This is a genomic window from Acinetobacter sp. CFCC 10889, from assembly GCF_003268395.1.
Classification (GTDB): domain Bacteria; phylum Pseudomonadota; class Gammaproteobacteria; order Pseudomonadales; family Moraxellaceae; genus Acinetobacter.
In genome coordinates, this window is sequence record NZ_LQXQ01000015.1 from 1 (window position 1) to 57478 (window position 57478).

Genomic DNA, 57478 nt, shown 5'->3' on the forward strand with positions numbered 1-57478 from the left:
ACAGCAACGCCAACGCCAACGCCAACGCCAAGCTCAAGTTTAAATTTATCTAAAATTAAACTCGATAAAAGTAATTCAAGTATTAACCTCACCAAAAAAGGGACGGGTTTTGGTCGTATTTCAGTGAATTTAAATTGGAATCAAGGTCAAGCTGCACAGTCTGGTTCGTTCTTTAAAAAATTGGTTGGCGGTAATAAAACCATTGATTTAGATCTTGGTGCGATGATTCAGTTTAAAGGCGGACAAGTGGCTTTAGTACAGCCTTTAGGTAATCAGTTTGGACACTATGATCGCCCACCATTTATTCATTTGGATGGTGATGATCGTACAGGTGCAAGAACAACAGGTGAGAATTTACACATCAATGGTGATCGTTGGGATGAAATCGAACGCATTGTGATTTATACCTATATTTATTCGGGTGTGGCGCAATGGGCGGCAACCGATGGTGTGGTAACGATTCGTATTCCAAATCAACCTGAAATCGAAGTGCGTTTAACCGATGGTAATCATTTAACAACTTGTGCGATTGTTGAGCTGAAAAATGTTGGTGGTAGCATCCAAGCCAATCGTGAAGTGCGTTATTTCCAAGATCAACAATATTTAGACCAACATTATCGTTTTGGTTTCCGTTGGACGCAAGGGTCGAAAGATTAGTATTAAAATTTTTAACAATCAATTTCATAGATAAAGGGATAAGCAACATGGCTATTACTTTAAATAAAGGTGGAAATTTATCACTTAGCAAAACAGATCCATCACTTTCTCAAGTTCTTGTCGGTTTGGGTTGGGATGCACGTGCAACAGATGGTGCTGATTTTGACTTAGATGCATCTGCATTTTTATTGGGTGCAAATGATAAAGTTCGTGGTGAACATGATTTTATTTTCTATAACCAAACACGTTCACCAGAAGGTTCTGTAGAGCATACAGGCGATAACCGTACAGGTGATGGCGATGGCGATGATGAAGCCGTTAAAATCAATTTAGGTTTAGTGCCTGCGGATATTCAAAAAATTGCGATTACTGTGACTATTCATGATGCAGAACAACGTGGTCAAAACTTTGGTCAAGTACAAAATGCGTTTATTCGTGTTGTGAATGATCAAAGCAATGTTGAAATTGTACGTTTTGATTTAAATGAAGATTATTCAACTGAAACAGCGATGGTGTTTGGTGAATTGTATCGTCATAACGGTGAATGGAAATTCCGTGCTGTAGGTCAGGGCTATGCGGGTGGTTTACGTGCGATGTGCCATCAGTATGGCATTAGCATCTAAGATGAGTGGAATGAATGAAGCATTTTAGATTTTCGATAATTTTTACCATTATATGTTTAGCAATTTCGGCATATTGGGGATTTACACACGGTCCTGAAGCAGGCGTGATGATGATGCTAAAAGTACTTGCGATTACAGGTATTTTAGCCATCATGGAAGTGTCGTTGTCTTTTGATAATGCCGTGGTCAATGCTTCGGTATTGAAGCATTGGGATATGTTCTGGCGAAAACTATTCTTAACAGTCGGTATTATCGTTGCTGTATTTGGTATGCGATTGGTGTTTCCATTGCTCATTGTGGGTGTAACTGCCGATATGAGTATGGTCGAAGTGGCAAAACTTGCACTGAATGACCCGAAAACTTATTCAGAAAAACTGATGGCACATCATGCGGAAATTGCTGCTTTTGGTGGTATTTTCTTATTACTTGTGTTCTTAAACTTCCTTTTTGATGATGAAAAAGATGAACATTGGTTTCATTGGTTGGAATCAAAACTGGCAGATTTAGGTAATATTCAAGCCATTTCAGTCTTTATTTCACTGATTGCATTGTTAGTGATCGCAGGTTTTGTTCCAGATGCACAGCGTTTAGTTGTGGTGATGGCAGGGATTTGGGGTATTGTGGTCTATGTTGGTGTGCAAGTTATTGGACATTTACTAGAAGGCAGTGGCTCAGATGATGACGAAGAAGATGAGAAATCTTCAAATGGCAACGCAACTGTAACAGGTACAGTAGTGAAAGGTGGTATCGGTGGCTTCTTGTATTTAGAAGTTTTAGATGCTTCATTTAGTTTTGATGGTGTAATTGGTGCATTTGCAATTACCAATGATGTTGTTGTCATTATGTTAGGTTTGGCGATTGGTGCGATGTTTGTTCGTTCTATGACCATTTACCTTGTTGAAAAAGGCACATTGGATGCCTATGTATACTTAGAGCATGGTGCACATTATGCCATTGGTGCTTTAGCACTGATTATGCTTGCAAGTGGTACTGGTGTGCATGTACCAGAAGTTGTAACAGGATTGATTGGTGTGGCGTTCATTGTATGGGCGGTATTGTCATCAATTTCGTACAGTAAGAAACAGCAAAAGTTAGAATCAACAGAAGAAGGAAACTAAGACATGGCGATTAGCTTATCTAAAGGCGGTAACATTAACTTATCTAAAACTGCACCGACAATGAACAAGGTGGATTTAGGTTTAGGTTGGAACCCACGTGTAACTGACGGTAAAGCGTTTGACTTAGATGCAGTCGCATTTTTGACTGATGAAAATGGCAAAGTGACAGGTGATGGCGGTTTTATTTTCTTTAACCAAAAAGTTTCTCCATGTGGTTCTGTAACGCATCAAGGCGACAACCGTACAGGTGATGGCGATGGTGATGATGAAACGATTTCTGTAGATTTGTCTAAAGTTCCTGCAAATATTGCAAAAGTTGTATTCGCAGTTACGATCCATGAAGGTCAGCAAAATAACCAAAACTTTGGTCAAGTAGACCGTGCATACATCCGTGTCATCAACCAAGATGCAAATGGTGAAGAACTTGCACGTTTTGACTTGTCTGAAGATGGTAGCACTGAAGTTGCAATGATCTTTGGTGAATTATACCGTCACAGTGGCGAGTGGAAATTCAAAGCTGTAGGTCAAGGCTTTAACGGTGGTTTAGGTGCATTAGCAGCGAGCTACGGTGTTGCAGTTTAATCTGTAAAATTTGTGCAAACACAGTACTAAAAGAGCAATCTTTTAGTACTTGAAAATGATTTTCAATAGTTTCAATAGATCGTTTTCAAGTGCTAAAATTAGAGAAAAATTATGCAATTGGTTTCTGGACAAAAATTTGCATTGATGCAGGTGCTACATGCAGCGCAGCAATTTAGTGTGCGTGTGCAGATTCAAGCAGCATTCGATATTGATATTGCAAGTTTTGGTTTGGGGCAAAATGATCAGCTTTATCATGATGATTACATGACTTTTTTCAACCAACCGAAAAGCCCTGAAAATGAAGTGCAATATTCACAACACGGACAGCAACATATTTTTCAGTTTGATCTGAGTGAAATAGATGCTCAGAAAACCCCACGTTTTGTGATTTGTGCCACTGTAGATGATGCACAACTGAGTTTGAAAAATATTGAACAGATTCAAGTTGAATTGCTCAATCCACAATCGCAAGTATTAGCAAGTTATCTATTAACTGCGACCCATTTTCAGCAAGAAAAAGCCTCAATGCTGTGTGAAATTTATTTTAAAAATGATGCTTGGCGAATGACTGCCGTTGGGCAGGGCTTTAACGGGGGCTTAAAAGCTTTGGTTGAACATTTTGGTGGTGAAGTTGCTGAAGAAACAACATCTGCACATCAAGAAACTGTAAATGTAAGTCATCAGTCAAACAATACACAGCCAACATCAACGCTTGATCTCAAGAAAAAACTGGTTTTAGATAAAATCGAAAAATCTGCACCGCAGCTTTTAGATCTGACGAAAAAGTCTTTATTGAGTTTAGAAAAAAATAATTTACTGGGTGTAAAAGCACGTGTGGCATTGGTTCTCGACTATTCAGGTTCGATGAATCAACAATATAAAAAAGGCGATGTACAAAAAGTTTTAGATCGTATCATGCCTTTGGCTGTGAATTTTGATGATGACGGTAGTTTTGAATGTTGGGCATTTGCTCAAAATGCTTTACGTCTCAGCGATGTACATCTTGGAAATTTAAAAAATTATATTAATAAAGAACAAGGTGGTCATAAAAAATGGGATGCTGGCGCACGTTTTAACAATGAACCTGTGGCACTGAATGCAGTGATTGATTATTTTACTCAACAAAGTCCATCAGACTTGCCTGTGTATGTGGTGTTTATTTCGGATGGTGGTGTGTCTGAAACCAAGAAAATTAAACAGATTTTAAAAGATGCTTCGAATCAAGCAATATTTTGGCAATTTGTCGGCATCGGTGGGCGCAACTATGGTGTGCTTGAACAGTTAGATGAAATGTCAGGGCGTGTAATTGACAACTGTAATTTCTTTGAGATGGACAATATTGACAGTATGCCTGAGTCGCAACTGTATGATTTATTGTTAAATGAATTTCCAATGTGGCTTAAAGCTGCACAGCAAAAAAATATCATTAAATAGGACAGAAAACGATGGCAACTTTTACCTTAGTCGGTAGTCCAGAACCTTTTTTACATGTCAGTATGACCCGTGGTGAGTCGATTTATTGTGAATCAGATGCCATGGTGATGGTAGAACAAAACCTTGAGGTGACAGGGAAACTACGTGGCGGTGTGTTTCAGGCATTTATGCGTAAATTTACTTCAGGTGAGTCTTTATTTCAGCAGCAAATCAAAGCTTCAAAAGGTGATGGTGAATGCTTGCTCTCACCAAATTTAGATGGTGATATGCAGATTTTAGAGGTTGGACAACGTCAGTATATTTTGTCAGATGGCTCTTTTGTTGCTGCAACTGAACAGACCAATATCAAAGCCAAAGTGCAAAGCAATATTGGTGGTGCACTATTTGGTGGTACAGGTGGTTTTGTCGTGATGGAAACCAGTGGGCAAGGGCAAGTGTGTATTTCAGGTAGCGGTACATTGCTTGAATTAGATATTACCCCTGAACAAGGTGAAGTCACCATTGATAACGGACACGTTGCTGCATGGGATGCCTCTTTAAATTATAACATTGGCATGCCAACCTCAGGCGGTAGCGGTATTGTGGGTAATATTTTTAATAGCCTCACCAGTGGTGAAGGTTTAGTGATTAAGTTTCGAGGGCATGGCAAAGTGATTGTATGTTCTAGAAATCGTGCAAGTTATTTACAGTGGTTGGCATCGGCTTTAGGTCGTGGAAATTCAAACTAAGGGAAACAATAAATGGGTATTAGTCTAGTAAAAGGTCAAAAAATTTCGTTAGAAAAACCAGATGGTTCTTCATTAACAAAAATTTATTTGGGTGCAGGTTGGGACGTTGCGAAAAGTGGCGGCTTTTTAGGTGGTATGTTTGGCGGTGGTGGTTCTATTGATTTAGATGCTTCTGCGATTTTATTTGATGCCAATAAGCAAGTGCTTGATAATGTATGGTTTGCTCAATTACGTAGCCGTGATGGTAGTATTCAGCATTCAGGTGATAACTTGACGGGTGAGGGTGATGGCGATGATGAGAAAATCTTTGTTGATTTGACACGTGTCCCTGATCAAGTTCAGCAAATTGTATTTACCATCAGTAGTTTCCGTGGTCAAACTTTTGAAAAAGTTGCGAATGCATTTTGTCGTGTTGTGGATGAAACCAATAATACTGAAGTTGCAAAATATAATCTGTCAGCACAAGGTAATTACACAGCATTGATTATTGCGAAAGTATATCGTCACAATGGCGCTTGGAAAATGTCTGCGCTGGGCGAGTCTTGCCAAGGTAAAACCATTCATGACATCGTTCCATCAGTATTGCCTTTGTTGTAATTGATTGTTTTGAAAGATTTAAAAGCCTGATTGTTAGAAATCAGGCTTTTTTATATGTTTGAAATAAAAAATATATTGGAATATAAATATTGCTGAAAGATTAAATACAGTTAAATAGGATAATTACAATGCCAAGTATTATGATTGAAGTCAGAAAACATTATACACCTGATACTGAATTAGAAATAATGGAGGCTGTGCATAAAGCCTTTAGAGATGCTTTTAAAATTTTGCCTCATGATCGTAATATACGTTTTGTAGAGCATGAACCACAGAGTTTTCAATGTCCACCAGATCGAGAAAAGCCTGAATTTTATACTCTGATTACGATAGATGCTTTTGTTGGGCGTTCTCTAGATGCGAAACGGAATTTATATCAAAACATTGTCAATAATCTTGCGCCTATAGGCATTCCTAAAGATCATGTTAAAATAATTTTGCGTGAACTTTCTGCAGAAAACTTTGGTGTACGAGGTGGACAAGCAGCATATGATATAGATTTAGGGTTTAATATAAATGTTTAAAAATAAAAAAATAAGGTGTGATGATGAATAAAAATGTTTATATTTTTCAGGGAGAATGTGCAACATTTAGCTCAGCTGTATTTTCAAATATAGTACAAGCCAAAGAGTGGATTGAGAAAAATAATTTAAGTGGTATTTTGACCGAATAGATCTTGGATTATCCTGTATATGATTGGGCAGTTGAAAAAGGCTATTTTAAACCAAAGTCAGAAAAAGATTATTCTCCTCGATTCATTGGTGGATTTAGCTCGGCGTATCAAAAGCATTGGCACTATGTGGATGGAAAGGCTGAATAAATAAAAGTCTCACCTAAAATAAATTTAGATGAGCTATTTTCTATTTAAAACTTGAAGTTTGGGTTTATGCTTTTTGACGTTTGGTTAAAATCAAATGTGCCACGATGCCGATACAAATACCCCAAAATACTGAACTTAGACCCAAAAAACTCATGCCTGAAGCCGTTGCTAAAAAAGTCAGTAAAGCAGCATCGCGCTGATTTTCATTTTTCATTGACACGGCGATATTGGTCGAAATTGCACCAAGAAGCGCAAGCCCTGCCAAAGCAGCAACCAATTCTTTAGGTAATAAGGTGAATAACATCACGATACTACCTGCAAACAAACCACCTAAAATATAAAATATTCCATTGGCAATCCCTGCGATATAGCGTTTTTCTTTTAGCTCATGCGCATCTTTGCCCATACATAAGGCTGCTGTGATGGATGCCAAGACAATGGTAATCCCACCAACACAAGCTACAGCCATGGAAGCAACACTTGTGGCAGTAATAATCGGTTTAGCAGGGGTGTCATAACCACTGAGCTTCATGATCGCCATGCCGGGTAGAAATTGCCCCGATAAGCTGACTAAAGTCAGTGGAATCGCAAGATTGAGCGTTGAGTTCCATGTCCATTCAGGCATGATAAATTGTGGAATAGCCAATGAAAAATCGACATCAACAGGATTCATTTTGCCCAAAGCTAAACTTAAAATCACACCTGAAATAAGTACGAAAATCATGGCATAACGAGGATTGATACGCTTTGCAACCAAGTAGACCATAAGCATACCAAACACGATGATGGGCATGGTGTCTGTGGCTTTAAATAAACCTAAGCCAAACTGAAATAAAATCCCTGCCATCATGCCTGCGGCAACATCCTGTGGTATCCATTTCAATAACTTATCAAATGAGCCAGAGATGCCAATCAAGAAAATCACCACGGCTGAGGTGATATAAGCAGCAACGGCTTCATTTAAAGAAATATCTGGAAATAGGGTGACGAGCAGCGCTGTACCGGGTGCAGACCATGCGGTAATGACAGGCACTTTAAATTTGATGGATAAAAATATCCCTGCAACTGCTGCGCCAATTGAAATGCCCCAAATCCATGAAATCATCATGGCATTACTGACATTCGCTTGTTGAGCAGCTTGGAAAAAAATAATCAGGGGACCTGAATAGGAAATCAAGACTGCTAAAAAGCCTGCAACTGTGGCTGAAATTGACCAATCTTGTTTTAAGGTTTTAAACAGGGTTGCCATTAAGCATCTGCCTCCATGCATGTTTAATTCAATGATCCTGCTGAATTATGTTTAAAATTTTGTTCAATCATGTATTTACTAAAAAGTAAAATCCACATCGTGATGCAGATTTTAATTATTTAATATTTTCAATGTGATAGGGTGAATAATAAGTTTTATCCCTGATCTCCACCACCGACAGGAACAACTGTGCCTGTAATATAAGATGATTCATCTGAAGCTAAGAATAAAATTGCATTCACTTGTTCTTGAATCGTACCGTATCGACCAAGGAAAGTACGATCAATGGTTTGATCTACCACTTCTTGCATCCATTGTTTCTCATTGTCTGATAATGGATTTGCATTGCGTGGGACTTTACGTGGAGGTGCTTCTGTACCGCCTGTGGCAACAGCATTAATACGAATACCATCTTTGGCGTGTTCAAAAGCAATCGCTGCGGTCAGTGCATTGACACCACCTTTTGATGCCGAGTAAGGTACACGGTTAATTCCTCGTGTTGCAATCGAGGATACATTTACAATCGTACCTTGTTGATTTTTAATCATTTCAGGCAATACTGCACGACAACACCAGAGTGTTGGGAACAAGGAGCGATTGACTTCCTTGATGATTTCTTCTTCAGAAAACTCTTGGAAAGGTTTCATCCAGATTGCACCGCCAACATTGTTGATCAGGGCATCAACTCGACCATATTTGGCAATGGCTTGTGCCACGACGGATTCAGCGCCTGAAAATGTTTCTAAGTCTGCATGAACTGTAATGGCATCACCTTGATTTTGTGAGATTTCAGCTAAAACTTCATCGACAATATCTGAGCGATCTGCAAGTACAACTTGTGCACCTTCTGCCGCAATTTGTAATGCAACACCACGTCCGATGCCTTGGGCTGCACCTGTAACGATCACGACTTTATTTAAAAATCTTTGTGGGTTTGACATTTTATTTTCCTAAATGATTGAATGCTAAGTAAATGAAAGCCTAGTGCGATGACTAGGCTTATGAATACATCAATTCGCAGAGAATTTTTCAAATAAGAAATTGGCAGGTTTTACACCTTCCGTATCTAACCAACCACGGACAGCTTCAACCATTGGAACTGGACCACAAAGGTAAATGTCGACATCACCGGCATTTAACCAGTCATTTTCAATATGTGCAGTGACATAGCCTTTACGTTCATGGTTTGAGTCAGGATGTGCAATCACAGTACGGTACTCGAACCAAGAGAATTTTTCTTGTAATTCATTGAGTTTTTCAATCGCAACAAGGTCGCAATCATTGGTTGCACCGAAGACTAAACGTACTGGTTGTTCAGAACCTTTTTCTTCTAGAACTTGTAGCATTGACATAAATGGTGCAATACCTGTACCCCCTGCAAGCATAAGAACAGGGCGCACCACATTACGTAAATAGAAACTACCAAATGGACCTGTGAATGTCATTTTATCGCCAGCTTGAGCATTGGCACTTAAAAACTCGCTCATCTTACCATTCGGGACATTACGTACAACAAAGCCTGTTAAGCGGTTGCCTGGTTTTGAACTAAATGAATAAGAACGAGTTTCTGTCGTCCCTGGCAATACAACATTGACATATTGACCTGCAAGGAAATGAATATCTGGCTGACCTTCATCGAGTTGAATATCAAAGGTAATGGTTGAGTCAGATAGATTTTCTACACGTGCCAGAGTACCTTGGAATGCATGAATCTGTGTTTTACAGACATCTGAGGTGGCTTGGATTTGGAATACAGCATCAGATTTGGGTTTACATTGGCACGCCAAAATGTAGCCTTGTTCTGCTTCTTCAGGGGTTAAAGCATCTTCAATATAGTTTTCTTCAGGCATGTCATAAGTGCCAGACTCACAAAACGCACGGCATGTACCGCAAGCACCATCACGGCAGTCTAAAGGAATGTTAATTTTTTGGCGATAGGCTGCATCAGATAAAGTTTCACCTTGAGCAACACTAATAAAACGAGTAACGCCATCTTCAAATTGAAGTGCAACATTGTGGTTTGACATGGCTAGAATCCTACTTAAATTGTGATACTTTTGACATTCAGCATAGGGAGTTTGCTGAATGTCATCCTTGTTTGTTTTTAGAGGTGGTCAATATCAGAGGTGATAAATATCAATAACTTGGTTGATATAATCATTTTTTAATACCACATATTTACTTAAAATTTGTGGTTGTTCACCTGAGAAATCAATCTCATAGCGTGACATGCCAAAGTAGCTATAACTGTTTTTGTAGCGGAAACTTAACGTGTTCCAGTTAAAACGTACTGTGACTTTGTCACCATCACGTTCTACGACTTCAACATTAGCAATGTTGTGTGCAGTACGTGTATCAGGCATGGTTGCAGATGAACGTTCGGTTTTGATACGAAATACACGATCTTCTAAGCCTTGACGGTCAGGGTAGTAGATCAATGAGATTTCAGCTTGTGGGTCTTCAGTGAGTTTATCGTCATCATCCCAAGCAGGCATCCAAAATGATGCTGTAGGCGCATAACAATTTAACCAATCATCCCATTGTTCATCATCTAAAAAACGTGCTTCACGGTAGAGGAACTGGGCGATATTTTCTAAAGATGCTTTATCTTGTGCACTCATGCTGTTTCTCCTTGTGCAGCCGTTTCTAATTCTGCAAGTTCTTTTTCAGCAGAAATTGCATGTTTCATGGTTTTGAGCCAATATTGATGTTGAGCAAGATATAAGCCTTCATCTTCAGTTTTGATACAGCTCAATGCAGGTTTTAAACCAATTTCATTTGCAGCAGCATCAGGACCTTGAATCCAATGTTTTGAACCACGGCACATGTCATTCCATTCAAGTTCGATACCTGCATAGCCTGCTTGGCATGCACGGAATTCTTCTAAGTCATCAGGTGTTGCCATACCTGAAGCATTAAAGAAATCTTCGTACTGACGGATACGGCGAGCACGTGCTTCAGGTGCTTCACCTACAGGCGCAATACAATAAATCGTCACTTCAGTTTTGTTGACAGAAATTGGACGTAACACACGGATTTGTGAACCAAATTGATCCATTAAGTAGACGTTTGGATAGAGACATAAGTTACGTGAACGTTCAATCATCCATTTTGACATTGGTGCGCCAAATTTTGCGGTATATTCTTCAGCCTTGACGAAATTTGGACGGTCTTCTGGGTTTGCCCATTGTGTCCAAAGTAGCATATGACCATGATCAAAACCGTATGAACCACCACCTTGTTTACCCCAAGAGCCTGCACTCATGGCACGAACATTATCCAGTTCTTGTTGCTTTTCTTTACGGTGTTGGGTTGTTGCCGCATAGTTCCAATGCACTGCAGACACGTGATAACCATCTGCACCATTTTCAGCAGTGAGTTTCCAGTTGCCTTCGTAGGTATAGGTTGAAGAACCTCGTAAAACTTCTAAACCTTGTTCAGACTGATCTACAATCATGTCAATGATTTTTGTGGTTTCACCTAAGAATTCTTCTAAAGATGGTACATCTGGGTTTAAGCTACCAAATAAGAAACCTTTATAGTTTTCAAAACGTGCAACTTTTTTCAGATCATGCGAACCTTCTTTGTTAAAGCAATCAGAATAACCTGCTTCACTTGGATCTTTGACTTTAAGTAATTTACCTGAGTTGTTAAATGTCCAGCCGTGGAAAGGGCAGGTATAAGTTGCTTTGTTGCCACGTTTATGACGGCAAAGTTGCGCACCACGATGTGAACAGGCATTAATCATGGCATTAAGTTCGCCATTACGATTACGTGCGATCAAAATCGGCTGACGACCAATATGTGTGGTGTAATAGTCGTTATTATTTTGAATTTGACTTTCATGAGCTAAATAGACCCAATTCCCTTCGAAAATATATTTCATTTCGAGGTCAAAAAGGGCTTGATCTGTAAATACTGAACGATGAAGTTTAAATTCACCTGTTTCAAAATCATCTACAAGTAATTCATCAATACGATCTAGGTGGCTAGTGTTAATCACTGGAATACGTGGCATGTCCGTTCTCCGACTGTCCAAATGTGGGCAAGTCACCGAAATATCATTTTATTTTTTAAAATAATATTTCAGTTCCAAAAGCATTTTAAAAATAAAAGGGTGTGGTATCGACCTTATGCAGAAGCGCGGCGGCGCTCAACTTCAGTCGAAGGTGCAGCAGCTTGTTCTTTCACAAGTTGTACATTAAATGTAATATGTTTAAAGGGTTTACCTACACCACGGCGTGAAATTTCAGCTTCATCAGTGACGTCTTCAGCGACTGCGACTAAGCCATCACGGGTTGCGAATGCAAAGTCATCCCATAGGTATTGATCACCTTCGATATTAAATTGTGTGGTGAGTTTGCGATAACCTGGTGCAGAAACAAAATAATGCACATGTGAAGGACGATTACCATGACGACCTAATTTGTCCAGTACAAACTGCGTAGTCCCTTCAGGTGGGCAGCCATAGCCAACTGGCATGGTGGTTTGTGCGACATACTGACCATTGGCATCAGATAAAATTGTGCGACGTAAATTAAAATCAGACTGTGATTTATCAAAGAATGAATAATTGCCTAGACTGTTGGCATGCCAAACTTCAACTTTTGCACCTTCGATAAGGTTGCCTGCGGTATCTGTCACTTGACCTTCGATAAATAAAGTATCAACCTTGTCAGATTCAGAGCCATCATCCATGCGAGCAAAACCAACCGATTCTGGTGCACCTGCTACATATAATGGACCTTCGATGGTACGTGGTGTACCACCTGAAATACCTGCTTTGGCATCCGCTTCATCAGCACGTAAGTCCAAATAGTGTTCTAAACCTAAACCTGCTGCGAGAAGTCCCAACTCATTGGCTTTACCTGCGTCAGTAAAATATTCGAGACCTTTCCAGATTTCAGTTGAAGACAAATCTAAGTCTTCAATCGCTTGGAATAAATCACTTAATAGACGAACGACCACTTGCTGTACACGAGCATCGACAACACCAGTGGCAGTGTCAACATTCATTTTTTTCACAAGTTCATTAATTTCTTGACGATTCATACTAAGCTCCTAGAGTATGAGGTCATCCTGAGCGACAAGCATTCCTTTTTGTAGCTGGCTGACAGGCTGGCCCAAATGTGATTGCAATTCCATTTAGATTTTTAGATCTGAAAAAATCAGTTTAAAAAAACTTCACTTTGTTGCTAATTTACTTCATGCTATATACCTTAAATGAATAAATTAGGTCTTGTCGAAGATCAATTATGTATTTTTTTATACTTTAAAGGTATTCGTTGTCATGGAACTTAGACATCTACGTTATTTTGTTGCAGTGGTGGAAGAGCAAAGTTTCACCAAAGCTGCTGAAAAATTATTCATTGCACAGCCACCATTGAGTCGACAGATTCAAAATTTGGAAAATGAGCTGGATGTTCAACTATTTATTAGAGGAAGTAGACCACTTAAAACCACAGAAGCAGGTCAATTTTTCTATCAACACGCCGTTAAACTTTTGTCTAATGCAGAGGAAGTTAAGTCGATGACCAAGCGTGTCGGTTTGGCTGATCGTACATTAAATATTGGTTTTGTTGGTTCATTATTGTTCGGCTTATTGTCCAATATTGTTTATTTATTCAAACAGCAAAATCGGGATATTAAAATTGAAATGGTCGAAATGACCACAACCGATCAAATAGAAGCACTGAAAGAGGGGCGTATAGATGTCGGTTTTGGACGTTTACGCATTTCCGATTCTGCGGTAAAACGTGTGTTGCTGCGTGAAGAACCTTTAATGGTCGCTGTACATGCCAGTAGTCCTTTAGTTCGCCAATATAAAGATGGTATTTATTTGGCAGATTTACTCGATCAACATATTTTGCTGTATCCAAATCATCATAAACCTAACTTTTCGACTCAAGTACGGCATTTATTTTCAGAATATGGTTTAGACCTAAAAAATGTTCGTGAAGTACGAGAGTTGCAACTTGCACTAGGTTTTGTCGCTGCTGCTGAAGGGATCTCAATCGTACCGAGTAGTGCACAGAATATTCACTTATCACACTTACATTTTATCCCATTATTAGATGATGCTGCGGTCAGTCCTATTTTTATGGCAATGCGAAATATGGATGAAAATAGTGACATTCATTCACTTTTTGACTGTGTTTATCAGGTGTATGACCTTGAACATATTGGTTATGAACGTAGGGTACTTTAGAAAAAACAATATGATCATGTGCAAATATTCAACAACCATGCATTTTTAGGCTCAGGGAAATGTCATGGATGTTGAATGATTGTGTATTTTTAGTACATATTAAATTTGAACCAGTATAATATTTCAGCATTGATGATCGACCTTGGTCGCATTTTATAATAAGACTAATGAGAAAAATGATTTAATCATACTGATTTTTTAAATTATCCACATTAAATAAAAATATTATTAAATAAAAATTAAGCATCATAAATTAAGAATAAAGTTGCCTTAAAATGTCAATTTAGATGAAAGATAGTATTTAAATTATCTTTATTTGATTTTTTAATATGGAAAATAAAGGCATGAATTTGATTATTTATCCTAAAATAAAAATGATTGAAAAATAATTAATATCTTTGTAAATATTTGTTATTTAAAACATAAAATAAAAACCTACTTTTTAGGTATGGATTTATACGCAATCGGTTTTGGACATTAAAAACACTTTAATTCATTGTTTGATAAATTTTCTACCGTTCACGCGCAGGAGGCGCAAAGTGTATGGCGAATCTAAATATAAATACAATTGTGGATGAAGCGAAGTTCACCCCATTTCATTGGAACGTATTAATTTGGTGTTTACTGATTATTATTTTTGATGGTTATGATTTGGTTATTTATGGCGTTGCATTACCATTATTAATGCAAGAGTGGGGATTATCTGCGGTACAGGCAGGTATGCTCGCAAGTACGGCTTTATTTGGCATGATGTTCGGTGCAATGTGCTTTGGAACTTTGTCGGATAAATTGGGTCGTAAAAAAACCATCATGATTTGCGTTGCAATTTTTAGTGGCTTCACTTTCCTTGGTGCATTTGCATCAAACCCGATTGAATTTGGTATTTTACGTTTTCTGGCTGGTTTAGGTATCGGTGGTGTTATGCCAAACGTTGTGGCATTGATGACTGAATACGCACCGAAAAAAATCCGCAGTACTTTGGTTGCTGTGATGTTTAGTGGCTATGCCATTGGTGGTATGACTTCAGCATTGTTAGGTGCATGGTTAGTGACTGATTATGGTTGGAAAATCATGTTCTATATCGCCGTGATTCCATTTGTAGCTTTACCATTGATTTGGAAATTTTTACCTGAGTCTTTGATGTTCTTAACCAATAAAGGCAGAACAGACGAAGTCCGTGAAAATGTGCAAAAAATTGCCCCAGAAAAAACCATTGCTGCTGATACTGTATTTGTCTTAAACGAAGCAACAGCAGGTGATGAAGCGCCATTACGTGCTTTATTCCAACAAGGGCGTACTTTTAGCACCTTGATGTTCTGGATAGCATTCTTTATGTGTTTACTGATGGTTTATGCATTGGGTAGTTGGCTACCAAAACTGATGATTCAAGCAGGTTACTCGCTTGGTGCAAGTATGATTTTCCTTTTTGCTCTAAATATTGGTGGTATGGTGGGGGCGATTGGAGGTGGGGTATTGTCAGACCGCTTCCACTTAAAACCTGTCTTAACCATTATGTTTGCATTGGGTGCATTGGCATTAATTTTACTTGGCTTTAAGAGTCCACAAGCGGTTTTATATACCCTGATTGCCATTGCTGGTGCTGCAACGATTGGTTCACAAATTTTACTTTATACTTTTGTGGCACAGTTCTATCCAGCGGCAGTTCGTTCTACAGGTATGGGCTGGGCATCAGGCATTGGACGAATCGGTGCAATTGTGGGTCCAGTCTTAACAGGCGCATTATTGACCTTACAATTACCACATCAAATGAACTTTTTAGCGATCGCTATCCCGGGTGTAATCGCAGCATTGGCAATCTTCTTGGTGAATTTAAAAGCATCGACAGATCAGAGCAAAGATACAACATCACAAGCTTTGGTTAAAAATGAATCAGTAATTGAGTCATCTGTCAATTAAACTAAAGACATTTATTTATAAATTTCTTTATGCTTTTGAATCATATAAATTTATTCATGGCATCAAAGGATGATGCCATTATCATCAAGAAATGAGGTTTGGATGAATACTCACAACAAAAATTTGAAAGTTAAAACGCTTTTATTGGCAATGGGTTTATGTAGTACCACAATGCTGCAAGCAAAAGATGTGAATCCTGAAATTGCACAGTTACGTAATGAAATTAATGAATTACGTCAGTTGTTAAATCAGCAAACACAGCAGCAACAGCAACAAGCGGTACAACTGCAAAACTATCAAGCTGAAAAAGTTCAACTTGCAAATAAAGATGATGCTGTTCAGCGCAACGGTTTAACCTTGACTAAAGGTGGCGCTGAAATGAGTTTCTACGGTAATGTGCGAGCAGATTTGCAGTATCAAATTGAAGGTGGTCCTGCAAGTCGAATCTATAACCAAATCAATGCTGTTGCATTGGATGGTGTGAGTGAAAATAGCGACAATTTAAAATCAACATTGGCAGCAACCCGTTTAGGTTTTGATTTTAAAACGCCAACAGCAGCGGGTGATGTCGGTGGTAAAGTTGAAGTTGACTTTTTAGGCGGCTCATCATTAGATACTTTGCGTATTCGCCATGCATATTTAACCTATGGTAATTGGTTAGTGGGTCAAACATGGTCAAACTTTGCACCACCTGACTTTATGCCAGAATCAATTGATGCATTAGGTTTTGTCGGTGGAGCAGTAAAACGTACACCACAAGTACGCTATACGCAAAAGTTAAATGCAGATACGAATTTTGTCTATGCACTAGAAGATTCTAAAGATGCAAGTTCTGATACGCGTTTACCTGCATTTACAGCACGAGCAAATCATAAATTTGCAGATAATTTTGCACTCAGTGCACGAGGTATGGTCACTGAAAAGCGTACCAAAGCCGATGAAGAAACTGCTTGGGGTGTGGGTGTGGGGGTGAAATATGACATTACACCAAAAACATCATTAAAGGCTGATTACTATCATGTGAATGGTGATAGTAGTTTTGTATCGTGGACGAACCAAGGTTTTGTGACAGATGCAAATAATCAAATTCTTGAAACCAATGAATTTGATTCTATTACAGTTGGTGTAACTCAACAATTCAATGAAAAGTTACGTGGTACTTTGGGTTATGGCTATATGAAAGCGGATGAAAATGACTTATATGTCAATGCGCTTGCAGACAAGACCAAAGCCAACAAAGACTTATGGCAAGCATGGGCAAACGTATTTTATAGCCCAGTTAAACCACTTAGCTTTGGTGTAGAATATGTATTTGGTGAGCGTGAAGCATTTGGCGCTGCACCAAATGGCAGTAAAACAGGTGAAGATAATCGTGTAAATGCGGTTGCAATTTATAATTTCTAATTTTTATAAATTGATCTAAATCTATCCAATAAGCTAATTGTGATCTAGCTTATTGGATTTTTTATTTTGAATAATCTTTAATTTTTTTAAAAAATTTTGAATAAAATTCAAGCATGTTTTGTATCAAAAGCTTTATGGGGAAGCATTATGAAAGCATTGTTTTATATTTTACTGTTTATACCCTTTATATGTTTTGCCCAACCTAATGAAGTTGTGGACCGACTAGAAATATTAAGTAAAACATTAAGCCAAGGAAATTATGAAAATCCAAATGATGCATTTTATCCACTAGAACTTCAATTTGTAAAAACGAATAAATTAAATGTACGAGATCATCCAGTAAATGGAAAAATTGTTGACCAGCTTAAAAAAGGAGATAAAGTCTTTATTTATGAGCGAAATAATTTATGGGATAGAATCTCACAAGAATTTGATGCTCCTAAATGGGTCTTATCAACTCATCTTTGTAAAGAATCAAATTGTTTTAAAGAAAAAGAAATTAAACAGTTGGTTGAGAAATCCAATGATCAAAAACCCATATATTCTTCTTATAAAGCCACACGTGAAAATTCAAAAATAGTGAATAATAGTAGGAGTGGAGCTTGTCCTTGTAGCGGTTCTTCTAATTGTGTGGGTCCAAGAGGAGGGCAATATTGTTATACTTCGGGTGGAAATAAGCGCTATCGTTAATTATTCGTAACGTACCTAAATCCTGACATCCATGTCATAGAATTCGTTCTGATTATTAAGCATATTTTTTGGCAAAACTGACACAGAGCAAGACTGAAATACTGACCAAAAACATTACAAAACTAATCGACTCACCCAAAAAGAGCGCAGAGAATAAAAAACCAATAAAAGGCTGCAATAGTTGAATTTGTCCAATTTTAGCAATACCGCCTAAGGCTAAACCTTTATACCAAAAGAAAAAACCAATCAGCATACTAAAAGCAGACACATAAACCAGACCTAATATTGCTGAAAGAGAAATATGGGATAAATCAGTCGGAAAATAATAAATACTGAATATTGCCATAAATGGAAAAGCCAGTAAAAGTGCCCAACAAATCACTTGCCAACTGCCAAGTTTACGTGAGAGTTGACCACCTTCAGCATAGCCTAGACCACATAAAAGAATTGCAATGATCATATAAAAATCACCATGATTTAACTGTAAATGTGGACGATCCAACAACATAAAACCGATGACAAAGCTACTTCCAAGTAAAGCAAAAAACCAGAATATTAAACTCGGTTTTTCATGCGCACGTAAAACTGCAAAAATTGCTGTAGAAAGTGGTAATAAACCTACAAATACAATGGCACGTGCTGAAGTAATGCTTTGTAAAGCCAAAGCTGTAAATAATGGAAAGCCAATCACGACCCCTAAAGCAACGATACTTAAAGATTTTATTTGTGCATAATTTGGAAATTTAAGTTTAAATTGATCATAAAATAGCAAACAAAAGAATCCTAAAACCGCTGCAATTGCTGCTCGTGCAACCGTTAAAAATTCAGGGCTAAAACCTTGTACTGCAATACGTGTCGCAGGCAATGAGCCTGCAAAAATGATTACACCAATCAAGCCATTACACCACGCTAAATTTTGCTTATTCATAAAAATTTTCGTTTAAAAATAAAGTTGATTTAAGCGTTTTAACGACAGTGAGAACAGAAACAGTGTAATACAATAAAAAGAAACTGTTATGCTTATGTATACAGTACAATTTTTAAAATATTTGAGTTTTAAGCCATGCATACCACAAAAATCGAATATGTTATGTCTGTGATTCGACAGCAAATCAGTGATAAGCAGCTACTTACGGGAGCACGACTTTTATCTGTTCGACAGCAAGCAAAGGCATTGAATTGTTCAGTATCAACTGTGGTAGAAGCTTATGCTCGTTTGGTTGCTGAGAGTATAATCGAATCACGTGTCGGTTCAGGGTATTATGTGTCAGGTAAAAAAACTGTAGTAAAATTGATCGAAAAAACAGTGCAATATGAACGTGAAATAGATCCTTTATGGATTTCTAGACAATCGTTGGATGCCAAACCAGAAGTGATCAAAGCGGGTTGTGGCTGGTTACCTGTAGAATGGATGCCTGAAATGAGTATTAGACGGGCTTTAAAACAGGTTGCAAAAAGTCCTGCTTCAGTTTTGATTGATTATCCGATTCCGCATGGTCATGCCGGTTTAAGACAATGGATTGCTCGAAAAAATGAAAGCTATGATATTCAACTTGATATTGCACAAATTTTGATGACTGATTCTGCAACGCAGTCTATAGATTTGATTTTTAGAAAGTTACTCAAAGCAGGCGATGTGATTTTAATTGATGACCCTTGCTATTTTAATTTTTTAGCTTTAATCAAAGCGCATCAGTTACAAGTGATTGCCATCCCCTTTACGGAAAATGGTCCAAGTGTTGAACATTTTGAACAGGCATTATTACATCAGCCGAAACTGTATCTGACCAATACAGGTATTCATAATCCGACAGGGGCAAATCTTTCTATTGCAACTGCTTACCAAATTGCCAAATTGGTGGAACAGGGAAATTTAACCATTATTGAAGATGATATTTTTTCAGAATTTGAAATGATGCCAGCACCACGTTATTCATCTTTGATGGGCTTTAAACGAGTGGTGCAAATAGGTAGCTTTTCTAAAACTGTCACGGCTGCCATTCGTTGTGGTTATATTATTTCACATGAAAAGTTTATTGATGAGTGTATTGATTTAAAGATTGCAACTAATTTTAGCAGTGGGCATTTAAATGCAGAGATTATTTATCATACCTTGCTCGATAGTAATTATAAAAAACATGTAGAGAGTTTGAAAAAACAATTACTAAAAGCGATGCAATTGACTATGCAGCGCTTAGCTGCTCTTGGGATTAAGCCTTTGATCGTGCCTAAAGCAGGCATTTTTTTATGGTGTAAACTCCCTGAAAATGTTGATGCGCCCACCTTGTCCAAATTGTGTTTGAAACAAGGTGTGATTCTTGCACCAGGAAATTCATTTAGTCAGTCACTACATGCCAGTCAATATATGCGTTTCAATGTTGCACAGTGTAATGACAAAAAAGTATTTGATGTGTTGGAAAATGCACTAGAAGATTTATTAACAATGAAAATCAACACAGATTAATCTTGATATTCCACATAATCCCAAAGATTTAAACAGGCTTTGATTTCAGCACGAATATTGGGTAATAACGGTAAAAGTGTACCATCAATCCAGAGACTAAGTGCGTGTGTTGAAATGTTTTGTTGAGTCTCATCTACGATTTGAGCCCCTTTGATTACAATCAAGGTTTGTTCAATGACTACAGTTTCAATACCTATAAATAAAATCTGGAGCTTGTGACCTGTGTCAATAACTTGCCATTCCAGTTCTATTTCTATGTTTTGATTGGATTTTAAGATCGCTTGTCCTGTTAAATTTTCATGATCAGAGAGGCAATCATGTTCAACACGCACTTTATATAAAAACCAATCTTGTTGCTGTAGCTCCTTTAAAGTTCTACGTGGAATTAAAATATCATTGAGATTAAATTGTTGACTTAAATCAAAAAACTGCATGGGAGAGAAACTTAGTAGAATAAATACAATAAAAATCACATTTTAAGTGAAATGTAAGATGGAGTAAAACCTTTGCAATGTTGATGCTTTATTCTGTATAAATAAACTTCATTGAACATTGTTTGTAAAATTATGTCTATACAAGAAGTTACAAGCCCAATTGATTTACGAGATCCACATGATGCTGAGCAGTGGGCGAATGAAGTCAATCTTAAACGTCCATGGCGTTATGAGTTTTTTGACTATTATGCAAATTTGATTAAAAACTTGAAATTGACAACAATTCAAGTCTTAGAGTTGGGTTCAGGACCAGGTTTTTTGGCAAAACATTTATTGGAAAAGTGTCCAAACATTCAGTACAGCGCTGTTGATTTTTCTCAAGCGATGCATGTCTTATCACAACAACGACTTACGGAAAATGAATTGGCACAGACACATTATTATCTAGCAGATTTTAAAACAGAGGATTGGAGTAAAGACCTAGCAAGCTATGATGTGGTGATTATTCATCAAGCATTACATGAACTTAGACATAAAGCTTATGCAACAAATTTTCATTGCCAAGTTCAAAAACTACTGAGAGCAGATGCAACATATTTAGTCTGTGACCATGTTTTTGCAGACTATGCGATGTCAAATAATGAATTATTTATGTCAAAACAAGAGCATGTACATTGCCTCAAAGCAGCAAATTTTAAAGATGTAGATTTAGTGATGGAAAAGCAAGGCTTGTGTCTATTTGAAGCCAAGCTTTAAGATTTAAGTGCATAAAATTTTAAATATTACATCATCCATTCAATCGGTAAATAAGATACCATTTGCATTACACCACGTTGGAACTTTGTTGTTTCAGGTTCTTGTGTATATTTTTTTACCGTGCCATCAGATTGATAGTCGTACCAAAGCAGTTGTCCTTGCGAGTCGAGTTTTAATTCATAGGCAACTTTGAGTAAAGAGGAATCAAGCAGGGATGAGATTTGTTCTTGCAATTGATTGGATTCTACGACTAAGCCGACTTCTGTATTTAAATTAAAAGAACGAGGATCTAGATTAAATGAACCGATAAATACTTTATTGTCAATATTAATGAATTTTGCATGTAGGCTAGATTTATCCTTGCCCTTTTTAGGAATGACATTGCCTGTTAATACTTCATACCACGTACGTCTTTGTCGTTCAATATACGGTTTAAACTCATATAGATTTACACCACTTTTTAATAAATCTACCCGATATTTTTGATAAAAAGCATGGACTAAAGCGACATCATTGGCAACAAAGGAATTGGTTAATACACGGACATCAACGCCTTGTTTGGGTAGTTGTCCCAAATATTTTGTTCCTGTTTGGGTTGGTACAAAATAAGCTGAAATTAAATCCATTTCTTGTTTAGGTTCACCTAAATGCGCTCGAATCTGATGTGAAATCAGTTCTTGATCTGTGGCTTGTCCCAGCGTTTTTTTGGGTGAATCCGCAAGAAAATGTGCACGAGCCCAATTTACATGATTTTGTTTTAACTCATGGGCAAGCTCTTTTTGCTCAGTATCGACTTTAATATCTGTGGCTTTGTCTTTTTGTTCTAATTTCTGATAATTGACACGTAGTTTTTCTAAATCTTGAGCATTTCCCTGACGAATAAATTGTTGATTTGGATAACTTAAATTATGATTCCAAAAATCAGAAAATACACTATTGGCATGTTGAACGGCTGTGCCAAAAAATAGAATATCCATATCAGTGAACTGGAATGATTCACTGGCATCAAAATATTCACTACTAATATTGCGCCCACCTGTCACTGCAATAATGCCATCAGCAATGATCAATTTATTATGCATACGATGGTTAATTTGTTGTAAGCGGAAAATATAATCTAAAAATCTTAAATTTCTGAATTTATAAGGATTATAAAGTTTAATTTCGATATTTGGATGGGTGCTTAATGCTTTGAGTTGTTTATCAATTTTGGTTCCATTTTGATCATCAATCAGTAACCGAACTTTTACACCACGGTCTGCAGCTTTGAGTAATTCATGCAGCATTAAATTACCAATAAAATCATCTGCCCAGATGTAATATTGTAAGTCTAAATTATATTTGGCTTGGCGAATCAGGTGAATACGTGCCGCAATACTTTGAAAAGCTTCACTCATTGCCAAATAAGCAGTTAAACCCTGTTGTAATTTATGTTCAACATTTTGATCAGTTAACCAGTGCTGGCTGTGGACTTCGGTTGGTGCTTCATTTTTAGATTGATTCATAGGCAAACTGCATCCAGATAAAAGGCTAAAACTTAAACTAAGAGCAATTAAATACGGAACATGTTTCATTCTTATGGGAATTTGGGCGATTTAAAGAAATCATAACATTAGTTATTGGTTGAATCAGCAAAGGAAAAAAGGTTACTGTAGCTAATCTGTTAATGAACTGATTTTTATAAAGGATGATCGTGTATGAAATCACGTGCAGCAGTAGCATTCGCACCAGGTAAACCTTTGGAAATTGTGGAAATTGATGTTGCTCCACCTCAAAAAGGCGAAGTTCTAGTTAAAATTACCCATACAGGTGTCTGTCATACAGATGCATTTACACTTTCTGGTGATGATCCTGAAGGAGTTTTTCCTGCAATTTTGGGACATGAAGGAGCAGGAATCGTGGTGCAAGTGGGTGAGGGCGTAAGCTCTGTTGCCGTAGGTGACCATGTGATTCCATTGTACACAGCAGAATGTGGCGAATGTTTATTCTGTAAATCAGGCAAAACCAACTTGTGTACGGCTGTTCGTGCAACTCAAGGTAAAGGTGTGATGCCAGATGGTACAACACGTTTTTCTTATAATGGTGAACCAATTTATCACTATATGGGATGTTCAACTTTTAGTGAATATACTGTTGTTGCAGAAGTTTCATTGGCAAAAATTAATCCTGAAGCAAATCCTGAACAAGTGTGCTTATTGGGCTGTGGTGTGACTACAGGGATTGGTGCAGTACACAATACAGCCAAAGTACAAGAAGGTGACAGTGTTGCTGTATTTGGTTTAGGTGGCATCGGGCTTGCAGTGGTACAAGGTGCACGCCAAGCCAAAGCAGGTCGTATTATTGTAGTAGATACCAACCCTGATAAGTTTAAACTTGCAGAAGAATTTGGTGCGACTGATTTCTTAAATCCAAAAGATTATGAGCAACCGATCCAACAGGTCATTGTCGAAATGACAGGTTGGGGGGTAGATCACTCATTTGAATGTATTGGCAATACCAATGTGATGCGCTCAGCATTGGAATGTGCTCATCGTGGTTGGGGACAATCTGTGATTATTGGTGTTGCTGGTGCAGGACAAGAGATTTCAACCCGTCCATTCCAATTGGTCACAGGTCGTAAATGGATGGGGACTGCGTTTGGTGGTGTGAAAGGACGTAGTCAATTGCCTGCTATGGTTGAAGATGCGATGAAAGGTGAAATTCAACTTGAGCCATTTGTAACGCATACCATGGGTTTACAAGATATTAATGAAGCATTTGACTTGATGCATGAAGGTAAATCTATTCGTACAGTGATTCATTTCTAAGTTAAAAAATCAATATTTACCCAAATCAGTGCTATTTCGGTAGCACTGATTTTTATGTTTGTTTGATTTTAAAGAGTGAAAGTGAATTGTCGTTGCAGAAACCACACATTTATAAATAAAAAATTTGTTATATTTAAATTTTTAAAATTTAGTTTATCTTTATGAAAAATATTGTATTTTTGGCTATAATTGCTGCATCACTCAGCGCATGTGCTGTCGTTTCAAATCAACAGTCACAATCTTCAAATCAAGATGCTCCGCCAAGCATCGGTATGGCAAATCCTGCAAGCAAATATTGTGTCGAACAAGGTGGACGTTCTGAAATTGTAAAAGAAGCACAGGGCGAAGTGGGTTATTGCCATTTGAAAGATGGTCAAAAAGTTGAAGAATGGGCACTATTCCGTCAAAGCCAAGCTCAATGTATTGATGTTGAAGCGAAAAAATTAATCGGACAATCTGATCTTGCCGATGCACAGCTCAAACAACTGACCAAAGCAGAACACATTCGCCGTGTTGGACCAAATCAAGCAATGACCATGGATTACCGTTCAGATCGTTTGACTTTGCTGATTGAGCCAAGCACGAAAAAAATTCTACAAGCGAGTTGTGGTTGATATTTGACGATAAAAGCCAAGATTGAAATACCTTGATTGCAATCTTGGCTGAAAAATGTGTTGAATTTTATACCTTTAAATATCAAGTCAGTTCATAGTGCTGTGAAATCATACATTGATCAACAAAAGCTTGATCATGAGAAACCAAAATCACTGCACCTGTAAAATCAGCAATGGCATTCGCCAATAATTCACGTGAATCAAGATCCAAATGGTTTTCAGGCTCATCCAATAACAATAGATCAATCGCCTGTTCAGATTGACTCAAGGCAAGTAATGCAACCTTAAGTTTTTCACCACCACTTAAATGTTTGATTTCCAAGGTCGCTTTATCACCACGTAAACGTAATTGACCCAACAAATTACGCCATTCTGTATCTGAAAAGTTGGTGTTAAACGGCTTTAAATTATCAATAGCATTCCGTTTGGGATCTAAAAAACTAAAATTTTGATCCAAATAAACTGAACGTCCTGCGACAAATACAGGATCATCACCAACAAAATTTTGCTGATGAATCATATCAAGTAAAGTTGATTTTCCTGCACCATTTTGACCGATCAAATGGAGTTTTTCACCCGCATGCAGAGCAAAATGAATCGGGGATTGTATGCCAAACGGTAAAATAAAATCTGTAAAACGCAGTAATTCTCCTGTTTTTTGTGAGGGTGCTATAAATTGTAAGCGCTGTGATTTTACATGGATTTGCTGACTTTGTGTTTCAGCCAAACGTTGCGAAATTTCAGATATTTGTCTGCTGTGTTGTTGCTTAAGTTTAGCAAAACTTTGACCTGCTTGTTCCTTGTTAAAATCCATTAAAATTTTGGCTTGGGAGCTATTTTCACGTAAACGCTGTCCTTGATTTTGTCTTTTTTGCGCTTTCATCAAACTTGTGTGTTGTTGCTGTTTTACCTGTTTCACCTGACGTTTTTGCTGTTGAATTGATTGTGTTAAGGCTTCGGTTTGTGCTGTAACATGCTGCTGATATAGATGAAAATTCCCATGAATATGTTGAATGCCATGCGCATTTAGCGCATAAATATGCTGCATATTATTCAGTAGATCTTGATCATGGCTGATCACCAAAACACCCGCAGGATGGTCTAAAATCGACTGTCGCAACCATAAACGACTCGCCTGATCGAGATGATTACTCGGTTCATCCAACAATAAATAATGATCTTTCTTTTGAAAAAGTGCACAAAGTGCCAAACGTGTTTTTTGCCCCTCACTTAATTGTGCAATGGGAAAATTCAAATCTGTGGGTAAATTTGCCTGATCAAGCAAATTTTGCCATTCATGTGGTAAATGCCAAATATCTTCAACAGTTTCATAGTCTTCGATACTTGCAAGCCCCTGTTCAATTCGTTGAAAAATCTGCTGCAAATGCTCAATACCCAAGGCTTGAGCAATATTTTCAGCGTGCAGTCGATAGAGTTGTGGCAAATAGGCATACGGCGTATTCCATATGATTTGTCCACTGCTCTGAAAATTATCCGATTGAAAACCTTGTAAAAGTTGCATGAGCAAGGACTTGCCTTGACCATTTTGACCAATCAAAGCACTCGCTTGTTGCGGATATAGGCTGAAATTCAGATTTTTGAATAAAAGCTGATTGGGAAACTCTAAGCTGAGTTGTGAAATGATACATGCCTGTTGAGTCATAGAAAACCTCATAAAACAGGATGTACAAAATATTGAATTTTATCAATAAAAAATATTTATCGAGAGGCAATTTTCAAGCAATAACACATTTCATTTTCAAAAACACATAAAGATCAGAGAAAATAATTGCTTGAATATATAGACAAAGTCACGCATTCAGACATTTTGCACATCAAAAAAATTAAAAATAGGAATTTGATGAGAAAATGACTTACTTCATTGGCGTTACTCTTGTAGAGATAGAGGAGAGGGTTTATTGTATAAAAATACTGCAATTTGTCAAATCTATATGACTTAAAAAATAAAAACCCAAGCGTACTCAGGTTTTTAGCAACTTTTAAAGCATCATGTCAAAAATCATTAAGCAGATGCTTTGATCACTTCAGCAAATGCATTTGCCACAGCATCAATATTGTTCAGGTTTAGACCTGCTGCACACATACGACCACTACGCACAAGGTAGATTCCGTACTGATCTTTCAGTGTATCGACTTGTGCTGCCGTTAAACCTGTATAGCTGAACATGCCTTGTTGTTTCACAAGATAGCTAAAATCACGTTCAGGCAATGCTGCTTCAAGTTTGGTTTTAAGCAATTCACGCATTTGAATAATACGTTCACGCATTTCCTGTAGCTCAGCTTTCCAATTGGCAGCCAAAGTTTCATCATGCAAAACATTATCGACGATCAATGCACCTGTTGTTGCAGGGCTTGAATAAATACGGCGAACTGTTGCTTTGAGCTGACCCAAAACTTTTTGTGCTGTCTCTTGATCATCACAAACAAAGCTTAGACCGCCAACACGCTCACCATAGAGCGAGAAAATTTTAGAGAAAGAATTACTGACAATAAAGTTCATGCCTGATTTGTCCAAGGCACGAATCGCATAAGCATCTTCTTCCAAACCTTGTCCAAAACCTTGATAAGCAATGTCCAAGAATGGAATAAGATCACGAGCTTTCAGCACTTCAATAACACGATCCCACTCAGCAGGGGTTAAATCTGCACCTGTTGGGTTATGGCAACATGGATGAAGCAATACGATGCCTTTTGCAGGAATCGCATTTAGATCTTCAAGCATCGCTTCGATGTTGACGCCATTGCTTGCAGCATCAAAATAACGATAGAAATGTGAATTTACACCTGCACCATTAAAGATCGCAATATGGTTATCCCAAGTCGGTTGGCTGACCCAAATATCTGATTCAGGGAAATATTTTTTCAAGAAATCTGCGCCAACTTTTAATGCGCCCGAACCACCTAAAGTTTGAATCGTCACTACACGACCATCTTGACGTGCTTGAGAGTTTTCACCAAATACCAATGCTTGAGTCGCTTGATTATAGGTTTTAGAACCATCCATTGGCAGATAAAGTTTCACTTTATCATTTAAAGGTTCGATATTTTTAAGTGCAGTTTTTACAGCATTGAGCTGAGGGACAATACTGTCCTCATTGTAATATAAACCGATACTTAAATTTACTTTTTGCGCTCGTTCATCCTTACTGTATTCTTCCATCAATGAAAGAATTGGATCACCCGCATAAGGATCGACATGTTGAAACATGATTGAAAGTCCTAAATCAAACGAAGTTATTGTGTCTAGATAATATAAGCGATATTTGCGCTGACTCAATAAAGGATTGCAGATAATTTTTTATAAATTGCTCAATTTTTCTTTTTAAAAGGCAAATGGAGTGTGTATTTCATAGGGAAAGGTCTAAAAAATTAATAACAGCCAAGATACTTTGAAATATAAAACAATATTACGGGAGAGATACAATAAATTATTGTTCAAATTTACAGATGTTGCGATGATAGCCATCTCTTTGTAGTAATACATGATTTGGATGTTTCTATGTTATTAAATTATCAACTTCACCAACCACCGCATGATCAGCAAAAAACACCTCTTGTGCTTATACATGGTTTATTTGGTAGTTTGAGTAACTTAGGTGTAATTGCACGTGCGTTATATGAAAAATATCCTGTGATCCAAGTCGATGTACGTAATCATGGTCAGTCACCACATACAGATGAAATGAATTATGCAGTAATGGCACAAGATATTTTAGACACTCTAGATCATTTGAATATTCAACAATTTTCTGTGATTGGGCATAGTATGGGGGGTAAAATTTCAATGAAATTAACAGAACTCGCACCTGAGCGATTACAACAATTGGTGATTTTGGATATTGCACCATTTGGCTATCAAGAAAATCACCATGACCAAATTTTTAAAGCATTATTTGCAGTTAAAGATGCTCATATAAACAGCCGTAAAGAAGCGACTGAAATTATGCGCAATTATTTACAAGAAGAAATGGTGATTCAATTTCTATTAAAATCATGGAGTAAAGGGCAATGGTTATTTAATGTGGATGCTTTATCTGTACATTATGATGATATTTTATCTTGGACAGATGTTTCGCCATGGGGGAAACCAACATTATTTATTCGTGGTGCAAAATCACCTTATATTGCAAAAGATAACTACTTAAATGCGATTCATTCTCAATTTATTAATGCAGAGATTCAGACCGTGGATAATGCTGGGCATTGGTTGCATGCTGAGAAACCTGAACAAGTATTCAGCTATATTCAAAATTATTTAAATTAAGTTATAGATTTATTTAAAATAAATAATGAATTATATTAATCGTTGTTAAAAATATTAGGTAATCAAACTATTTGAAAAACAATACAATAAGCAAATAGTTTGAATTGCCTAAATTCTTTTTTATATAATAAATTTAATTAATAAAAATTAAGTTAATTTCAAATAAAAACAATATCTTAAATTTAATTTTTTATTTAATCTTAAGTTAAGGCAGCATAAATATTTATAATACGACTAAAGTGTGATATATTTCACATATTGTTTTGATTTTAAATAGTGCTTAGTATTTTTTATTTTACTTATGTTTTTTAGGACAAACTGTGCTGAAAAATGCTTGAAAACCTATACATTTTTAAAAAATCATCTTATATTAATTGTGTGCTGAATATTAAATCAAATTTCGTCTTATACCGAAATTTGGTATTTAATTTCTGAAAAATACTGATCAATAAATGTTATTTGTAAAAGGATAGTTTATGGCTATGTTAGATTTGCCTCATGATTCACCTTTGAGTCAGGCGGATACACCACAAACAACACTACCTGTTGCAAAAACAGTGATCAGTGATGAAGTTAAACTCAACCTCGATCTATTACCGCACTTGATTTGGATTCAACGTGGTGATGCAAGCTATTGTAATAATGCTTTAAAAGATTATATCGGTGTAGAACATCAAAATATTCCTTATTGTGATCTAACGAAATGTGTCTACCAAGAAGATGCTGAACATTTATATAACTTGTGGAATAATGCCCAAAAAACAGGGCAAAAATTTGAAAAAGAATGCCGTATCCGAGACAACCAAGGTCATTATCATTGGTTTTTGTTGATTGCACAAAGTCATAGTATCAAGCCTGATCAGTTTGATTGGACGGTTACATGTACCAATATTCATGAGCGAGCAGTGTTGTTGCGTGAAACGGCTGATACATTGCGTGCGCATACGGATATGCTTGATGTCAGTGTGGATTGCATTAAGATTGTACGACCAAATGGTACGGTTTCTCATATGAATCGTTCAGGTTGTATCGCATTATTGGGGCAGGAGAAAGTCAAAAAATTTGATATGGAATGGTTAAGTCTTTTGCCACCTGAGGTACGAGACAAAGGGCAAGTGGCGATTACTGCTGCTGCAAAAGGTAAAAATGCACGTTTTGCAGGGATGAGTGGTAATGGCGATGCACGTCAATATTGGGATAATATTTTAACGCCTGTCGTCAATGAAGATGGTCAAACCACCAGTATTTTATGTGTTTCAAGAGATATTACCTTACAACGAATTGCAGAAAATAAATTACGAATTAGTAGTGAGCGTGATGAGCTTACGGGCTTAATGAATCGCCGTTCTTTTAAACAACAATTGAAAAAATCTTTACTCAAAGCCAAAACCAATAAACAAAAACTGGGCTTGATGCTGATTGACTTGGATCATTTTAAACACATTAATGATACCTTAGGGCATCCTGCAGGTGATCATTTGTTACGTATTTTATCTAAGCGTTTGAACCGTAGCTGCGATGAAAATACTTATGTTGCTCGTTTGGGTGGAGATGAATTTGCAGTTGTTGTCAATAATTTACAAGATATTGAACATTTTGAATGCGCTGCACAAACAGTCTTAAAACAGTTAGATTTACCGATTACTTATGCAGGTAAATTAATCAATGGGGGAATGAGTATTGGTTGTGCTCTATACCCAAATGATGCGAAAGACAGTTCAAATTTATTAAAATATGCAGATACCGCTTTAAATAATCTAAAAGATGGTGGGCGTGGTGGTGTACGTTTCTTTAGTCAGGAAATGCTTGAAATTACCATTCAAAAAGCGGCGCAATTAGAAACAGCACGCCAGATTGTTCGTGACAATAGTATCGAACCATATTATCAACCTAAAGTGAACTTAGAAACAGGTAGGATCATTAGTTTTGAGGCGTTATTACGTTGGAAACACCCTGAATTAGGCATTCAATTGCCCGGTTCAGTGGCAGAAGCATTTAATGATTATGAACTTGCTACAAAAATTGCTGAAACCATGCATCTAAAAATTTTTAGTGATATGGCATGTTGGATTCAATGTGGCTTAGATGTTGTTCCTGTTTCGATTAATGCTTCACCTGTTGAATTTATGCGGGATAATTACGCTGAAATTTTATTGAAACGCCTTGAAAAATACCAAATACCTTATCACTTGGTTGAAATAGAAATCACCGAACATATTCTGGCTGAACGTGGTTATATCTATGTAGCTCGTGCATTAAATAAATTGAAACAAGTGGGTGTGCGTATTGCACTAGATGACTTTGGTACAGGGCATTCATCTTTAACCCATTTACATGATTACCCTGTAGATAGTTTAAAAATCGACTGTGGTTTTGTACATCGTATGAATAGTGAATTGCCAATTCATGCGATTGTGCAAGGTATTTCGCAACTTGGACCAATTTTATCTTTGGATATTATTGCAGAAGGGATTGAGACAGAAGAACAATTGGAAAGTTTGAAACAAGTCGGTTGTAGTCTGGGGCAAGGTTTTTTGTTTAGTCGTGCAATAGATGCATCAAATGTTGTGGAAATGTTGAGCAAAAATCACTTGGAAATAAAAAAGGATTAATTTAAAAAAAATACTTGTCAAATGTAGCAAGTACGAGTATTTTAAGTTTATACAGATTTTATATGTGAATAAAATGCAAGTTAATCCTTTGATCAATAACGTATCTTATTATTTTTGGCAATTTTTTAAATAGTTGCCTGAATACGTTTGGGCATAAAGTTGCCCTTCAAAGTTAATACCTGATCGGCAACCCCGATCAGTTTTTTATGCATTTAATTTTAGATTTTTTTTGGAGAATACAATGAACACTTTTAACTACACATACTTTAGCTATTTTTATTGGTTTAACTTTAGCCGTGCAATGACACGTATTTTGCAATCGAATAGACCCCATAAGCTCAAATAAAAGATTGGACTTAAAGTCCCTAAGGAAAAAATGATGAACATGTTAAACCAAGCTTTACAACATACAAGCAAAGCAGAAACCCAGATCAGTACACCAATTCAATTAAAACAACTATTTCCATTAAATCACTCTCTTGCTATGCAAATTGCAGAGCAGCGTCAAACGATTCAAAATATCCTTTCAGGCAAAGACCAACGTTTGATGGTGATAACAGGTCCATGTTCAATCCATGATCCAGTTGCTGCTTTAGAATATGCACAAAAATTAAAACATTTACAAAGCTTGGTATCAGATCAAATTTTCCTTGTCATGCGCACATATATCGAAAAACCAAGAACTACTGTTGGTTGGAAAGGTTATATGTATGATCCAAACTTAGATGGTTCTTCAAACTTACAATTAGGTTTAGAAAAGTCACGTGAATTATTTTTAAATATTATTGAAATGGGTTTACCGATTGCGAGTGAAATTCTCAGCCCAATGGCAACTGGCTACTTCGATGACTTGTTGGCTTGGGGAGCGATTGGTGCGCGTACCAGCGAGTCACAGGTTCATCGTGAAATTTCAAGCCATATGCCTTTTGCCATAGGTTTCAAAAATGGTACAGATGGTTCAATTCAGATTGCTTTAGATGCGATTCAGTCTGCAACGCATTCACATCAATTCATGGGGATGGGGCAACATGGTTTGCCTTGTGTATTGGACAGTGATGGTAATCGTTTAGCGCATCTAATATTACGTGGTTCAAACTCAGGTTCAAATTATGATTTGGCATCTATTCAAGCCATCCGTGAACGTCATCAGGGTGAGTTGCCTGCATTAGTGATTGATTGTAGTCATGGCAATAGTGCTAAAAATCCATTACGTCAACCTGAAGTGCTAAGCCAAATCATTGAAGAGCGCCATGAAAGTCAGGTGCGTGGTGTGATGTTAGAAAGCCATTTACAAGATGGTCAGCAGAAAATCTCTGATGATATGGTTTATGGTCAGTCTGTAACAGATGGTTGTTTAGGTTGGGAAAAAACCCAAAAGTTGTTGTTAACGATGCATGAGAAAATGCAGGTAAATGCATAAACTATGAGTTATTCTGCTTAAATTGGGGTGGTTTTTAAATTGTATGCTAGTCGAACCTGCTAATAGCGAATTGAAAATATATAAATTAAATTATCTTCAATATCTTATAATATTGAGGTGGGGTAAAATCTGATCAGCATACTTTTAAAATACTGCCAGTTATTTGTGGTAATGTAATCTGAAAAGCCTGATATATTTTGAAATGAAATTTAAATAAAAGCATTCACCGCATCATCAAACTGAAAAATTGTTTAGGGACAATGAAACAGCTTCTTTTGCTTGTGGATAAAGTCTCATGAATCAGGATGTTTTTGCAACACTTTACCCAACTTTATGCTGTCATGATGTGCAACTTATACCCATGCAAGCCAATCATGTTCAAGGTTTAATGGATGCCTGTCTGGATGGAAAACTATGGGAATTGCACTATACTTCTGCGCCACATTATTCAGAAATGAATGTTTATATAGAAAAAGCCTTAACCCAAAAGGCACAAGGTATACGCATTCCTTTTGTGGTGATGGATCAGCGCACAGGTCGAATCGTGGGAACCACAAGTTTTCGGGATTTTGATTGGAATGTACGCCGTGTTGAGATTGGTTATACGTGGTATGCCCAATCGGTGCAACGTACTCATATCAATACCAATTGTAAATTTCTTTTATTGCAGCATGCTTTTGAAATTTTACAGGCAAATTCGGTGATTTTACGCACAGATATTCTTAATTTAAAAAGTCAAAAAGCCATTGAGCGGATCGGAGCAAAGCGTGATGGAATTTTACGGCAAGATGCTTTGCGAAAGGATGGTTCAATCCGAGATACTGTGATGTTTAGTATTGTGCGTGATGAGTGGATTGATGTAAAAGGGCGTTTACTGGATTTAATTGATCAACATTGTTGAAAAATTCGTTAATTTACTGAATTGAATAATGATGAATATTCCAATGATATTCTTCAATCAGATTTATAAAAAGCTGACTAAAATAATAGGTCGTAGAATGCTCTGCATTTCTAATGACATAAGGACTGTGAATATCTATCTCTTTATATAGTGCATAAATATTGGATGGTTGGTTTTTTAATGCGCATGGATAAAATGTTAAATTTTGATCTAAATGACTGAGAACCTCATATACTTTTTTAGAAAGTAAAACAATGCCACTTGCTGTAAAATAATAATCATCATTCATGATATTGACTATTTCATCATGAAAACCTGCATCATAATCAAGATTTACAATCGGATGCTTTAAGAAATCATGATTAAAATCAAATATAAAGTAATTTCGAACACGTTCTTGTGCTTTTATGATAAATGCAAAGTCTCGATCAGCATATTTAGGATATATATCGTAGAGTGTCATATTGATTTTAATTTTTAGTTACGTATGTTGAGTGTCTATAATTATATTTGAATTATCAACAATAAAACTCCTCTCGAAAACTGTCAACCAATTCAGGTGGAACACGAGTTGTTTGCCCATTGGTACGCATAAATAACTCACCTTTATAATACAATGGGCGATCTGCCTTATTACATTTAAATACTAAAATGGTTTTGCCATGAATTTGAATATCTTCAAGGGTTGAATAAATATTGGAAATTTTCTGGCTTTCATGGGCAAGTTTATCGATCAAACTGCGTTTCATGAGGTCTAAAGAATTATTAAAGAAATCCTGCATTTCTTGTTCAATGCCTACGATTTTTAAATCATCCGAAACGCCAATAAACACATAACCATTACGGGTATTCATAAAAGCAAAACAAGCTTTGACCCATTTATCAGATTTACGATTGGTCAAAAGGTCAGTAGTGCGTTCTTTAAATTCTACCCGTTGATTTTCCCCAAGTTGGATCAAGTTGAGATAGTAATCAATATGTGATTTTTGTTGATAGTTTTTTAGGATGCTTTTGATTTTTTCTAAGGATTTATAGGCAGTTACGGTTTCAAGATTTTGAATGTTTTGCCACTGATAAATCAGTTTAATTTTATGTTCAACTGAAACATGTGGGTCTGTTAAAAAATCAAAACTTTGACTTAAAACTTGTAAAATTTCACTATAAATCTCATGGCTATGAATGGGAATTGAGATTTTATTAAAAGTTTCTTTGATTCGTTCAATTTTTTTATGAAATTCATAAGGTTCTTGATGAAAACTTAAGTATTTAAATTCATTTAAAATATGTTCATAAGGGCGATGGAAAGACACAGGAAAGAGTTGTTTGGGTGGGGTATGAATGTGTTTTTCTATTTTTTGGAAATAATGTCTTAAAGTTGGATAGTGTAAGGACTGATGAATGTTGATTTCAAATTTTTCGGAGAGCTCTTTGGTGGTGTAGGACTGAAAAAACAGTAAAGTCTGGATTTCTTTATAGGTGCTGGGGTAGTCATGCCAATGGGTTTCTAAAAACTCATTAAAGTTCTTAAACTTATTGGTGATATATGTGTTTAAATCCATCACACACCTTTTTCCTTGATTGTATGGTGTTTTGTATTTTCAACAAATATGTCAGCAGACTATTTATATATTCTTATGTATAAGTGATTTATATTTAGAAATAAAGATATGGTGTTATTTTGTGCATAAAAGTTGTTAGAAAATATACCAAATATTTCAGTTTGGTGACGTGAAATTCAAAAGAGGCTAAAGTAAAGTGGAAATAAATAAACAACGTTTATATGTAGCACTAAAAGCGATCAGCAGAGCTGAAAATTTTTTTGTTAAAAAATGGGTATTTTATTGATGATATTATTCAAATAACTATAGGAAATATTAAGAAGATTTTATTAAGTGAAAATATATACAATGGTGAATATAACTTTGATGCTATGTTGGAAGGGGTGGATCAATTAGCGATTGATTTTGAGGAAGCAGATGATAAAGAGGCTGTATTAAATTATTTTATTTTTGCATTATCTACGCTTATTTATTATTTTGTAGCGGAAATAGAGAGTTCTTTAGATGGTGTATGTGAAGATATAATTGAATTTTATAGAAATATTGCACAAAATGATTACTTTGAAATTCATGAAATTAATGGTGTTATGTTAAGTACGGATCAAACAAATGAAATAGAGAATAACCAATTACTTTTGAAAGAAAAAAATTATCAAGAAAAAGATTTGGAATATGCAAAAAACGTCATTGATTGGAGTTTAGTAAAAATATAATTTGGCGATACAACGATGTTTTAAAACTCCATTTTAAAGTGTAAAAGAGTTTAATTTCCCATTCATTTTAAAATTAAATCAATCATATAAACGATAAACACCACTAAAACGCTCACAGCCTTTTTGTTCTGTCTTCATGGTTAAAAGTGATTTTTGGAAATTCATTTGATATTTACAATCATGTTCATTGTCCACAATCTCATTTTTCTTATCAGGTGTGGTATAAGCAAGTAAAGGAATGGTTTGTTTATCTTGACGATTATTTGGGTTTCTATAGGCTAAGCCTTCTATTTTGATACGGTCTTTGCTGAGTTGGTGAACTTGAATATGGATCGGTTGTTTGGCAATTTTACCATGCTCATACTTAATAAAATGTTGCGTTAAACTTTGATTCATCGACGTATAAAAATTTAAATCTTCAAGGCGAATATCAAATTGTTGTTTGAAACATTCAGTGTTTTTACATTGTTGAATGCGCTCATACCACAGTTGGTTAGTATCATCAATTAAACGAATGGGGGCATCCGTAACCAAATACGCTGTCAGATATTTTTCATTGAGTTGATCACGTAGTGTTTCAAATGTTGAGCTACATATTTTTGTATTTTTGCTGATTTGTGTTGGATCACATTGCACAGGAATAGCGTACACAGCAGAGCACATTCCATAAAGAAATAGACCTGAAATTAAGCTTTTAATAGGATTAAATTCTGTATTCAGCAGCATGATCGCTTATACTTTCACAATGTTTGCATCCGTACTATACGAATTAGAAAGTACGAATACAAGATGATTTAACTTAAAAATCTGTATAAAGGAGCTGAAAATGATCATACCAATTCGCATTGGACAGGGAATGGATGTACATGCTTTTGAAGAAGGTGATTTTGTAACTCTGGCAGGGATTCAAATTCCACATACACAAGGTTTAAAAGCACATTCTGATGGTGATGTGGTGCTACATGCCTTATGTGATGCACTATTGGGTGCTTTAGCATTGGGCGATATCGGGCAGCATTTTCCTGATACAGATCCTGAGTTTAAAGGTGCCGACAGTCGCAAGCTGCTCAAACACGTTTATCAACTGATTTTAGATCGTGGTTATCGTTTAAATAATGCAGATATTACAGTGGCGTGTGAGCGTCCAAAATTGGCAAAGCATAATCTTGAAATGCGTCAAAGCATTGCGGATGTTTTAAATGTTGATGTCACACAGATCAGTGTCAAAGCCACCACCACTGAAAAACTTGGCTTTACAGGTCGTCAGGAAGGAATTTTATCAACTGCAACAGTTTTAATCAGTCATCAAGGGAAATGATTAAACATTTTGCAGATTTGAAATGTATTCCATCAGATTTTGAATTTTCGCAGATGAGATGAAGTGTAAAGGCTTTTGTTGTTCTTGCTTGGATGTATAATAAATCAGCAATAAGACGATGTATTGTTAAGCTTGAGATTGTTCAGCTAAATTTATCATAGATCGTATTATTGCTGAGTGATCAGTATTTAAAGATAAATATTGTTCATTTAAATTAAATATTTACAATACATACAAGCGAGGAACAACTCATGGGATAACGCTCGAATTTTTAGAAAAAATCAAACAAAATCCTAAAATTACACTGTATCAGGCTGATCCTTTGATTATGACCGTGGATCAAGTATTTAGTCCGCAACAATGCGATGAATTTATTAATTTTAGTCATCAATTCGATTATGAAATCGCATCAATTACCATTGATTCCAAAGCAGGTATCAGCGAATTACGTACTGATATCCGTAATAATCAACGGGTCATCTATGATGATGTGCTGTTTGCACAGCGTATTTATAATCAGGTTAAAAAATTTTTGCCTGAAGAATTATTTGAATGGCAGGTTTCAGGTTTAAATGAACGTTTTCGTTTTTATCTGTATGAAGATGGTCAAACTTTTAAGCCACATTTTGATGGCAATTATGAAGTCAATGATTGGCATAGCAGTCAGTTAAGCTTGCTGATTTATCTGAGTGAGGATTTTGAAGGTGGCAAAACTAAGTTTTTTAATCAAACCCGTCATGTGCCAATATTTAATATTCAGCCGAAAATAGGGCAGATTCTAATTTTTGAACATCGTCAATTACATTCGGGTGCACCTGTGACGACAGGGCAAAAATATGTATTACGCACAGATGTAATGTATAAACACGCTGTATTTGGTCGTGAAAAATAACAAGAACTTCAATAAAAAATACCCAATTTGATGTTGGGTATTTTTACATTACTTTGTTTGGCTTTAAGAAAACATATTTCTAATGCTGCCAAAAACCTGCAATGATCTGATGGCTGTGTTTATGCCTAAATAAATACAGTGCGCCGTAGGCAAAGATATACGAACCTTGCAAGGTTGAATCTAAATAATAATCTTCATCTATTTGCAGATAAAACTCATAATCCTGTTGGAGATGCTCAAAATAATAGCTTTCCTCCTGAATTAATTTGGGCTGATCTGCATAAGTAATAAAGTTAAATTTGGACTGATGAACATGTTGAAAAGGACTTAAATCACTTTTACGTAAATCAGCAAGGCGAAAAGCTGAGGCATTGCTTTCAGGCGAGGCATCATGTTCAAAAACCTGAATGGCGATATCGGGAAAAATATCATGATCAATGCGGGTGTTAAAATCGTGATGCACAAAGATACTGATATATTTTTCAGGATTTTCTTTTTTTTGAATGGTTAAATAAAAACGATAATCTTCAAGTGTTGATAATGTTTCTACAAGAATCTCAGGAGGACAACCACCAATCCAACCGATAGAATCAGTCTGATGATCGTCACGGATCTGTGCGATGAAATTCATTAAGCAAAATGATTAGCGTTCATCAAGGAATGTTGCAAATCCAAAGTGGATTTACGTCCTTGTAATTGTAAACTGACCGCATGAATTAGACCTGTCCACGTTTCATTGGGTTCCCAAATCTCATGCATGAGTTCTTGCGCTGTTGGCATGTCCATATCCATAAAGTACTGACGATACAAATAGATCAGACTACTGACACGCATATTGGCTGCACAATGCACCCACACCATTTTTTCTTGTACCAAATGTGCGATCATATCCAAAACGAATAGGCACTGATCATCCGCAGGAGTATCCCAAGAAATGGGTATTTGAATATAGTTCAAACCTAATTCTGTACAGATCTTATCTTCATGTTCAAGACTTGGATCAGCATCGCTAAAAGCCAAGTTAATGACCGTATCTACACCATATTCTTTGATATGTTTCAGTTGTTCAGCCGTTGGTTGCCCTGACGTAAACAAATGTTCATGTACAAATTGAAAATTTGCAATGTGGCTTAATTCGGTTTCAAGTTCATTCATCATTTTCATTCAGTCATTTCAATAAAAAAGCCATCACATCGGATGGCTTCTTTTGTGATTAACGATTTGGTAGTACGTCTTTTAGTGCTGCATCCATCTCTAAAAGGGCTTTTTCAGTTGTTTCCCAATCAATACATCCATCAGTCACAGATTTACCATATTCTAAATCACAAAGATTTTCAGGAATATCTTGGCGACCACCTTTCAAATGGCTTTCAACCATAATTCCCACGATTGATTTATTACCATCTAAAATTTGTTCTGTAATATTTTTTAGAACAAGTGGCTGTAAGTACGGGTCTTTGTTGGAGTTGGCATGACTGGTATCAATCATGATTTTGTTACTGACTTTGGCTTTTGCTAAAGCATTTTCAGCTTCAGCAACAGAACCAGCATCATAGTTAGGTTTGCCATTACCACCACGCAGTACCACATGCGCATATGGATTACCTTTGGTACGAATGATCGACACTTGTCCTTGATCATTCAAACCTAAGAAACTATGACCATGTTTTACCGATTGCATCGCATTAGTCGCAACGGTTAAACCACCATCAGTACCATTTTTAAAGCCTACAGGTGAAGATAAGCCTGAAGACATTTCACGGTGAGTTTGGCTTTCAGTAGTACGTGCGCCAATTGCAGACCACGAAATTAAATCTTGATAATATTGTGGTGAGTTTGGATCGAGTGCTTCAGTGGCGCAAGGTAAACCTTTTTCATTTAACTCAAGCAAAAGTTTACGACCCAAACGTAGACCTTTTTCGATATTGAATGAATCATTCATATCAGGATCATTAATTAAACCTTTCCAACCCACAGTAGTACGTGGTTTTTCAAAGTAAACACGCATTACGATATATAGTGTATCTTTAACTTTTTCGCTGAGAACTTTCAGACGATCAGCATATTCATGTGCGGCAACAGTATCGTGAATCGAACAAGGTCCAATCACAACAAAAAGACGTTTGTCATTTCCATCTAAGATATTACGAACAGTTTCACGACCATGAAGAACTGTTTGATAGGCTTGGTCATTTAATGGTAGTTCAGTTTTTAATTCTGCAGGTGTAACTAAAGTTTGAATGCTTTGTACATTCACATCATCAATATCTGATTGCGTAATAAGATTAGAATTTAGTGTATTCATTGCCGTCACTGGTTAGTAGATCATACAAAACTATTTATAGTAGTTTGAATATAACACGATTTCATTGATATTTTGTGAAAAGAAAACATCAATAAAATCTATAGATCACATTAATAAAATTTGTGAATTTAGTCACTTTTTGCTTAAAGTATAGAATGTTGCGAAGATGTTTGGTGCATGACCATCGCCGTTTGTGGTTTTTCCACAGGTTTAGACTTTACAGGATTGACAATAAAGTTCACACCTAAGGCAAATAAAGTAATCCCTAAAATCTTACGGATCAGTTTTTCAGGCATACGAGAGCTGATCAACGTACCGACAATAATCGCTGGAATAGAACCCAACAATAACCACCCAAGTAAATGAAAATCAACATTTCCTGAAGTCATGTGTGCAAAACCTGCCACAGCCGTCAATAAAACCGCATGCACTACATCAGAGCCAATAATTCGGATCATCGGTAAATGGGGGAACATCAAAATCAAAGCCATGATTCCAAAAGCACCTGCACCCACAGAAGACAAGGTCACAAAGACACCCAAAACCACGCCCATAAACACCACAAAACCACGTTTGCCATCGATGGAAAAGGTTTCAGTATTTTCATTGGCTGGTTTATTTTCACGGAATTTGGCAAAGAATTTTTCAATCTGTGCACGGAACATGATGGATAAACCGGTCAGGGTCAGCATAAAGCCAAGCACCATGGTGAGTACAGTTTTATAGTGATTTGAATTGCTTAAATAATTTTCGAGTACCCAATGCGTTACAAAAGACGCAGGAATGCTGCCGAGTGCAAGCCAAAGCACAATTGGCCATACGATGTTGAGCTTTTTTGCATGTACCATCGAACCACAAAACTTGGAAATGGCAGCATAAAGTAAGTCTGTCCCAATCGCGACATGTGGTTCTATTCGAAATAGGCTGATCAAAATCGGGGTCATCAGAGAACCGCCACCTACACCTGTAATGCCTACACAGAAACCGACCAATACACCGGCTAAAATAAATTCGACTGGACCAACCATGACTCAATATGCCAAATAGCAAAAAACAGGCATATCTTATGACTATTTCATATAAGTAGTTGTCTTGATTGTTGATTAACTTATTCCAAAAAATGATAAAGCTTGAAAAAGTTGTATTGAAAAAATTTTGAAATGATTCGAACAAACATAAGACATGCTAAGATAATTCTGTCATTTAAGAGGATGTTATTTTGCAAAATCGAAAACTTAAAATTGGAATCGTGGTGGGTGAAGTATCAGGGGATACTTTGGGTGCAAAACTCATCCGTAGTTTTCGTGAGCAAGGCATTGATGCAGAGTTTGAAGGCATCGGTGGTTCGCAAATGATCGCTGAAGGCTTTCAAAGCAATTATCCGATGGATATTTTATCGGTGATGGGTATTGTTGAAGTCTTAAAAGACATTAAAAAGTTGTTTGCAGTACGGGATGGTTTGGTCGAAAAATGGGCGAAAAATCCTGTTGATATTTTTATTGGCATTGATGCGCCTGATTTTAATTTACGTTTATCCAAAAGTTTAAAACAGAAAAATTTGCCAATAAAAACAGTGCAATATGTCAGTCCATCGGTTTGGGCGTGGCGACAAGGGCGAGTACATGGCATTAAGGCAAGTATTGATTTAGTATTGTGTTTATTTCCGTTTGAAAAAACCTTTTTTAAAAAATTTGCTGTGCCTGCCGCCTTTGTTGGTCACCCGCTTGCAAGTGAATTGCCATTACAAAACCCAATTTTGGATGCTAAACAAGAATTGGGCTTGGATCTTAGCCAAAAACATATTGCGCTATTACCGGGTAGTCGTAGCGGTGAGATCGAACGTTTAGGTCCATTGATTTTGGATGCTGCACAGATTATTTATAAAAAATATCCTGAATATCAGTTCCTGATTCCTGCGATTAATGATGCGCGTAAGCAGCAAATTGAAGATTTATTAAAAAATTATCCAAAAGCATTCACTGATCAAATTCATTTACTTGAAAATACCGATAAAGAATCGAAAATTGGTCGTCAGGTGATGAATGCTGCCAATATCGTGGCTTTGGCATCGGGTACGGCAACGCTTGAAGCTTTACTTTTACATCGTCCGATGGTGACTTTTTATAAGTTAAATTGGCTGACCTATATCATTGCCAAGCTTATGGTCAAAATTCCGTATTATTCTTTGCCGAATATTATCGCAGGTAAAAAAGTGATACAGGAATTGATTCAGTCCGATGCGACCCCTGAAAATTTAGCCGCTGAAATTGAGAAATTAATGAATCAGGAAACTGCACAGATTCAGGCGATGCAGTTGATTACCATGCATAAGCAATTATTGTCTGATAATAGTGAAGATCCTGTGCAAGCGGTTTTGGGGCTTGTGGAATGATATGCTTTAAAGTCATTGATCAAAAAACCTAAAAGATTAAACTGATTTTTTGGCACCACGTGCATTCAAAAGTGCCAATAAATCAGAGCCATTGTTGACCCAAAATTTTTCTGAACTCGGAAATATATCTTCGGGATATTCAGTCGCAAAATCGATGAATTCTCCTTTCCAACCTTCAGGCAGGTAACGTTCCATCGCAACCCCTTCAGAATAAAACCCTGCAACTTCACAAGCATCAAAATTTACAAACATAATGGGAAATAATGCCTGTACATCCCACCATGATGTTGTATCAGGGAATTTTTGTATGAGTTCTAAGCTCAAAACATCTTTATGGATTTCAAATTCACACATAGATTCAAGGAAATAGGTAGCATTTACTTCATTGACCACCTTTAAACCAAATCTATAATGCTGATCAAATTCAGGAACATGGTAGCCTGCATTGATAAATTCATTACGCCATTGATTGCTATCCAATATCCACAAATCCCTTTCACTTTGAAACCAACGGATTTGATTGTTGAATCTGACAGCGATTACAACGTTTTCTTCAGTGTCCATATGTCATTTAACCTTTAATTCTTTTTGTGCATGATCGTATGTATAACATGTCTAAAAGCCAAGTAAACGATGTAATAAAAAACCGCCTGCATTACAGACGGTTATTTAACAGTATAATCAATATCACTCCGCTCTGACTTTCAACTCATAGCCCGTATATTTACGAATATTAATCACACCTGTATCCATGATCAGATATTGACCTTTAATTCCTTGCAACTTACCACGAATAATTGGGGTTTTATCCAAATTATGCGATTTGATCTTTTCAGGATAAAGATCAACAGGATAGACAAATTCACGTGGGAGTTCATTTTCCAAAATTTCAACATTTTCATTGAAATCCAAACTCATGCTGAATTCATCACGAATTAACTCAATTTGCGGTTCAAACTCAGCCAATAATTCATCACGAATGGTAATTAAATCAATTGGATCAGCTTCTCCTTTCAAGAGTTTCCGCCAATCGGTTTTATCTGCGACTTGCGTACCAAACATGACTTCCATTTGACCTGAAAGACGACGAGAACCCACTTTCATAATCGGTAAAGCTTGAGTTGCACCTTGGTCTAACCAACGGGTTGGCATTTGCCCTAAACGAGTGATGCCGACTTTTAAAGCACTTGAATTTGCCAAATAGACAATATGTGGTTGAAAACACACTTCTTGCGCAAAACTTTCTTCACGGCATGTGCCTAAATGATAATGACAGGTTTCAGGTTTCATAATGCACATATCACAAGACGCTTTGGTCTTCATACATTTAAAACAGTGACCTTGTGAATAAGACTTCGGCGTTTTAGCGCCACAAGATACACAATAAATATTGCCTGTCGCCTCAATTTCGATTTCTTGACCTAAATTAAACGGAAGATCAACTTCTGAACGATCTAAAATAAATTTATATTCAACATTTGCCTTATGTGTTTGTTGATCAGTTACACTAAGGTCTTTCAGACCTGCATGCATTTTATGACAAATGCCTTGTAGTTCCATGTTTAATTACTCACTCAAAAATAGGTGCAGTTATGGCTGAGCAAAATGTCATCACTTCTATGCTAGACGATTTATCAGCAGAACAGCCAATCCAAACTGCATTGTGTATTGGGCAAAATTTAGCGCAATACAATTCGCATCATTCAATTCAATGGCATCATTTTAACGTATCTGAGTTTTTAAATCTGCCTTTTACTCAGCGATATGATTTGGGTTTTGTATTACTTGATACAGTTGAAATGGAAAATGTATCCTCACAACAAAAATCACAACTCTTGGTCAAATTGCGTGATTTGATGGCAAAACGTATTGTTGTGACCTGTAAATTGGAGGATGAACAACTGCTGCGAGCATTAGGATTTACGCAACTGATTGATAAAACGTCGCATGAAAATGACTTTGCACTTTGGCAATTTAATATTTTGACCTATAAACATGTGCCTGATTGGTTTAATTCCAAGTTTTGGGCAAATCCTGAGAACTGGAATAAATTTCGTTGGTAAGTTTTTGAAATTGAATCGTCAATATTTGAATGATCCTGACTTTAATGCTGTTATGTCTGCATGAAAACTGCTACAACTAAACGGCAGCATTTAAGATCAAGGCAGTAGGGTATAAATACCTTGCAAAAACATAACAAATTGTGTTTTGGTGATTGATCGAAAGCACAGTATTCTAAAACCGAATGCAGATTAAAACTGAAATCAGAACAGTAAAATAGGTAAAATCATGACAAATTTAAGTAACATTGTAGAAATTTTAGCAAAGCAGGCTTTGGGTGGGCAACAATCACAACAAGGTGGCTTAGGGGGCGGACTTGGTGGTGTATTGGGTTCGGTACTGGGCGGCTTAACAGGCGGTCAGCAACAACAACCACAACAAGGCGGTTTAGGTGGTGTATTGGGTTCAGTACTGGGCGGATTAACAGGTGGTCAGCAACAACAAGCACCGCAAGCACAACAAAGTGGCTTTAATGCGCAATCATTACTCATCGCCGTTGTACCTTTGGTTTTGGCATGGATTCAAAAAAATGGTGGACTGCAAGGCGCACTTGATCAACTCAAAGGACAAGGTTTAACAAGCCAAGTGGATGATTGGGTGTCTACAGGCGAAGGTGCAAATGCAAGTGTGAATGAGCAACAACTGCAAAACTTATTTGATCAAAATGAAATAGAACAAGTTGCACAACAAGCACAAGTGCCAACCAATGCTGTTTATGGTGCGATTTCTTCTGTTTTACCTGAAATTATTGATTCACTCACACCACAAGCAGGTCAAACTGATCATGGCGAAGCCAATAATGATATTCAAGATGTTTTAAACTTAGTTTCTGGCTTTTTAAAGCGTTAAGAAAATAGAGTGGAAAGGGCATTTATTCAATGAAATAAATGCTTTTTTAAATCAGATCAATTAAAAATACGATAAAGCATCTATCAAGATCAAATCATAATGATGAGAATCAAATCCATTAAAATATGCAAAAATGATTTGAAATAAAACAATTATTCTATTTTGTTCAAACTGTTATATGATCAATTAAATAAAATAATGTAGTGCAAAATATGAAAAAAATTGTGGTTTTTTCAGGTGCAGGAATGAGCGCAGAAAGTGGAATCAGTACATTTCGTAATAGTAATGGTTTATGGGAAAATTATGATGTCCGTCAAGTGGCTACACCTGAAGCATGGCAAGCCAATCCTGCTTTAGTACAAGATTTTTATAATCAAAGGCGTCAAAATATTTTAGATGCTGAGCCAAATGCTGCCCATCATCTCATCGCTGATTTGGAAATGGATTTTGATGTACAAGTCATCACACAAAATATTGATGACTTACATGAACGAGCGGGCAGCAGTGCAGTACTGCATTTACATGGCAATATTCGTTTAGCAAAAAGCTCTAAACCCAATGCACAGTATGCAACAGACTTTTTTCCGATAGAAGGATGGGCGCTTGACCTTGAACGGGACAAATGTCCAGAAGGTTACCCTTTACGTCCACATGTGGTGTGGTTTGGTGAGGCTGTACCTGCTTATGAGGATGCTATTCATGTGTTGCAAGATGCTGATATTTTTATCGTGATTGGCTCTACATTAAGTGTGTATCCCGTGGCAGGTTTGATCCATGAAATCCCTACACACTGCAAAGCCTATTATATTGACCCCGAAGCAAGTTATGAACGAGTTCCGCAGCAGTATCAGTGTTTGAAAATGAATGCAACGGAAGGAATGCAGCAATTAGCTGAACAATTACGTGCCTAATTTTAATTTGTCAGGATGCTGTGTTGAACCGATTAAAATGTTTTCAGCATCCAAATTTCACAGGCATGACTATGTCCTGTATTGCCTTTAGGTTTTGCTACATGTTCAAAGCCTAGTTTTTCATAGAGTTTGACTGCTTGTTGTAATTGCTGCGTGGTTTCTAAATAACAGGCTTTAAAACCTTGCTGTTGGGTAAAATCAAAAGCATGTTGTAAAATTTGTTGTGCGAAACCTAGACCACGAACTTCGGGTAGAAAATACATTTTTTGAATTTCTAAAATTGTTGGATCACCGATTAAAGGCGATAAACCACCACCACCAAAAATTTGTCCATATTCATTTGTAATGACCCAATATTGGCTGTTAGGTTGTGTATAAACGTTTGAAAGTTCATCTAAAATAGGGTCAGCCACCGCAAAGCCAGATTCTGCTGCTAAGCCAAACTCTTTGGAAACTTCACGTATAATGTGGGCGATTTGTGCATCATCGTGTGCTTGAATTGGACGTAGTGAATACATAAATTTAAAAATATAAAATCTAACAATAGGATTTTTATAACAAATAAATATCAGTTTGGGTAAGTTTTTGAGAAGTAAATACTTGGATATTGAATAAATTTGATAGAAATTTTTTTATTATCAATAATTAACCAAAAAACCTCCTTTGTACAAAGGAGGTATGGAAAATGCGAATGTCTAAATTTGTAAGTCTAGAAGCAAACTTATTTTAATTCACTTGATGATTTGCCGAGTTCACGGCGTGCAATAATCAATTGTTGAATCTGCTGTGTACCCTCAAAAATATCAAGAATTTTAGAATCACGTGCCCATTTTTCTAACAATTCATCTTCGTTATAGCCAACACTTGCGGCAAGTTCAACGCATTTCAGCGTGATTTCATTGCCCACACGACCAGCTTTGGCTTTGGCAATAGATGCTTCACGTGAGTTCGGCTTTTTATTGTCTGCCATCCATGCTGCTTTGAGCATCAGTAAGCGAGCCGCTTCCCATTCTGCTTTTATACGATAGATTTGTGCTGCAATATTAGATGATTGTAAATAAGGCGTTGTATAATTGGCATCCAGTTGATCTTTAAAAATTTCTTTAATACGTTCTAATGATGCTTTAGCACAACCGACTGCCATTGCAGCGACGAGTGGTCGGGTATTATCAAAAGTTTCCATCACGCCTGCGAAACCTTTGGCAACATCAATTTCAGCATTACCTAATAAGTTTGCAGCAGGAACACGACAGTCAATAAAACTAATCGCAGCAGTATCAGAGGCTTTGATGCCAAGTTTATGTTCAAGGCGTTCAACTTTCATCCCTGCTGTGCCTTTTGGAACAACAAAGGATTTGATCGCAGCACGACCTAATTTTTTATCCAAAGTTGCCCAAACGACCACAGAATCCGCACGTTCGCCTGAAGTAACAAAGATTTTTTCACCATTTAAAATATAGTCATCACCATCTTGGGTTGCAGTGGTACGGATCGCAGCAGAGTCAGAACCACAACCCGGTTCAGTGATTGCCATTGCTGCCCACGTACCTTTGAAACGCTCAAGTTGTTCATCATTGGCAACTGCTGCAATCGCAGAATTACCTAAACCTTGGCGTGGCATCGATAGTAATAGACCTGTATCGCCATAGCACATTTCAATAATGCCAAGAGCTGTCGACATATTGGTGCCATTTTTATTACTTTTGTCTTGGTCACCACGTTTGTTGATGGCAGCGCCTGCATTTAGACCATCACCACCGTCATTCATCCCATCAAGTAATGAAGCTAACATGTCTAATTCTTTCGGATAAGCATGTTCTGCTTTGTCATATTTACGAGAAAGTGGACGTAATACGTTTAATGCGGTTTCATGAGCTTGATCAACCAACATTTTAAATTTTTTAGGATTTTGTAAATTCATGATAATTTATTTCCTTGAATTTTATATTTTTATGGTTGATTAAGCATGTAAGCCAGAATGTAAAATCGCTGTCGCACGAAGATCACGATACCAACGTTCAACAGGATGTTCTTTGGTAAAACCATGTCCACCTAAAATTTGTACCCCATTGGTGCCAATTTGCATGGATTTTTCAGCACATAATAAACGTGCAAGATAAGCTTCACGATGGAATGGTTTACCTGCCTCAGCTAAGCTAGCAGCATTTAACACCAACATTCGCATAGCATCAATTTCAATCGCCATGTCTGCGATCATAAATGCCACACTTTGACGATGTGAAATCGGTTCACCAAACGCTGTACGTTCATTGGCATATTGGATGCAATAGGCTTTGGCTGCTTCACACGTTCCAACAGCCATTGCACACCACATCAAATTACCTAAATCTAAAAATGCAGTATAATTAAAATCATCATCACCTAAGCGTAAAGCAGGGCTTTGATTAAACTTTAATGTGACTGTTTCAGTACCTTTTAGACCCATTGCAGGGCTTTTTTGATAACTGATCGTGGCATCACGTTTGACCACAAATACATCTGCTTTGCCATTTAACTCGGCACTGACAATAAAAATTTCAGCAGATTCACCTAATAAAACTAAGGTTTTTTCACCTGTAATCGTAAAGTTGCCATTGTTTGAAGTTGCTTTGGTTTTTAAACGGTATGGATCAAAAGCAGGCGTTGCTTCTTGCACTGCAAAGGTTGCTCGAAGTGTAGGATCTTCTGCAAAAGCAGGTAAATAGATAGACTGTACTTGTGCAGAACCCCATAAGGTAATTGCATTGATACTGCTGAATGTAGACAATAATCCAGCAGCAAGTGAAAAGTCACCTTTGGCTAAGCTTTCTGCAATCAGAACATTACTTAAAATATTTTGTTCAGTCGCTACACCACCCAAAGCCTCAGGTAAAGCATAATAATTAATACCTAGATCAAGGCTATGTTGCCATAATTCTTCAGGAAATTTTTCATCGTGATCGGCTTGATGTGCAAGAGGATAAAGCACTTCTGAGGCAAACTGAGACATCGCATCTACCGTCATTTGCTGTTCTTCAGTCAGATTTAAATCAAATAAATTTTTTGACTGTGCAGGTAGACGTTGTTTGTTTGCATCTTGGTTTGGTTTAAATGCTTTTTGTGAAGCCGAAAGCGTTTTAAAACCAACTTTAGACCCCTGATAAAGTGATTTTTCAACAAATTTGCGAAGTTTTAATTGGTCTAATAATTCGCTTCCCGCAATTTTTGTAATGAGATTTAAGCCCAAGCCCTGAGCTTTATTTACCATGTTGGTCATTTGAATACCTAGTTTTTTTGTGGTGGTATGCGAACTATCCTGCCATGCGATTTTATAAAAAACTATGTCAAAGTTGACGAACTAATATGAACAAGATAAATGGAAAATAGAGTAGATACGATGTTGTTAAATTAATGAAATTTAATATTTATTTATTGTTTTTAAAAACCAACAAAAGTTGGCTATTGACTAAAATGACAATTTCAAAATGATGTCATTCTAGTCAGCCCACGATTTAGATCAGTATTTTAGATAAAGGGTGTGATCATTTTACGGACATTGGTTTTGGCTTCAATCACCGTCATAAAGGTATACGCACCAATAAATTTTCGACTAATAAACATAAACTCTTTTGGTGGAATGGTGAAATAACGTGAAGTCATAGATTTAGAGGCTTGTTGCATCACACGGCTATGTAGTTGGCTTTTTTTCCAATCATAACGATTCTGCTCATCCATAACGCCTTGTGGTATGTCAGGGTTATTTATTGGTGAGCTAAATGCTTCAGTTGCCAATAAAAACACTTTTGCCATACCAGGTTTAATGTCCGCAGGCATGCCATCAAAAAATTCATAACCTGTCATGGCATTGACCATTGCATTGCTATCATGTTCATAGCCTGCTTTGATCAGATTGCGTGCAACTTGTAAGAGTTGAGCATCAAACTGGCGAATCGCTCCAAAATCTAGCAGAATGATTTTATCTTTAATGTCATCACCATTACCCAAACGGACTAAATAGTTGCCAAAGTTCGGGTCAGTTTGCATTTCACCCCATTCAAAAATCTCACGTACAGCGATTTCCAAAGAGGCTTCACCTAAGGCATTGCGGCGCTCTTGTGGCAAAGACAGCATGACAGGGCTGTTAATCGGTACACCACGTTCAAAAGTCATACACAGTACACGGTCTGTACTATATTGATCAATAATTTGTGGCACAGCATAGCGAGCATCATTTTTGAGGCGATCAGCAAAACGGCGAGTGGTTGCAGCTTCGATATGATAGTCCACTTCACGATGCATCATGTCACGAACTTCTTCAAACCATTGGTCAAATTCACGTGTTTGCGGCACCATACGTGTTAGTTTGAGCATATTTCTAAATAAACTCATATCAGAATCAATTGCTTCTGCGACACCCGGATATTGAATTTTTAATACCAACTCTAAACCATCGGATTTACGAGTTGCACGATGTACTTGTGCTAATGATGCTGTTCCAATGGGTTCATGGTCAATGGTTAAATCATCAAGTTTAGCGCCTAATTGATTCACCAATTGTTCTTTGATGGCAGGCCAAGCAAGTGCAACAGTTTGATTATTTAACGTATTTAATGCTTGTGTAATTTCCTCTGGTAAAAAGTGTTCGCCATATAGCGCCATCATTTGACCGATTTTAACGATTGAACCTTTGAGTTTGCCAATTTCTGCAACAAGATAATCGGCTTGCTCTTTCATGGCTTTCTTACGTTTTTTTTCTTTTTCCTCTTCACTTGAAAAGATTGAACTTGCGCTTGAAGCAGCCCAACGAGATCCTGCTAACAAAGAGGCTTTAGCAATAGATAAGCGTCTGTCCAAGGAAGATGTTTTTAACTGTTTAAGCTTATCGTTCTGATCTGACATGAAGATTAAATCCTTTAAGTAAGCGATTGAGCATACAATAGTGTGTTGCATTTTACATGCTATCCACGTATTAAAATAGTTTTACCTGACCAATATCGTATCTTTTCGATTCAAAAAAGTTGAACTTGTATCTTGTTAATAAATGTCTAGGACAAAAAGTTAGACACTACATACGATATTGAATTTTCAATGCCTCACGTTGCATTAAACTGCTTTTATTTTCCTGAATATACTGTGAAATCATCGCCTTAATATCATTACTCGTAAACCCAAGCGCATAGCCTTTGACAATGATAATGCTGGGTAAACTAAAGAAAAAATATTTTACATCCTCAAGTGTAGGTGTTTGAAATACGCCTTGTTCAATCAAGAGTTGTTGTAAAAATTGTTTTTCAATTTGTACCGTATTTGTTTCTAAATCATCCCAATAACGGACTCGCATCGCCATCAAATTGTTGTGCTTATAGCTCATGTAAATTTGCCAATAACATATTCATCACTATAAATGGCGGAGATTCAATTTAAAATCAAGGCTCATTTAAAATTTATTGTCATATAAGTGCAAATTAAGCATGTTAAAACTAAAAACAAATGAGGAGATTTTACAGACATGAGCGAAATTAATTTGAAACTAATCAATGAAAAAATTGATGAATTTAAAAAAACGAGCAAAATTCCAGAAAAATTAGAAATAGGCTATAAAACCTATGCCCGTTTGATTGGACAAGATAAATTTTTTGATCATGTTACTCAGTCAGAAGATAGTTTAACTCGTTATTACAAAGGGATAAAAATTAAGCTAGTTGCTGAAAAGCATTTTTTTGCAGTGAAATGATGGATTTTAATCAACAATAGAAGCTATGGTTTTTTAATATTTTCCCAAAAGTGCTGCTCTAATTTTTCATTGCAATTTTTTCTCAGTCTTTTATTATTTTAGAGCGTATTTTACGTATTTTAGTTGAAATAATAAATATTCATTTGTGCACTTTTGGGGAAAAAATGAAATCAGCATTTTGGGGATTCGCTGTGTGTGGCATTTTCAGTACAAGCGTTTCAGCAATGGGGTATTCATCAGAATATTTTGCATGTATGAATAATGCACAGGCATCTACAACACAAGCAGCATTGTGTATGAAGTCAGAACTTAAACAGCAAACGAAACGCTATGAATACTTTGCGGATATTCATGTCAAAGTATTGCCAAAAGAACAACAAAAATCTCAAGAAACAATCAATAAAAAATGGCTGACTTTAAGAGATGAGCATTGTTTGATTAAAAATTTAAAATTATCTGTTGGTCATGCCAGTAAATATTATTCTTGTGCCTTGAAAAAGACTCAAGCTCAAGCGGATTTACTCGAAAAACAGGCTTATAAATATCGTTGATTTTAGCCTAAGCTGATTTAAAGCATTATAAATGTAAACAAAACAAGGTATCATTAGAGCGTTTTTTATATACTGACCTTGGAGAGACCTTAAGTGGATCGACCGACTATTAGCGCTGAACATTTACAAGAAGCTGCTGACCACCTCATAACCATTCGTGATTTTATTCGTTTTGGGGTGACAGCATTACGTCAATACGATGCACATTTAGGTCAGGGTACAGAAGATTATTTTGCAGAAAGTTCAGCATTGGTGCTACAAACCATGTCTTTGGACTGGAATGCAGACAATGAAATTTTAGATGCAAAATTATTACCAAGTGAAAAAGCTGAATTTTTGGCATTGTTAGAACGTCGTATTAATGAAAAAGTACCTACATCTTATTTACTCAACTTGGCGTATTTTGATGGTAAACCGTACTATGTTGATGAGCGAGTTCTGATTCCACGTTCACCGATTGCTGAATTGATTCAAAATCGTTTTGCGCCATATTGTTTGGATGAAAATGGTGAAGCCCGTGAAGGTGTAAATAATCTACCTGAAAATACTCATCCGAAAACACCACAACGTATTTTGGATATGTGCACAGGTTCAGGCTGTATCGCAATTGCATTAGCCTATGCTTATCCAGAGGCGGAAGTGGATGCAACTGATATTTCTAAAGAAGCGTTGGAAGTGGCTTCAATTAATACAGAACATCATGATAAGCAGTATCAAGTTGCATTACTTGAATCTGATTTGTTTGAAAAAATTCCTGCTGAAAATCAATATGATCTGATCGTTTCAAATCCACCTTATGTGGATGCAGAAGACATGGCAGATTTGCCTGATGAATTTCATCATGAGCCAGAACTTGCACTTGCAGCAGGTCAAGATGGTTTGGATCTTGTTCGTAAAATGTTAGCACAAGCAGCAGACTACTTAACTGAAAATGGTTTAATTGTCATTGAAGTCGGTAATTCTGAATGGGCAATGCGTCAAAACTTCAATACCATTGATTTTTATTGGTTACAGTTCCAAAAAGGTGGTACAGGTATTTTTGCCTTAACTGCTGAACAATGTCGTACATTCCGTGATTTATTTATTCAGTCTATTCAAGCATAAGGAGTCGTGAGCGTGGCAGGTAACAGTATAGGACAGCTTTTCCGTGTAACGACTTGTGGCGAATCTCACGGTGTGGGCTTGATGGCGATTGTAGATGGTGTGCCGCCGGGGCTTGAACTTTGTGCAGAAGATTTGCAAAAAGATTTGGATCGCCGTAAACCGGGAACTTCAAAGTTTGCTACACAACGTAAAGAACCTGATGAAGTGGAAATCATTTCAGGGGTGTTTGAAGGCAAAACCACTGGAACGCCTATTGGTTTATTGATTCGCAATACTGACCAAAAATCAAAAGACTATGGCAATATTGCACAGACTTTCCGTCCTGGTCATGCAGATTATACCTATACCCATAAATACGGTTTCCGTGATTATCGTGGTGGTGGTCGCTCAAGCGCACGTGAAACAGCAATGCGTGTTGCTGCGGGTGCGATTGCCAAGAAATTTTTAACTGAAAAATTTGGTATCGTGATTCGTGGTCATGTGACACAAATCGGGACAGAAGTTGCTGAAAAATTGGATTGGAATGAAGTACCAAATAATCCATTCTTTTGTGGGGATGTCGATGCAGTACCACGTTTTGAGGCTTTGGTGACTTCTTTACGTGAACAAGGTACAAGCTGTGGCGCAAAACTCGAAATTCTTGCTGAAAAAGTGCCTGTCGGTTGGGGTGAACCTGTATTTGATCGTTTAGATGCAGATATTGCCCATGCCATGATGGGAATCAATGCGGTAAAAGGTGTTGAAATCGGTGATGGTTTTGCAGTTGCAGGGCAGTTTGGGCATGAAACTCGTGACGAACTCAGCACTGATGGATTCCTTGCCAATCATGCAGGGGGTATTTTGGGTGGTATTTCAAGCGGTCAAACCATTCGTGTTGCGATTGCACTTAAGCCAACAGCAAGTATTACCACATCAGGTAAAACCATCAATATGGATCGTGAAGATACTGATGTTTTAACCAAAGGTCGTCATGATCCGTGCGTAGGTGTTCGTGCCACACCGATTGCTGAAGCAATGTTGGCAATTGTGTTAATGGATCACTTTATGCGCCATCGTGCGCAGAATGCTGATGTCGTTGCACCGTTCGCACCGATTGAGCCAAAGTAATTTATTTATCGTGATGTTAAAGCCAGATTTCGATCTGGCTTTTTTATGGGAAATAAGAACATGGATGAATAGGACTAATGGTTAAATTTTACGAAAATAATTTTTATTTTGGACATGTGTTTCTATATTTTAAAAACTAAAGCATCCATGTGGATGCTTTAATTAAAACTATAATGAATAAGTTTTATACATTAAAACGGAAATGCATTACATCACCGTCTTGTACGATATAGGTTTTACCTTCTAAACGCCATTTTCCTGCTTCTTTAGCGCCATTTTCACCGTTGTATTGAACAAAGTCATCATAGGCTACACATTCAGCACGGATAAAGCCTTTTTCAAAATCCGTATGAATCACACCTGCGGCTTGTGGAGCAGTTGCGCCAACTTTAACTGTCCATGCACGTACTTCTTGTACACCTGCTGTAAAGTAAGTTTGTAGACCGAGTAATGCATAACCTGCACGAATGACGACGTTCAAACCTGGTTCTTCCATGCCCAAAGCTTCTAAGAACTCTGCACGATCTTCATCTTCAAGTAATGAAATTTCAGCTTCGATTTGGTTGCAAAGTGGCACAACAATTGCATTTTCTTCAGCAGCTAACTTTTTCACAGCTTCTAAATGAGGGTTATTTTCAAAACCATCTTCAGCAACATTGGCAATGTACATGGTTGGTTTTAACGTCATTAAACCAAAACCACGAACCAATTTACGTTCATCATCATCTAAGTCTGCTGCACGTGCAGGTTTACCTTCATCCAATAATGGCTGAATTTTTTCTAAAACCGCTTTAACTGCAATCGCTTCTTTGTCGCCGCCTTTTGCAGATTTTGTTAAACGCAATAAAGCTTTTGCAACAGCATCTAAATCTGCAAGCGCAAGTTCAGTGTTGATGGTTGCGATATCATCTAATGGGTCAATTTTACCGTTAACATGAATCACGTTTTCATCTTCAAAACAACGTACAACGTGTGCAATTGCATCAGTTTCACGGATATTTGCAAGGAATTGGTTACCTAAACCTTCACCTTTAGATGCACCAGCAACCAAACCTGCGATGTCTACAAATTCCATTGAGGTTGGAATCACACGTTGTGGTTTAACGATGTCTGTTAATTTGTCTAAGCGTTGATCAGGTACAGGGACGATGCCTGTATTCGGCTCAATGGTACAAAATGGAAAGTTTTCCGCAGCAATAGCAGCTTTTGTCAATGCATTGAAAAGTGTAGATTTACCAACGTTCGGCAAGCCGACAATACCGCAATTAAAACCCATGAAATAACTCACAAAGTGTTATATAAAAATTGCCGATGATTTTACATGAAAGCCACAGTAAAGTCAGGTCTATGATCTAAGATTTGAAACTATTCATCATACAAAAAGATTAATTAACATGATGATATTAAAATATGTCTTAGGTGTGCTTGCTATTCTTGTCAGTTTATTCTTATTTTGGTTTTTTGCTTATGCTTTGCTTGCTGTAGGTGTTTCTGGTACCAACCCAAGGTGAATCAAATTTTACAATGGCTGTTTCTTCAGTGGCATTCCATTTGGTTTAGGTTGTCTATTGTTCTATTCTGCTTATAAAAATCAGACAGGGGAAAAATAAGTTCTGTTGTATTTCATCTCTAAACTGTAGGAATTGCAAAGTTTGCAAGATAGATTTAAATTCTGTTTAGAAT

At 36.9% G+C, this 57478-nt stretch carries 59 protein-coding genes; 33 read left to right on the forward strand and 26 right to left on the reverse strand.

Annotation, left to right across the window (positions count from 1 at the left end):
• From AVJ19_RS07250 to AVJ19_RS22335, 10 genes are all read left to right on the forward strand, one after another.
• A partial coding sequence (locus tag AVJ19_RS07250; RefSeq protein ID WP_416240574.1) for a TerD family protein occupies positions 1–657 on the forward strand: 657 nt, incomplete at its 5' end.
• Positions 658–704: 47 nt separating this feature from the next.
• Positions 705–1280, forward strand: a complete 576-nt coding sequence (locus AVJ19_RS07255) for a TerD family protein (RefSeq protein ID WP_111859095.1) — start codon at positions 705–707, stop codon at positions 1278–1280.
• 14 nt (positions 1281–1294) lie between these two features.
• Positions 1295–2398 carry a DUF475 domain-containing protein gene (locus tag AVJ19_RS07260; RefSeq protein WP_111859096.1) on the forward strand — a complete coding sequence of 368 codons (1104 nt, stop codon included), beginning with the start codon at positions 1295–1297 and terminating at the stop codon, positions 2396–2398.
• A gap of 3 nt (positions 2399–2401) precedes the next feature.
• Positions 2402–2980 carry a TerD family protein gene (locus AVJ19_RS07265; protein ID WP_111859097.1) on the forward strand — a complete coding sequence of 193 codons (579 nt, stop codon included), beginning with the start codon at positions 2402–2404 and terminating at the stop codon, positions 2978–2980.
• A 111-nt stretch (positions 2981–3091) separates the two neighbouring features.
• Positions 3092–4414, forward strand: a complete 1323-nt coding sequence (locus AVJ19_RS07270) for a VWA domain-containing protein (protein ID WP_111859098.1) — start codon at positions 3092–3094, stop codon at positions 4412–4414.
• A gap of 11 nt (positions 4415–4425) precedes the next feature.
• Positions 4426–5142 carry a TIGR00266 family protein gene (locus tag AVJ19_RS07275; RefSeq protein ID WP_111859099.1) on the forward strand — a complete coding sequence of 239 codons (717 nt, stop codon included), beginning with the start codon at positions 4426–4428 and terminating at the stop codon, positions 5140–5142.
• A gap of 12 nt (positions 5143–5154) precedes the next feature.
• On the forward strand, positions 5155–5739 hold the full coding sequence (locus tag AVJ19_RS07280; protein WP_111859100.1) for a TerD family protein: 585 nt from the start codon (positions 5155–5157) through the stop codon (positions 5737–5739).
• Between the two features lie 128 nt (positions 5740–5867).
• The gene (locus AVJ19_RS07285; RefSeq protein ID WP_111859101.1) at positions 5868–6263 is read left to right on the forward strand and encodes a tautomerase family protein; all 396 of its coding nucleotides are present in this window, start codon (positions 5868–5870) and stop codon (positions 6261–6263) included.
• Positions 6264–6286: 23 nt separating this feature from the next.
• Positions 6287–6412 carry a hypothetical protein gene (locus tag AVJ19_RS22665; protein WP_265736081.1) on the forward strand — a complete coding sequence of 42 codons (126 nt, stop codon included), beginning with the start codon at positions 6287–6289 and terminating at the stop codon, positions 6410–6412.
• Between the two features lie 3 nt (positions 6413–6415).
• Entirely contained in the window at positions 6416–6559 is a 144-nt protein-coding gene (locus AVJ19_RS22335; protein ID WP_213067207.1) for a hypothetical protein, read from the forward strand.
• Positions 6560–6623: 64 nt separating this feature from the next.
• Here the strand turns inward: AVJ19_RS22335 and benE are convergent, their stop codons facing one another.
• The 6 genes from benE to catA all read right to left on the reverse strand — a co-directional run bounded on the left by benE (position 6624) and on the right by catA (position 12860).
• Positions 6624–7808 (reverse strand): benzoate/H(+) symporter BenE, encoded by a 1185-nt coding sequence (benE, locus tag AVJ19_RS07295; RefSeq protein ID WP_111859102.1) that lies wholly within the window; start codon positions 7806–7808, stop codon positions 6624–6626.
• Positions 7809–7963: 155 nt separating this feature from the next.
• Positions 7964–8749, reverse strand: a complete 786-nt coding sequence (benD, locus tag AVJ19_RS07300) for a benzoate diol dehydrogenase BenD (RefSeq protein ID WP_111859103.1) — start codon at positions 8747–8749, stop codon at positions 7964–7966.
• 69 nt (positions 8750–8818) lie between these two features.
• Complete coding sequence (benC, locus tag AVJ19_RS07305; RefSeq protein WP_111859104.1) at positions 8819–9835, reverse strand: benzoate 1,2-dioxygenase electron transfer component BenC; 1017 nt, start codon at positions 9833–9835, stop codon at positions 8819–8821.
• 93 nt (positions 9836–9928) lie between these two features.
• A complete protein-coding gene (gene benB / locus AVJ19_RS07310) occupies positions 9929–10429 on the reverse strand; it encodes a benzoate 1,2-dioxygenase small subunit (protein WP_065995102.1) in 501 nt (166 codons plus the stop codon).
• The gene (gene benA, locus AVJ19_RS07315) at positions 10426–11826 is read right to left on the reverse strand and encodes a benzoate 1,2-dioxygenase large subunit (RefSeq protein WP_111859105.1); all 1401 of its coding nucleotides are present in this window, start codon (positions 11824–11826) and stop codon (positions 10426–10428) included. The genes benB and benA overlap by 4 nt, the downstream gene beginning before the upstream one ends.
• A gap of 113 nt (positions 11827–11939) precedes the next feature.
• The gene (gene catA / locus AVJ19_RS07320) at positions 11940–12860 is read right to left on the reverse strand and encodes a catechol 1,2-dioxygenase (protein ID WP_111859106.1); all 921 of its coding nucleotides are present in this window, start codon (positions 12858–12860) and stop codon (positions 11940–11942) included.
• A 238-nt stretch (positions 12861–13098) separates the two neighbouring features.
• Here catA and AVJ19_RS07325 point away from each other — a divergent pair, with 238 nt between their 5' ends.
• The 4 genes from AVJ19_RS07325 to AVJ19_RS07340 all read left to right on the forward strand — a co-directional run bounded on the left by AVJ19_RS07325 (position 13099) and on the right by AVJ19_RS07340 (position 18027).
• On the forward strand, positions 13099–14016 hold the full coding sequence (locus AVJ19_RS07325; protein WP_111859107.1) for a LysR family transcriptional regulator: 918 nt from the start codon (positions 13099–13101) through the stop codon (positions 14014–14016).
• Positions 14017–14559: 543 nt separating this feature from the next.
• Positions 14560–15933, forward strand: a complete 1374-nt coding sequence (locus AVJ19_RS07330; RefSeq protein ID WP_111859108.1) for an MFS transporter — start codon at positions 14560–14562, stop codon at positions 15931–15933.
• 102 nt (positions 15934–16035) lie between these two features.
• Complete coding sequence (locus AVJ19_RS07335) at positions 16036–17337, forward strand: DcaP family trimeric outer membrane transporter (protein ID WP_111859109.1); 1302 nt, start codon at positions 16036–16038, stop codon at positions 17335–17337.
• A gap of 147 nt (positions 17338–17484) precedes the next feature.
• Complete coding sequence (locus AVJ19_RS07340; RefSeq protein WP_111859110.1) at positions 17485–18027, forward strand: SH3 domain-containing protein; 543 nt, start codon at positions 17485–17487, stop codon at positions 18025–18027.
• Positions 18028–18082: 55 nt separating this feature from the next.
• Here the strand turns inward: AVJ19_RS07340 and AVJ19_RS07345 are convergent, their stop codons facing one another.
• Positions 18083–18955 (reverse strand): DMT family transporter, encoded by an 873-nt coding sequence (locus tag AVJ19_RS07345; RefSeq protein WP_111859111.1) that lies wholly within the window; start codon positions 18953–18955, stop codon positions 18083–18085.
• Positions 18956–19090: 135 nt separating this feature from the next.
• Between AVJ19_RS07345 and AVJ19_RS07350 the strand changes: the two genes are divergently transcribed.
• Positions 19091–20491 (forward strand): PLP-dependent aminotransferase family protein, encoded by a 1401-nt coding sequence (locus AVJ19_RS07350; protein WP_111859112.1) that lies wholly within the window; start codon positions 19091–19093, stop codon positions 20489–20491.
• On the opposite strand, the gene AVJ19_RS07355 is transcribed toward AVJ19_RS07350, so the two are convergent.
• A complete protein-coding gene (locus tag AVJ19_RS07355) occupies positions 20488–20925 on the reverse strand; it encodes a hypothetical protein (protein WP_111859113.1) in 438 nt (145 codons plus the stop codon). The two genes, AVJ19_RS07350 and AVJ19_RS07355, sit on opposite strands and share 4 nt — an antisense overlap.
• Positions 20926–21057: 132 nt before the next feature.
• Here AVJ19_RS07355 and AVJ19_RS07360 point away from each other — a divergent pair, with 132 nt between their 5' ends.
• Positions 21058–21681: a class I SAM-dependent methyltransferase gene (locus tag AVJ19_RS07360; RefSeq protein ID WP_111859114.1), complete on the forward strand. Its 624-nt coding sequence runs from the start codon at positions 21058–21060 to the stop codon at positions 21679–21681.
• A 26-nt stretch (positions 21682–21707) separates the two neighbouring features.
• On the opposite strand, the gene AVJ19_RS07365 is transcribed toward AVJ19_RS07360, so the two are convergent.
• Positions 21708–23186, reverse strand: coding sequence for a phospholipase D family protein (locus tag AVJ19_RS07365; protein WP_111859115.1), 1479 nt, complete (start codon positions 23184–23186; stop codon positions 21708–21710).
• Between the two features lie 192 nt (positions 23187–23378).
• Here AVJ19_RS07365 and AVJ19_RS07370 point away from each other — a divergent pair, with 192 nt between their 5' ends.
• On the forward strand, positions 23379–24488 hold the full coding sequence (locus tag AVJ19_RS07370) for an S-(hydroxymethyl)glutathione dehydrogenase/class III alcohol dehydrogenase (protein ID WP_111859116.1): 1110 nt from the start codon (positions 23379–23381) through the stop codon (positions 24486–24488).
• Positions 24489–24649: 161 nt separating this feature from the next.
• Positions 24650–25102 (forward strand): I78 family peptidase inhibitor, encoded by a 453-nt coding sequence (locus AVJ19_RS07375; RefSeq protein WP_111859117.1) that lies wholly within the window; start codon positions 24650–24652, stop codon positions 25100–25102.
• 82 nt (positions 25103–25184) lie between these two features.
• Here AVJ19_RS07375 and AVJ19_RS07380 read toward each other — a convergent pair whose 3' ends face one another.
• On the reverse strand, positions 25185–26765 hold the full coding sequence (locus AVJ19_RS07380; RefSeq protein ID WP_111859118.1) for an ATP-binding cassette domain-containing protein: 1581 nt from the start codon (positions 26763–26765) through the stop codon (positions 25185–25187).
• Positions 26766–27125: 360 nt separating this feature from the next.
• Entirely contained in the window at positions 27126–28331 is a 1206-nt protein-coding gene (locus AVJ19_RS07385) for an aromatic amino acid transaminase (protein ID WP_111859119.1), read from the reverse strand.
• A 291-nt stretch (positions 28332–28622) separates the two neighbouring features.
• Here AVJ19_RS07385 and AVJ19_RS07390 point away from each other — a divergent pair, with 291 nt between their 5' ends.
• The 4 genes from AVJ19_RS07390 (at position 28623) to AVJ19_RS07405 (ending at position 34320) form a co-directional block, all read left to right on the forward strand.
• On the forward strand, positions 28623–29387 hold the full coding sequence (locus AVJ19_RS07390) for an alpha/beta fold hydrolase (RefSeq protein ID WP_111859120.1): 765 nt from the start codon (positions 28623–28625) through the stop codon (positions 29385–29387).
• Between the two features lie 476 nt (positions 29388–29863).
• Positions 29864–31999, forward strand: a complete 2136-nt coding sequence (locus AVJ19_RS07395; RefSeq protein WP_111859121.1) for a bifunctional diguanylate cyclase/phosphodiesterase — start codon at positions 29864–29866, stop codon at positions 31997–31999.
• A gap of 379 nt (positions 32000–32378) precedes the next feature.
• Complete coding sequence (locus AVJ19_RS07400) at positions 32379–33419, forward strand: 3-deoxy-7-phosphoheptulonate synthase (protein ID WP_111859122.1); 1041 nt, start codon at positions 32379–32381, stop codon at positions 33417–33419.
• Between the two features lie 295 nt (positions 33420–33714).
• Positions 33715–34320, forward strand: a complete 606-nt coding sequence (locus AVJ19_RS07405; protein ID WP_111859123.1) for a GNAT family N-acetyltransferase — start codon at positions 33715–33717, stop codon at positions 34318–34320.
• A gap of 13 nt (positions 34321–34333) precedes the next feature.
• On the opposite strand, the gene AVJ19_RS07410 is transcribed toward AVJ19_RS07405, so the two are convergent.
• The gene (locus AVJ19_RS07410) at positions 34334–34783 is read right to left on the reverse strand and encodes a hypothetical protein (RefSeq protein ID WP_111859124.1); all 450 of its coding nucleotides are present in this window, start codon (positions 34781–34783) and stop codon (positions 34334–34336) included.
• A 55-nt stretch (positions 34784–34838) separates the two neighbouring features.
• The gene (locus AVJ19_RS07415) at positions 34839–35879 is read right to left on the reverse strand and encodes a helix-turn-helix domain-containing protein (RefSeq protein ID WP_111859125.1); all 1041 of its coding nucleotides are present in this window, start codon (positions 35877–35879) and stop codon (positions 34839–34841) included.
• A 260-nt stretch (positions 35880–36139) separates the two neighbouring features.
• Here AVJ19_RS07415 and AVJ19_RS07420 point away from each other — a divergent pair, with 260 nt between their 5' ends.
• Entirely contained in the window at positions 36140–36592 is a 453-nt protein-coding gene (locus tag AVJ19_RS07420) for a hypothetical protein (RefSeq protein WP_111859126.1), read from the forward strand.
• A 78-nt stretch (positions 36593–36670) separates the two neighbouring features.
• Here AVJ19_RS07420 and AVJ19_RS07425 read toward each other — a convergent pair whose 3' ends face one another.
• Positions 36671–37318, reverse strand: coding sequence for a hypothetical protein (locus AVJ19_RS07425; protein ID WP_111859127.1), 648 nt, complete (start codon positions 37316–37318; stop codon positions 36671–36673).
• Positions 37319–37418: 100 nt separating this feature from the next.
• Between AVJ19_RS07425 and ispF the strand changes: the two genes are divergently transcribed.
• Both ispF and AVJ19_RS07435 read left to right on the forward strand, forming a co-directional pair.
• Positions 37419–37910, forward strand: a complete 492-nt coding sequence (ispF, locus tag AVJ19_RS07430) for a 2-C-methyl-D-erythritol 2,4-cyclodiphosphate synthase (RefSeq protein WP_111859128.1) — start codon at positions 37419–37421, stop codon at positions 37908–37910.
• Between the two features lie 328 nt (positions 37911–38238).
• A complete protein-coding gene (locus tag AVJ19_RS07435; protein WP_111859129.1) occupies positions 38239–38802 on the forward strand; it encodes a 2OG-Fe(II) oxygenase in 564 nt (187 codons plus the stop codon).
• A gap of 79 nt (positions 38803–38881) precedes the next feature.
• On the opposite strand, the gene AVJ19_RS07440 is transcribed toward AVJ19_RS07435, so the two are convergent.
• The 4 genes from AVJ19_RS07440 to AVJ19_RS07455 all read right to left on the reverse strand — a co-directional run bounded on the left by AVJ19_RS07440 (position 38882) and on the right by AVJ19_RS07455 (position 42135).
• On the reverse strand, positions 38882–39433 hold the full coding sequence (locus tag AVJ19_RS07440) for a hypothetical protein (protein WP_111859130.1): 552 nt from the start codon (positions 39431–39433) through the stop codon (positions 38882–38884).
• Complete coding sequence (locus AVJ19_RS07445) at positions 39433–39957, reverse strand: protein tyrosine phosphatase family protein (protein WP_111859171.1); 525 nt, start codon at positions 39955–39957, stop codon at positions 39433–39435. The genes AVJ19_RS07440 and AVJ19_RS07445 overlap by 1 nt, the downstream gene beginning before the upstream one ends.
• A gap of 58 nt (positions 39958–40015) precedes the next feature.
• The gene (locus tag AVJ19_RS07450) at positions 40016–41107 is read right to left on the reverse strand and encodes a 3-deoxy-7-phosphoheptulonate synthase (RefSeq protein ID WP_111859131.1); all 1092 of its coding nucleotides are present in this window, start codon (positions 41105–41107) and stop codon (positions 40016–40018) included.
• Positions 41108–41250: 143 nt separating this feature from the next.
• On the reverse strand, positions 41251–42135 hold the full coding sequence (locus AVJ19_RS07455; RefSeq protein ID WP_111859132.1) for a sulfite exporter TauE/SafE family protein: 885 nt from the start codon (positions 42133–42135) through the stop codon (positions 41251–41253).
• A 191-nt stretch (positions 42136–42326) separates the two neighbouring features.
• Here AVJ19_RS07455 and lpxB point away from each other — a divergent pair, with 191 nt between their 5' ends.
• The gene (gene lpxB, locus AVJ19_RS07460) at positions 42327–43499 is read left to right on the forward strand and encodes a lipid-A-disaccharide synthase (RefSeq protein ID WP_111859133.1); all 1173 of its coding nucleotides are present in this window, start codon (positions 42327–42329) and stop codon (positions 43497–43499) included.
• A gap of 36 nt (positions 43500–43535) precedes the next feature.
• On the opposite strand, the gene AVJ19_RS07465 is transcribed toward lpxB, so the two are convergent.
• Both AVJ19_RS07465 and AVJ19_RS07470 read right to left on the reverse strand, forming a co-directional pair.
• Entirely contained in the window at positions 43536–44063 is a 528-nt protein-coding gene (locus AVJ19_RS07465) for a group-specific protein (RefSeq protein ID WP_111859134.1), read from the reverse strand.
• Between the two features lie 123 nt (positions 44064–44186).
• Positions 44187–45059: a DUF2797 domain-containing protein gene (locus AVJ19_RS07470; RefSeq protein ID WP_111859135.1), complete on the reverse strand. Its 873-nt coding sequence runs from the start codon at positions 45057–45059 to the stop codon at positions 44187–44189.
• Positions 45060–45091: 32 nt separating this feature from the next.
• On the opposite strand from AVJ19_RS07470, the gene AVJ19_RS07475 reads away from it, so the two are divergent.
• The 3 genes from AVJ19_RS07475 to AVJ19_RS07485 all read left to right on the forward strand — a co-directional run bounded on the left by AVJ19_RS07475 (position 45092) and on the right by AVJ19_RS07485 (position 47320).
• Positions 45092–45562: a DUF6231 family protein gene (locus AVJ19_RS07475; RefSeq protein ID WP_111859136.1), complete on the forward strand. Its 471-nt coding sequence runs from the start codon at positions 45092–45094 to the stop codon at positions 45560–45562.
• Between the two features lie 226 nt (positions 45563–45788).
• Positions 45789–46409: a YidB family protein gene (locus AVJ19_RS07480; protein ID WP_111859137.1), complete on the forward strand. Its 621-nt coding sequence runs from the start codon at positions 45789–45791 to the stop codon at positions 46407–46409.
• Positions 46410–46621: 212 nt separating this feature from the next.
• Positions 46622–47320, forward strand: a complete 699-nt coding sequence (locus tag AVJ19_RS07485; protein ID WP_111859138.1) for a Sir2 family NAD-dependent protein deacetylase — start codon at positions 46622–46624, stop codon at positions 47318–47320.
• 32 nt (positions 47321–47352) lie between these two features.
• Here AVJ19_RS07485 and AVJ19_RS07490 read toward each other — a convergent pair whose 3' ends face one another.
• The 5 genes from AVJ19_RS07490 to AVJ19_RS07510 form a co-directional block, all read right to left on the reverse strand.
• A complete protein-coding gene (locus AVJ19_RS07490) occupies positions 47353–47838 on the reverse strand; it encodes a GNAT family N-acetyltransferase (RefSeq protein ID WP_111859139.1) in 486 nt (161 codons plus the stop codon).
• A gap of 203 nt (positions 47839–48041) precedes the next feature.
• Complete coding sequence (locus tag AVJ19_RS07495; RefSeq protein ID WP_111859140.1) at positions 48042–49241, reverse strand: acyl-CoA dehydrogenase family protein; 1200 nt, start codon at positions 49239–49241, stop codon at positions 48042–48044.
• Between the two features lie 39 nt (positions 49242–49280).
• Positions 49281–50567 (reverse strand): acyl-CoA dehydrogenase family protein, encoded by a 1287-nt coding sequence (locus AVJ19_RS07500; protein ID WP_171334178.1) that lies wholly within the window; start codon positions 50565–50567, stop codon positions 49281–49283.
• A gap of 257 nt (positions 50568–50824) precedes the next feature.
• Positions 50825–52198: an ABC1 kinase family protein gene (locus AVJ19_RS07505; RefSeq protein ID WP_111859142.1), complete on the reverse strand. Its 1374-nt coding sequence runs from the start codon at positions 52196–52198 to the stop codon at positions 50825–50827.
• A gap of 166 nt (positions 52199–52364) precedes the next feature.
• The gene (locus tag AVJ19_RS07510; RefSeq protein WP_111859143.1) at positions 52365–52670 is read right to left on the reverse strand and encodes a hypothetical protein; all 306 of its coding nucleotides are present in this window, start codon (positions 52668–52670) and stop codon (positions 52365–52367) included.
• 138 nt (positions 52671–52808) lie between these two features.
• On the opposite strand from AVJ19_RS07510, the gene AVJ19_RS07515 reads away from it, so the two are divergent.
• From AVJ19_RS07515 to aroC, 4 genes are all read left to right on the forward strand, one after another.
• Positions 52809–53033 carry a hypothetical protein gene (locus AVJ19_RS07515; RefSeq protein ID WP_111859144.1) on the forward strand — a complete coding sequence of 75 codons (225 nt, stop codon included), beginning with the start codon at positions 52809–52811 and terminating at the stop codon, positions 53031–53033.
• A 164-nt stretch (positions 53034–53197) separates the two neighbouring features.
• A complete protein-coding gene (locus AVJ19_RS07520) occupies positions 53198–53584 on the forward strand; it encodes a hypothetical protein (RefSeq protein ID WP_111859145.1) in 387 nt (128 codons plus the stop codon).
• Positions 53585–53677: 93 nt separating this feature from the next.
• The gene (prmB, locus tag AVJ19_RS07525; RefSeq protein WP_111859146.1) at positions 53678–54688 is read left to right on the forward strand and encodes a 50S ribosomal protein L3 N(5)-glutamine methyltransferase; all 1011 of its coding nucleotides are present in this window, start codon (positions 53678–53680) and stop codon (positions 54686–54688) included.
• 12 nt (positions 54689–54700) lie between these two features.
• The gene (aroC, locus tag AVJ19_RS07530; protein ID WP_111859147.1) at positions 54701–55795 is read left to right on the forward strand and encodes a chorismate synthase; all 1095 of its coding nucleotides are present in this window, start codon (positions 54701–54703) and stop codon (positions 55793–55795) included.
• 184 nt (positions 55796–55979) lie between these two features.
• Here the strand turns inward: aroC and ychF are convergent, their stop codons facing one another.
• Positions 55980–57071 (reverse strand): redox-regulated ATPase YchF, encoded by a 1092-nt coding sequence (gene ychF, locus AVJ19_RS07535; RefSeq protein ID WP_111859148.1) that lies wholly within the window; start codon positions 57069–57071, stop codon positions 55980–55982.
• Positions 57072–57478: the final 407 nt, after the last annotated feature.

What these genes read in the sequence shown, in the direction of transcription:
- AVJ19_RS07365 (WP_111859115.1), bottom strand. Translation starts at nt 23,186, where the DNA reads ATGAATCAATCTAAAAATGAAGCACCAACCGAAGTCCACAGCCAGCAC.
- AVJ19_RS07490 (WP_111859139.1), bottom strand. Translation starts at nt 47,838, where the DNA reads ATGTATTCACTACGTCCAATTCAAGCACACGATGATGCACAAATCGCC.
- AVJ19_RS07390 (WP_111859120.1), top strand. Translation starts at nt 28,623, where the DNA reads ATGTTATTAAATTATCAACTTCACCAACCACCGCATGATCAGCAAAAA.
- benD (WP_111859103.1), bottom strand. Translation starts at nt 8,749, where the DNA reads ATGTCAAACCCACAAAGATTTTTAAATAAAGTCGTGATCGTTACAGGT.
- AVJ19_RS07410 (WP_111859124.1), bottom strand. Translation starts at nt 34,783, where the DNA reads ATGACACTCTACGATATATATCCTAAATATGCTGATCGAGACTTTGCA.
- AVJ19_RS07395 (WP_111859121.1), top strand. Translation starts at nt 29,864, where the DNA reads ATGGCTATGTTAGATTTGCCTCATGATTCACCTTTGAGTCAGGCGGAT.
- AVJ19_RS07515 (WP_111859144.1), top strand. Translation starts at nt 52,809, where the DNA reads ATGAGCGAAATTAATTTGAAACTAATCAATGAAAAAATTGATGAATTT.
- AVJ19_RS07445 (WP_111859171.1), bottom strand. Translation starts at nt 39,957, where the DNA reads ATGAATGAACTTGAAACCGAATTAAGCCACATTGCAAATTTTCAATTT.
- AVJ19_RS07345 (WP_111859111.1), bottom strand. Translation starts at nt 18,955, where the DNA reads ATGAATAAGCAAAATTTAGCGTGGTGTAATGGCTTGATTGGTGTAATC.
- AVJ19_RS07330 (WP_111859108.1), top strand. Translation starts at nt 14,560, where the DNA reads ATGGCGAATCTAAATATAAATACAATTGTGGATGAAGCGAAGTTCACC.
- AVJ19_RS07480 (WP_111859137.1), top strand. Translation starts at nt 45,789, where the DNA reads ATGACAAATTTAAGTAACATTGTAGAAATTTTAGCAAAGCAGGCTTTG.
- AVJ19_RS07375 (WP_111859117.1), top strand. Translation starts at nt 24,650, where the DNA reads ATGAAAAATATTGTATTTTTGGCTATAATTGCTGCATCACTCAGCGCA.
- AVJ19_RS07500 (WP_171334178.1), bottom strand. Translation starts at nt 50,567, where the DNA reads ATGGTAAATAAAGCTCAGGGCTTGGGCTTAAATCTCATTACAAAAATT.
- AVJ19_RS07495 (WP_111859140.1), bottom strand. Translation starts at nt 49,241, where the DNA reads ATGAATTTACAAAATCCTAAAAAATTTAAAATGTTGGTTGATCAAGCT.
- AVJ19_RS07475 (WP_111859136.1), top strand. Translation starts at nt 45,092, where the DNA reads ATGGCTGAGCAAAATGTCATCACTTCTATGCTAGACGATTTATCAGCA.
- AVJ19_RS07435 (WP_111859129.1), top strand. Translation starts at nt 38,239, where the DNA reads ATGACCGTGGATCAAGTATTTAGTCCGCAACAATGCGATGAATTTATT.
- AVJ19_RS07465 (WP_111859134.1), bottom strand. Translation starts at nt 44,063, where the DNA reads ATGGACACTGAAGAAAACGTTGTAATCGCTGTCAGATTCAACAATCAA.
- AVJ19_RS07270 (WP_111859098.1), top strand. Translation starts at nt 3,092, where the DNA reads ATGCAATTGGTTTCTGGACAAAAATTTGCATTGATGCAGGTGCTACAT.
- AVJ19_RS07440 (WP_111859130.1), bottom strand. Translation starts at nt 39,433, where the DNA reads ATGAATTTCATCGCACAGATCCGTGACGATCATCAGACTGATTCTATC.
- AVJ19_RS07280 (WP_111859100.1), top strand. Translation starts at nt 5,155, where the DNA reads ATGGGTATTAGTCTAGTAAAAGGTCAAAAAATTTCGTTAGAAAAACCA.
- AVJ19_RS07510 (WP_111859143.1), bottom strand. Translation starts at nt 52,670, where the DNA reads ATGAGCTATAAGCACAACAATTTGATGGCGATGCGAGTCCGTTATTGG.
- ispF (WP_111859128.1), top strand. Translation starts at nt 37,419, where the DNA reads ATGATCATACCAATTCGCATTGGACAGGGAATGGATGTACATGCTTTT.
- AVJ19_RS07335 (WP_111859109.1), top strand. Translation starts at nt 16,036, where the DNA reads ATGAATACTCACAACAAAAATTTGAAAGTTAAAACGCTTTTATTGGCA.
- AVJ19_RS07450 (WP_111859131.1), bottom strand. Translation starts at nt 41,107, where the DNA reads ATGAATACACTAAATTCTAATCTTATTACGCAATCAGATATTGATGAT.
- AVJ19_RS07415 (WP_111859125.1), bottom strand. Translation starts at nt 35,879, where the DNA reads ATGGATTTAAACACATATATCACCAATAAGTTTAAGAACTTTAATGAG.
- AVJ19_RS07385 (WP_111859119.1), bottom strand. Translation starts at nt 28,331, where the DNA reads ATGTTTCAACATGTCGATCCTTATGCGGGTGATCCAATTCTTTCATTG.
- catA (WP_111859106.1), bottom strand. Translation starts at nt 12,860, where the DNA reads ATGAATCGTCAAGAAATTAATGAACTTGTGAAAAAAATGAATGTTGAC.
- benA (WP_111859105.1), bottom strand. Translation starts at nt 11,826, where the DNA reads ATGCCACGTATTCCAGTGATTAACACTAGCCACCTAGATCGTATTGAT.
- AVJ19_RS07455 (WP_111859132.1), bottom strand. Translation starts at nt 42,135, where the DNA reads ATGGTTGGTCCAGTCGAATTTATTTTAGCCGGTGTATTGGTCGGTTTC.
- AVJ19_RS07360 (WP_111859114.1), top strand. Translation starts at nt 21,058, where the DNA reads ATGTCTATACAAGAAGTTACAAGCCCAATTGATTTACGAGATCCACAT.
- benE (WP_111859102.1), bottom strand. Translation starts at nt 7,808, where the DNA reads ATGGCAACCCTGTTTAAAACCTTAAAACAAGATTGGTCAATTTCAGCC.
- AVJ19_RS07340 (WP_111859110.1), top strand. Translation starts at nt 17,485, where the DNA reads ATGAAAGCATTGTTTTATATTTTACTGTTTATACCCTTTATATGTTTT.
- AVJ19_RS07350 (WP_111859112.1), top strand. Translation starts at nt 19,091, where the DNA reads ATGCATACCACAAAAATCGAATATGTTATGTCTGTGATTCGACAGCAA.
- AVJ19_RS07520 (WP_111859145.1), top strand. Translation starts at nt 53,198, where the DNA reads ATGAAATCAGCATTTTGGGGATTCGCTGTGTGTGGCATTTTCAGTACA.
- AVJ19_RS22665 (WP_265736081.1), top strand. Translation starts at nt 6,287, where the DNA reads ATGAATAAAAATGTTTATATTTTTCAGGGAGAATGTGCAACATTTAGC.
- AVJ19_RS07265 (WP_111859097.1), top strand. Translation starts at nt 2,402, where the DNA reads ATGGCGATTAGCTTATCTAAAGGCGGTAACATTAACTTATCTAAAACT.
- ychF (WP_111859148.1), bottom strand. Translation starts at nt 57,071, where the DNA reads ATGGGTTTTAATTGCGGTATTGTCGGCTTGCCGAACGTTGGTAAATCT.
- AVJ19_RS07485 (WP_111859138.1), top strand. Translation starts at nt 46,622, where the DNA reads ATGAAAAAAATTGTGGTTTTTTCAGGTGCAGGAATGAGCGCAGAAAGT.
- benC (WP_111859104.1), bottom strand. Translation starts at nt 9,835, where the DNA reads ATGTCAAACCACAATGTTGCACTTCAATTTGAAGATGGCGTTACTCGT.
- AVJ19_RS07380 (WP_111859118.1), bottom strand. Translation starts at nt 26,765, where the DNA reads ATGACTCAACAGGCATGTATCATTTCACAACTCAGCTTAGAGTTTCCC.
- AVJ19_RS07505 (WP_111859142.1), bottom strand. Translation starts at nt 52,198, where the DNA reads ATGTCAGATCAGAACGATAAGCTTAAACAGTTAAAAACATCTTCCTTG.
- AVJ19_RS07260 (WP_111859096.1), top strand. Translation starts at nt 1,295, where the DNA reads ATGAAGCATTTTAGATTTTCGATAATTTTTACCATTATATGTTTAGCA.
- AVJ19_RS07355 (WP_111859113.1), bottom strand. Translation starts at nt 20,925, where the DNA reads ATGCAGTTTTTTGATTTAAGTCAACAATTTAATCTCAATGATATTTTA.
- AVJ19_RS07400 (WP_111859122.1), top strand. Translation starts at nt 32,379, where the DNA reads ATGAACATGTTAAACCAAGCTTTACAACATACAAGCAAAGCAGAAACC.
- benB (WP_065995102.1), bottom strand. Translation starts at nt 10,429, where the DNA reads ATGAGTGCACAAGATAAAGCATCTTTAGAAAATATCGCCCAGTTCCTC.
- AVJ19_RS07470 (WP_111859135.1), bottom strand. Translation starts at nt 45,059, where the DNA reads ATGGAACTACAAGGCATTTGTCATAAAATGCATGCAGGTCTGAAAGAC.
- AVJ19_RS07325 (WP_111859107.1), top strand. Translation starts at nt 13,099, where the DNA reads ATGGAACTTAGACATCTACGTTATTTTGTTGCAGTGGTGGAAGAGCAA.
- AVJ19_RS07285 (WP_111859101.1), top strand. Translation starts at nt 5,868, where the DNA reads ATGCCAAGTATTATGATTGAAGTCAGAAAACATTATACACCTGATACT.
- AVJ19_RS07405 (WP_111859123.1), top strand. Translation starts at nt 33,715, where the DNA reads ATGAATCAGGATGTTTTTGCAACACTTTACCCAACTTTATGCTGTCAT.
- AVJ19_RS07255 (WP_111859095.1), top strand. Translation starts at nt 705, where the DNA reads ATGGCTATTACTTTAAATAAAGGTGGAAATTTATCACTTAGCAAAACA.
- AVJ19_RS07370 (WP_111859116.1), top strand. Translation starts at nt 23,379, where the DNA reads ATGAAATCACGTGCAGCAGTAGCATTCGCACCAGGTAAACCTTTGGAA.
- AVJ19_RS07425 (WP_111859127.1), bottom strand. Translation starts at nt 37,318, where the DNA reads ATGCTGCTGAATACAGAATTTAATCCTATTAAAAGCTTAATTTCAGGT.
- AVJ19_RS07275 (WP_111859099.1), top strand. Translation starts at nt 4,426, where the DNA reads ATGGCAACTTTTACCTTAGTCGGTAGTCCAGAACCTTTTTTACATGTC.